The following is a 57671-nucleotide window of genomic DNA, read 5'->3' as shown; positions in this document are numbered from 1 at the left end:
GCATGGGCAAGATCACGAACCAGCTAAAGCTGTTCGTCGGAAGGGCGCGGCCGCGCAGCGCGCGCGCGTCGGCTGTGCGCGCGCTGCGCAATGCGCTCGCGCTGTTGCAGAAGCGCTTTCAGGGCGTCGAACTGCAGCTTGCGCTATTCGATGTCGAAAGCGGTACGCGCACGCCGCTCGATCTTGCCGACGATCATCCCGACCTGATCGCGCATTGCGACGATCTGCGTCTCGAACAGGTGCTGATCAATCTGCTCGGCAATGCGCTCGACGCCACCGCCGGCATGAGCGCGCCGCGCATTTCGGTGCATATCGAGGTGGCTTCGGACAATCTCTCGTTCGCGGTGGGCGACAACGGTCCAGGCATCGCCGAAGACGTGTTGCCGCGCCTGTTCGAACCTTTCTTCACCACCAAGGAAATGGGTCAGGGACTCGGTCTCGGGCTCGCCATTTCATCGTCGATCGCACGCGATTGCGGCGGCACGCTGGTGGCGCGCAACGCGCCGCAAGGCGGTGCACTCTTCGTGTTGACGCTGCGCCGCGCCCGCGTGCAGACGAGCCCTACCGCGGACCCGCTCACCACGGGTTCCTGATTCCGATGAGAACGACATGCTGAACGACGGCTTGCAAGTGCTGTATATCGAAGACGACGAACTGGTGCGGCGCGCGAGCGTGCAGAGTTTGCAACTGGCGGGCTTCGATGTGGTCGGCCATGCGTCGGCGGAATCGGCGGCGAAGTCGATCAGTGCGGATTTTTCCGGCGTGATCGTCAGCGATATTCGGCTGCCTGGCGCGAGCGGTCTCGAGTTGCTCGCCCAGTGCCACGAACGCGCGCCCGATGTGCCCGTGATTCTCGTCACCGGTCACGGCGACATTTCGATGGCCGTGCAGGCGATGCGCGACGGCGCCTACGACTTCATCGAAAAGCCGTTCGCCTCCGAGCGGTTGATCGAGACCGTGCGGCGCGCGCTGGAGCGGCGCAAGCTCGTGCTCGAAAACCTCGCGCTGCGCCGCGAACTCGCGGGGCAGAACACGGTGGCGCCGCGGATCATCGGCCGCAGTCCGGCGATCGAGCAGGTGCGGCGGCTCATCGCGAACGTCGCGCCAACCGATGCGTCCGTACTCATCAACGGCGATACCGGCGCGGGCAAGGAACTGATCGCGCGCAGTTTGCACGAGTTGTCGCCGCGGCGCGACAAGCCGTTTATCGCGGTGAATTGCGGCGCGCTGCCCGAGCCGATGTTCGAATCGGAGATGTTCGGCTATGAGCCCGGCGCGTTTACGGGCGCGGCGAAACGCCGGATCGGCAAGCTCGAACATGCGTCGGGCGGCACGCTGTTTCTCGACGAAATCGAAAGCATGCCGCTCGCGTTGCAGGTCAAGCTGTTGCGCGTGTTGCAGGACGGCGTGCTAGAGCGGCTCGGTTCCAATCAGCCGATTCGCGTGAATTGCCGCGTGGTCGCGGCGGCGAAAGGCGATATGGCGGAACACGTCGCGGACGGCTCGTTCCGCCGCGATCTGCTGTACCGGTTGAATGTGGTCACGATCGCATTGCCGCCGCTCGGCGAGCGGCGCGAGGACATCGTGCCGCTTTTCGAACACTTTCTGCTCGACGCGGCGGTGCGTTATCAGCGGCCCGCGCCGATCCTCACCGACCGTCAGCGCGCGAGCCTGATGCAGCGCGACTGGCCGGGCAACGTGCGGGAACTGCGCAACGCCGCGGACCGCTTCGTGCTCGGTGTCGCCGACGATCCCGTGATGTCTTTCGGCGACGAAAGCGGGCAGGCGCAGCCGCTCAAGGAGCGCGTCGAGCAGTTCGAGCGTGCGGTGATCGCGGAAGCGCTCGAGCAGTGCGGCGGCGTGGTGGCGGTCGCCGCCGACCGGCTTCAGCTCGGCAAGGCGACGCTCTACGAGAAGATCAAGCGATATGGCCTCGCGGCCAAGGGCGATGGGGAGAGGTGAAATAGAAACGCCGGCAAGTGGGAGTGCCGGCGTTTTTGTTTGAGCTTGCGGTGGGTTGGCTTGCCTTCGCTTGGCGGCTGCTTAAGCCGCGTTCAGCGCCTTCTCCAGCAACTGGTCGAGTTCCGCGAACTGCGGCTCGCCGACGTAGCGCTTCAGAATCTTGCCGTCCTTGTCGACGAGGAAGGTGGTCGGCGTGAGCTGCACGTTGCCGAACTGTTTGGCGGCCGAGCCGTCGTCCATGGCGACCTTGAAGGGCAACTGGCGCGTTTGCGTGTAATTGGTCACGTACATCGGCGCGTCGTAGCTCATGGCCACCGCGACGAATTCGAGCCCTTTGCCTTTGAAGCGGTTATACGTCTGCACCATCTGCGGCATTTCCTTCATGCAGGTGTCGCAACTCGTCGCCCAGAAGTTGACGAGGTAGACCTTGCCTTTGAGGTCGGCGGTCGTGACTTTCTGGCCCGACAGCAGCGTAAAGGTCGCGTCGGGCACGCGCTGCTGGCCGGCAAACGCGAAATAGCCGGCGACGCCGATCGCAATCGCCACCACGGCGATGATCAGGTAGCGAAGCGGATTCGTGCGCTTGACGGCGCTGGTCGATGCGATGGAACTCATGAGCGGAACCTCGGAAGTCGCGCAAGGGCGCAGGACAGTGCGTCGGCTGGGGCTTGGAGCGTGCCGCAACGGAGCGTTGATATTGTAGTCCTATTCGGGATGCGGGGCAGGGAGCGCAACCCGCAACCCGCGTTGCGCCGGCACAGCCAAACGGGCGCTTGGCCGCTTGGCCGCTTGGCCGCTTGACGGCTTCCACGCGCTCCATCAGCTTGCAGCGGATAATGGCGTTTTGCGCTCACGTCAACAACTTCACCGCTTCACGGTCTCTCTTGCTCATGTTCCAGATAGTTTTCCGCATCTATTCCCTGTTCGCTCGAATTCCCTCGCGTCTGTTTTCCAGCCTCGTCTTCCATGGCAATGCGGCGGCTCGCGCACTGCGCGGCCTGCCACGCGCGCAGTCGGTGACCCGCGCGGCGGTTTGCGCGCTTGCTATCGGCGTCGCGCTGAGCGGCTGCTCGCCGACCTTCGACTGGCGCACCGTCATGAATAACGACAACGGCTACAGCATCGACTTGCCTGCCAAGCCCGGCAACGATCAGCGCGCGGTGCAGGTCGACGGCACGCCGATGCAGATGGCCATGCAGACGGCCGAAGCCGGCGACGCCGTATTCGCGGTCGGCACGATCATGCTGCCCGACGACAGCGAGGCGACACAGCGCAAGGCGCTCGAGTTCCTGCGCACCGGCCTCGCGCGAAACGTGGGCGTGACGCCAGAGGCGCGCGCGGTGCAGATTCCGCTCGCGGCAGGCGGCAAAGTTTTGGGGCTCGAGATGACGCTGAGCGGCGAGGCCGGCTCCAGCCATGAAAAGCGGACCGTCTATGCGCGCCTCGTGGCGCGTGGCCGGCACGCGTATCAGGCCGCGATCATCGCGTCAGGGCCGCTGCCCCAGGAACAGGTGGACCAATTTTTCTCGTCGTTCCAGCTCTATTGAACCGGTAGTTTTGGCCGACTCGGGGCCGACGTGACGCCGAAGCGACGCGCGCACGTACTGAAAGTTCCTTCGCAGCTTTCCGCGCTAATTCGCGGTTTACGTTGAAGTTTTCCACCTCGCCGCGCGTCCTGTGGATAACTCTGTTGAGAAGTCCGCTTTTTTTGCCGCAGATGCCCGCGCCGTGGGCATTCCGTCAGTCTGAATGTAGTTGGCGCAGAAGAAAAAATCCTTTGAAATCAACGCCCTTTGGATCCGAGTTTCTAAGTACCTTTCAGATGTTTCTAAATCTATCTGGAACGCGGGCATGTGCATAAGTCAAGTCTTGACAGCATTTTTTTCTCCTCAACCAGAGCCAAAAGCCCGTCGGTACTGAACCGCCTCGCCGATCTGCGCGGCGCTCGGCATGCTCGCGCCCGCGAGGTCGGCAATCGTTCGTGCGACTTTCAGGACGCGGTAATATGCGCGCGCCGACCAGCCGAAACGCTCGCCCGCTTCCCGCAGCAGCGCCTCGCCGGCTGCGTCGGGACGGCAGACTTCGTCGACTTCTTTGCCCGTCAATTCACGGTTGGTTTTGCCTTGCCGAGCCAATTGCCGTTCGCGCGCGGCCAGCACCCGCCGCGCGATGACCGCGCTCGTTTCTCCGGCGGCATGCGCTCGCGCGGACAATTCCGCCGACGTCAGCGCCGGCACTTCCAGCTGAATATCGATCCGGTCCAGCAGCGGGCCGGATAATCTGCGCAGATAACGCGCCGCAATCTCCGGCGTGCAGCGACAACGCCCATTCGGGTCGCCGCGCCATCCACAGGGACACGGATTCATCGCCGCGATCAGTTGGCACGCCGCCGGAAAGTCCGCCTGCAGCGCCGCGCGTGAAATCGTGATTCGCCCGGCTTCGAGCGGCTCGCGCAGTGTTTCGAGCACGTGGCGGTCGAACTCCGGCAGTTCATCGAGGAAAAGCACGCCCAGGTGCGCGAGCGTGATCTCGCCCGGTTGCGGAGGATTGCGCCCGCCCACCAGCGCCGCCGCGCTCGACGAATGATGCGGCGCCCGGAACGGCCGCTGCCGCCATTGCGCCGGCGTGAAACCGGCGCGGCTCGCGGACAGCAACGCGGCCGAGCTGAGCGCCTCGTCGTCGGTCATCGGCGGCAGCAGACCGGGCAAGCGGGCGGCGAGCATCGACTTGCCCGCGCCCGGCGGGCCGATCAGCAGAACATGGTGCCCGCCGGCCGCGGCGACTTCGAGCGCGCGGCGCGCGCCGCGTTGGCCGATCACGTCGCCCATGTCGGGCACGGCGGCAGGGCGCGTATCGGCCAGGTTTAGCGCGGCGACCGGATAGAGGCGGGCGTCGGGCGCATCGGCGAGATGCGCGCATAGCGACGGCAGATCGCTCGCGCCGTACACATCCACGCCGGGGACAAGCGCCGCTTCCGCCGCGCTGGCCGCGGGAAGATAGAGTTGCGGATTACGCTCGGGCGGCGTGTGCCCGGTCACGCTTTCGGCGAGACCAGGAGCTGCCGCGCAAACCGCCGCGCCGCGCGCGGTGCCGCAAGCCATCGCGAAGGCGCCTCGCATCGGACGCAGCGCGCCAGTTAGGGAAAGCTCGCCGGCAAATTCGCGGTTGACGAGCGATTCGGCCGGGATTTGCCCGCTCGCCGCGAGAATGCCCAAGGCAATCGGCAGATCAAGCATTTAGGTTTGTTCCTAACAGTTAGGAATGTTCGGCAGCACGACGAGGTTTGCCACTCCGCTTGGCAAGCCCGCTAAGTGGCGTGTCAGACGCTCAAGTGTGTACAGCTCTGGTGCCGCCCGATAGGGACTTGGTACGGTCCACTCCCTATTCTTTCAGAGGCGGACGCTTCTTTGATGGCATATCGACTATGTTTTTACTGTGAAGTTTTGCTTTCAGTTCATCGCGTTCCGCAATTAAGACTTCATTGATTGTCGTGAGCTTAGTCAGCCGGTCGCGACAATCAGCCAGTTCTCTCTTCAGTTCGTCATTCTTGCGACGCTCTGCTTCCAGGGCAGATTCGTTTCTCTCGAGCCGTGCTGGCTTGCGAGCGCTTTTTCTGTTGATAAGTTCGGCGACGTCAGGGTAGTGGTTGTGAATGAGAGGCGCGGTAACTCCAACCTCAGCAGCCACAGCCTGGATGCTCAGCCCTGCCGGCTTCGTACGCGCTCTCCCGTGCTCAATGCGCAATATTGCAAGCTCGAACTCTTTCCTCCGAGCTATGGCGGTCTTACGTGTAGCCATTTAAGCTTCCTCCAAGTCGCAACCAAGCTTCGTCAGCACATCAGCGCAACGCTTCAAATCCCTTTGCACTCTGGCGAGGCCGCCAGGTCCGATGTCTTTAGCCGTCTTGAGTTCTTTGAGGTGGCCAAAGATGCCATGATAGATTTCTGCGTGCGCACGCCCAACGACCGCATGGTCACATCCCGCTCCACAGCGCGTCTTCTCGAAGTCGTTTCCCACACAAGCCCTATCGTCCGCAGTACACCACGCATGGCCGTTGCTTCTGATATGGGTGCTATTTGCGATAGACCGCACCATGTCGGCATGTGAGTGAAACAGGATTACGCTTTCGCTTGAATCTCGCCACGCGACGAGGCTTTCACCATAGCCCCCAGCAAGTGGTTCCGAACGGTCCAGCCAGCTATCCACGACGGCCACTTTGATGTCGTCAAGCTCGTCTTGAATTTCCAGATAGAGTGCTATCTCCTGCGACTCGTTGAGCGCGTAGCTCAACGTCATGTCGATTGACCAGTGCTTGAAGTGCTCGCGCAAATATCTCAAGTCACCGAACTTGCTCCTCGCAGCATAGTTCGCAAACTTCCGTCGAAATTGATGAGTTGTCGGAATCCACGTCAGGCCGCATGCCTTCGCGAAGGCTTCCAGACCGTTGTTAATTGCTTGAGTTCCCAGTGTTCGTACTTGTCCACCATTCCTAAGGTCGACGCCCAGAAGCAACGAGTTCTCGTGCTCTTGTGCTTCAGCAATGCGTATATCATCGACATCCTGCTCACGGTAACTTGCGATTTCTTCGCGTATTTTTTCTTGGTATGGCTCGGCCCACTGTTCAAGTACGCGCACTGCAGTAATCGCGGCTTCGGGTACCATCCATTCGGTCGGTCCTTCGTATGTCTTCTTCGAGACCGAGCGGAGCCACCAATACCGCTCGTCGTCACCTTCGATTGTGCTATAGAATCCATTTTTCTCCATGTGCGCAAGTTCATGTACTCGACATCCGCTCAAGCTTGCGATGACGATGTAGCAGGCGATGCGAACGCTATTCAGCTGCGCTTTAAAATCGAAATATGTGCCGTCGAAACCCGCTTCGTGGAGTGCAGGAGTCTTGAGCATTGTTATGTACTTTTTGGTGGGCTTTTTTTTGCCTTTTGCTCGTACGGCCTGAAGATTAGTCTCAAGTTGAAACAGTCTGGCCGCGTCGCTAACTATGGCCCATGCTCTACTGAAAAGCGTCGAAAAAACATCGTCCGGAATCAGAGGAGTTTTACAGCCGTTATTTTTGTCACTCTTGCCACTCTTGCTGCCCTTCGCTCGTCGACCGGCTTGCGTCCCGTAATCGAAGTCCGCCAACGGATAAGTCGGAATGGGGACGTCCGTGTATTGAGAGAGTTCGTAGACCTGTTCGATTACAGTCGACTTTTTTTCGACAGTCCGTTTTGTGTACGCGACCGCCCCTGATTTCTTGGTTTTCTTCCTTATCGCATTGAGGTAGTTCGAGCAAACCACAGGGGTCACGTCAGAGCAGCTGTGGATACCAATGCGTGTTAGATATTCGAAGAACAGTTTAAGGTTACGGAAGAACTGCACAGTAGTCGAGCCCGCTGGTGGTCGACCGAAGCCCAGCGCACCTCGTCGTATAAATCGATAGAGCATTGCCTTCGCTTGTCCACGAAAAGCCTTTGGCAAGGTATCGAAGTCAATTTTCTTGTTCGACTTCGTGACGTTCCGAGTCAGATTCATTATCCACCAGGCGCTGTCACCATAGCGACTGACGACGCGCAGTTTCCCATTGAGTTCCTTAAGGGATATTACGAGCCTATCTCGCTCAGAATCGGCAATGCTGCGCGCATCGTTACGTTGCTCAAGAAACAATGCGAAGTTCGGGTCAGCTTGAGTTGCGTTCATGACGACATCTCATGGATGGTTGAAATAACGTCTTCGGTTCGCCAGAAGGGATGCGGATTGACCCGGGCGTGCTCACGAGCTTGTTTGACATCAACTGCTTTGAAAATACCTTTCGCTAGGCCAACATCAATGATGTCTCGGTCGATGACTCTGACGATGTGGGCAAAACTCTTCCGCCACCTTCTGGCATTCATGTGCGCTCGTTCCGCCAACACGCGCCAGTAGAAGCTAAATAGTCGATAGAGGTCCTCGCCGGTTACCACATAGTTCTTGCAACGAACGCAATTCAAGAAACTCATGCAAACGGCCCCCGGTTTCTTCGGCGCGAATTGCCCTTGTCGAACGTCGGAACATCTTCCGACAGGCGTCTTCTCAGTCGCACCCAACGTGTTGGTGAGCAGTTCATTGGTTAGCGCGATACCTAGGAACCGCCAATTGCTTCTTGCATCTTCGCCAGGCCGTAGATAGCTGATGGAAGTGACATCAACGCTGTTGCCGGCTGCTGCGGCGGTCGCAGTCACATCTCCACCTAGCAGGTCAAATACTCTATTGACGAAAGTTTTGCGGAGGCGACTTACATTTAACCGTAATGGTCGTCCATCGGCGTCTTTAAGTCCGTATTGGTTAACCAGCGTCTTGATTGCAAGCGCGAGGGTACTAGGTGTAAGCGCTGTAACGTCGCCGGCTCGCGTATGCTGCGTGGTTCTCCGAACGCGGAACAACCATACGCGGCTCCTATAATGGTCGGGAGCGTCATCTCGCAATCGTGAGGACAACTCGATGACTCGGCGGACCAACTTCGCAACTGTTGGGCGCAGAGTCGGAAGTGACTCAATTACCCGGTGCTCGCCTTCTCCATCGTTAACCACGACCCCCTTCGTGGACTGACCGCGTCGCTTAAATAGGACGAGGAACGCAGTGTCGGCTTTCGGGTGCGGCCGTAAGCAATCGGTTGACATCTCCAACAGGGGTGTTACGTTTCCGCCGGTATGCAGCGCTATGATTAGATAGGCGTATGCGAGCGTTTCCGAAGTTGGCTCAACGCGGTCGTCAAATATCGGCATTACGGCTGCTTTGACTGCAGTAGCGAACGCCTTCCGCTCGCTCAAAGCTAACGGCTTCTCGCCTCTCTCGCCCAAGTGACTACGCGGGAATGGGTTCCGAGGAAACGTTGCTTCGTCACCGCCGCGTACCCTTACAATGAGGCCGCGGTCACACATAGCGGTCAAGACCGATTTGGTGGAAGTGTAGCGATTTTTCCGTGTCGTGGGAGAAGCAGTTTCAGTGGTTAGGAATACGACGTAACCATCGATGACATCTCTGTTAATGTCTCCAAGCGTGAGGTCCCGCCCTACCGCAGCACTGTACACCGCGAGGTATTCAAGGAAAAAATTCAGACCGCTGTCACAGTACGTGATGACTGTGGCCACTTCAACATCACTATCTTGCTTCGCCAAAAAGCGCTCGATTTGCCTTTGACATGCATAAACGATAGCGTCAATCCCGACCCCATACCAGCAATCGAAGTAGAAGTGACGTTTCTTCGACCCATTCGGGAAACTGACGAACGCGATTTCTGGCGGTACTACCTCTTCAGGAATGGTTACTCGACCATTGACGACCTCGTACTCGACGGCGGGTACGGTTAGGTCTGTCTGCTTGAAGACCTTTCGTTTCGCTACCATTGGGAATCCGCATCAAGTTCACGGTCGTATTCAAGGATAGCGTTGTCGACTACCTCGTTCGAGACATGTAGGTACTTTTTCGTTGTTTCCAAGGAATCGTGGCCGAGCTGATGTTGTAAAAAAATAAGCGGCTCGATTCCATTGGGCTTCTTGGATTGTTGAAGTCGGGCCAACGTATGCGTCGCGTAGGTGTGCCGTAGCAAGTGAGGGTACGCGTGCAAGCCCGCTCGGTTTCCTGCTGCGGTAACGATTGGTGCTATCCCTTTTCCGAAGTCGCTGTACGGGAGTCCATCCTGGTTCAGAAAGAGTTCGGGACGGGAATCGTTTGTCAGGCTTGCTCGCTCCCCGCGATAGTGCACCGCGTATCGATAAAGGAAGCGCATGAGTCTGATTGACACCCATACGTCGCGTGCTTTCGAGCCTTTAGTCCGCATGCCGGAACCATCTTCAGGGTCGAGTGTGACCTTCGTGTTTAGATTCCGCGAGCTATATAAATCGGGGTCGAAAACATAGGATAGCGGGAAGGTCGCCAGCTCTTCGCGGCGCAGCCCAGTTCGAAGCGCCATCGAGATTACCGTGTGGTGGTGCACATTGTCTGCCGCATGCAGAAGTCTCTGCGCCTCTTCTAACGAGAGAAATCTGACTAGGTCTTTGTGCTTTTTCGGCATGACCGATGGGACAGCGATTTGTCCACCTGACGTGTCGAGATGGGCTAGAAAGCCTCCTTTACGAATGAGGCGGCGAAGCTCATAAGTGTATGGAAGGGCATCTATCCAAGCCTTGTGTATCGCGTACTTGTAGAACTCGCATACATATATAAGACGCTGTCTGACTGTGTTGCGTTTGAAGCCGCACACTGTGAAGCAATAGTCCCGATAAGCTGCGACGAGATTCTTTTGTTCGCCTCGTTCTACATCGCGCCACTCAAGCCCGTGAGCTTCAAGAAATCCGAAATAGTCGTAAAGCGCACGGGCGATGGTGGTCCATGAGCGGGTTGACCCAATAGCGCCTCGGAGAAGGTAGAAACGCAGGAATAGATTGACCTCTTCGCAGCTACTCATGTCTTCCCAAAGCAAGATAGGGAAGCCAGGCCTCGAAACACCTGCGATGACGTAGTCGTCGGTCGCCGTCTCCAGATACATCTCGTCCTCCGGACTAAATGTTGTGACGAAGCTCTCACTGCCGACACACTCCATCGGCCAATATCTATGCATTCGGAGCACAACCTCCGTGCGCCATCTAAACAGGCTACATCAGCACCCCCTTTGTCTCAAAATGCGATTAAGAGTTAGCAATTGGTAATAGCCTGCCTATTTCATGTTGCATGGCGAGTCTGATGTGTTTGACCTATTTGACGTGTTTGACGTGTTTGACGTGTTTGGCTACTCAGGTCTCTCACGAGCGTCCCGCAGAGTACGCAGCATATTTGAAATTATTTAGCCAACCGTATAGGCTTGACTTACGGAAGCGTATGGAGAGTTCATTCGGGCGCGTTGCACCCCACGCTTTCCGTGAGTACGGTCAACATCACATTCGAGAGGTATCCGCAATGCGAACAATTCACGAAAGACGGCAGCATGCGCTCGCCGCGATGCTTGGTCACCTCAACGTAGAGACGACCTTGCGTTACCTCGATATGTCCTTGCATGCTGTCCGACAAAGCGAAGCTTCGGAGCGGCTCTACTTGTTCACTGAGAAAGCCGGCGCACATTTCTTACGCGGTTCTGGGGTTGAAACAGGTGAATGCAGTGTGTGTGCTACGCAAGCTGAGCCGAGGAGCTGCTTGTTCTGCGGGATGCTGGTGAGATACCTCAGTAGTCAAATGAGTCAAACACGTCAAGCAGGTCGAACAAAAAATTCAAACTTGAAGCCAAGAGTGCTAGGAGTACAACGCGAGTGGAATGACCTTGACCGAACAGATGCTCTGCGGAATCACATCGCAGCTCTCGACCAGCAACTATCGGATTGAGGTGCGTGGAGCGTTCGTCCAGTCTCACGACGGCTGTCCATTTCACAAGGAAAAAGTGTTGCCTGCATTTGTAAGGCATAGCCGTCAGCGTGGTGTCTGAAATATGCGGATGGACGTGGGCGAGTACACGTGGACCTGCATAGTGCAACCTTCGGGCAGCGTCTGAAACTGCCGCGCGAGTTCTGGCCCACCGAACAGCCGCGGTGAGCCGTTGCTGTTTGATGTGCGATTGATGATGCCCGTGAACGGCTGACGCTCGTGGGCGAAGAAAATCTCGATGGTATCGCCGCCCGCTCCAAGCAGCGACGATGAAGCCACGCCACCATTGAAAAATCCCTTCTGTCGATAGGTCGGCTGAAGGATGAACCGGAACTCACCTACGACGGGGTCTGCGTTTGTTAGCGGTGAGCCGTCCTCGAGCGGCGCCACGAACGCGTCCTCCTCTCCGGCGGGGTCCTCCTTGCCGAGCAGCGCTTCGTCTGCATCTGGCGTGTCACCCGATGCCAGAGGCAGGCCCAACTCGCGTTTGCGTTTCCGGCCGAACGCGACATTCCACTCCGGCCTTAGTGTTCGGATGATGCTGTCTTCAAGCCCTGCGGCAAGATTCAGGTGAAAAGGCCCATAGTGCATAAGGCCGTTATCCGGCAACACTAGCACTTCAACGGTGATTTCATCTGTAAGGAGGGCGTGAATAAGTTTATTCACGCGCAGATTTGTCCGGATGGCCGAGCCGGGCGAGGCATAGCCTGCCATGCGCTCGCGCAGGGTCTGCGTCGACTTGCCGACATACTTCACCTCGCCGTCGCATACGAACGCATAGAGCACATTGCGTTGCGTGCCTTGCTGGCGGACATCAATCCGGATACGGTCGGCGGCGAGATACCAGTTGCCTGCGACCTGAAAACCTATCTCGAGGAGTTTGTTCATGAGGGCGCGCGCGATGCGAGACACCCAGTGTGGCCAGGTGGGTCAGTGGGGGGAATAAACTTTACTCGCTACTAGAGATATTCCACTCACCAGGAGTATCCGTCATGCCGCAACCTACCCGAACCCTCCGTTTAGTCCGCCGCACACTTCGCAGCAGCCGGACCAAACTCGTAATCCTTGCGCTACTGTTCGGCCTCATTGCGGGCGACTCATCTCAGACGGCGCATCTATCGGTGCAGGTCCCCGCCTGCAACGCTACCCGCGAGCACCGCTGCGCCCAATCCGGATGCCTGGAGGCAGGTGCGATAGCTTAGAATTGCCCGCTCACTACACGCCGTGGATTGCCATGCCACTCCCATCGAAGGTCGTTGACACCACCCAGGCGCATCTGGAGCAGTTGATTCAAGAACAGGTGCTTGAGGGGCCACACATCGATTTCAAGCGCGAGTTGCCGCCGGCGTGGAACGACGCCGCGAAGCACGAACTCTGCGCCGACGTCTCGGCTTTCGCGAACGCGGGAGGCGGCGACCTCATCTACGGCATCGACGAGAACGCACAGGGCCAGGCGGCAGCTGTTGTGCCCCAGTCGGTGGACCCGGATGCCACGGCGCTGCGGATGGCCGACGTGCTGCTTAATGGCGTCGAGCCACGTCTGCCGGGCGTGCTGGTGCAGCCAGTGCGTGTCAACACGGGTGGCAACGATGGGACTGTTTTCGTTGTCCGGGTGCCGCAAAGCTGGGTGGGCCCGCATCGCGTGCGTCAGAACGCTAGATTCTTCATCCGCGAGGGCAACCGAAAGCGTGAGCTGAATGTGCCCGAGATTCGCGAACTCTTCGTGCGTTCCGACAGCCAGGCGCAGAAAGTCCGGGACTTTCGCACTGAACGCCTAGGAAAGATTCTGACGGGCGAGGCGCCCTGTCGGCTCTCCGAAGGCTCCATCTGGGTGTTGCATCTGATTCCTACGCAGGCTGCGCTCGGTACGGGCAGCATAGACCCGCTCTCGTACTGGGATTTTGCCCGCCAGATTCCCATACTTGGTACCGCGGCGATGAGCTTTCGCGTTAACCTTGATGGTGCTTTGGGTCTCAGAAACGAAGTTGAGGGTGTCGTGCATGGCTACACGCAACTGTTTCGCAACGGTTTTGTGGAGGCCGTACAGGTGCTCTCCGAAAATGCACGCGGGACACGAATCTTGCATGGGTCCACGTATGAAGACCATGCTGCCAAATTCCTCGGGAAAGTGAGAGCAGAGCTGACGCACGCAGGCTTTCACCCCGAAATCTCGGTCATGATGTCGTTGCTCGACGCCAACCGAATCGAACTGGGCTTCGACCGGACACGGTGGGATGCTGATGGATTGCAGGGTACGTTCGACCGCAGGACGGTGGCTTTGCCTGACGTGCTTGTGCCCGCAGAGGTGCCGCCGCACGAGGGTTTGAAGCCGATGTTCGACCTGGTGTGGCAGGCCGCTGGTATGACCGGCTCCATCAACTTCGACGACAACGGTCGCTGGAACCCACCACGTGTATAAGAATGGTGAACTGCGGCTTCGGCCACAAACTAAGCAAGCCACTTGACCTCCGAGATTGATTGGCCCACGTCGCGCGGATTCATAGGCACGCTCCCGCCGCGCGCGCTGTCTCATTCGAGGGATGCCACGGCGTGTTGAAGACGGTCCCGCACCGCTCAACCTCGTCGGCTTTAGTGTGCACGTTCAGGTCAGCGCGCTACTTTTCGCCAAGAGAATATGCAGTGTGCCCGCTGGCTTCTTTGCCCGGACGCGGAAGGCCATAGAGGACTCGTTCCTTTTTCAGAAAGCCTTCCTTCGTCAGCCACTCGACACCTCTCGGCGTTACCGCTCCAACGGGTATGAAGACGGCGTCTGGCATGGCTCTGGCCATCTTGCCGAAGTGTTCTCGCATCTGCCGGCGCAGCATTGGGTCACGTTCCGGGTGCTTGGGGACCCTCGTAGTCCCGGATTGCAGATTCATACTTCTCGAAAGGCTCCGAATTCACTTGTGACTTGACTGGTCCGTATATCTTGTTTTATGTAATTCGCCGATGCGTCTTGCATCAGTCTTGAGCGGAAGCTGCCGATGCCTCGCATTCCGAGGGTTTTACGAGCGTGCGCGTCGTCAGTGTCAATTCGCGACTGACGGGGCGTCCTGACGACGCACATTCCGCACGACTGTTGATGCTTTCATATAACAAACCATTAAAATACCACTTACATATCGGGCGTCGGGGCCGTCGCCCACGGTAAATGGCGGAGAAGCGTAGTGCTGACTAGAACGACTGAAGGTCGCGGCAGCGAGCCGGGGCAACGCACATGACCAAAGCGAAGAACAGCTTCGCCGCGTTGTTGGACCCGATTCACGGCATCGACAACGTCCTGAAGGAAGTGACGGCGACGCCGCAGCTCGACCAGCCACGGCTTCTTTTTGTTCGGATGCAGGAGCACATTCCGCAAGTCGATGCACTTGCGGAGCTGCTCGTTGACCAGCTCGTCAACTATGTCGTCCCTCTTCGCAAACGGAGAGAGGCCTTCGCCCAGAGCAACAATTCGACAACGGGCGGAGATATGGCAGCGATGTCGCGCCTCCGCCGCGAGGCCAAACGTCTCTTGGTTTCGTACAACCAGGCGCACCCCGGTCGCTACGGCGAAGTTGGGGAGCTCATTGCGTATGTTGTCGCGGTGCGATACCTCGGCGCAGCGCAGCTTGGCGCCAAGATGGCACTGAAAACGTCTTCGGAAATGCCGGTGCACGGGGTCGACGGATTGCACGGCAGTCAGTCGGATGATGGGTCCGTTCTCTTCTACCTCTTGGAGTCAAAGCTCATCCCGAGCGCGACTGACGCTTCGCGGGAAATGGTCGCGTCCATCGCGGAGCATCAGGCAGACCGCGGGCGGATGCTGAACGAACTTCGCTTGGTCAGCGACCTGTCTAACCTGGATGCGTTAGAGGGTGAGGCGCGTGAGGCGGCGAAGTCGTTCTTCAACTCCTACACTGGTGACGGCAGCCATCTGCGGCGTCGCGACATTCACGTCGGCAGTCTCGTGTTCAGCGAAAGCGCCTTCGATGACAAACTGCCTCGCGACATGAAGCAGCGGCCAGAGATTCATGAGGAACATCTGGAGAAGCTGTATGCAGCCAAACACAAGACCTTCGCCAACAACCTGAAGAATCAGGCCGACGCGAAAGGCGTGGACCTTGGCGGATGCATCGTCTTTTTGGTTGCTATACCTGATGTAAATGAATTCAAGCGAATCTTTGCCGGGTTGAACACATGAGCACATTCGCCACCGAAGTTGCGGTTGAAATCCGGCAGGAGCCTGGCTTCTGGAGCGACCTTGCCGAACTTCGCGCAGTCGGCATCCGGTCGACGGTCCTGCGCGAAAATGAACAGGTTCGCGTTGAAGGCCCGGTTCTCGCCGAAAACGCCCTCACACGCCTGCTCAATACCGCGAGCGTGTTTGCATCTGCAACGGACGAAGAGAGTAAGGAGCTGGCTCAGCAGATTGCAGTGTTCGCCAGCTTGGCTTCGGGCGACGATGTCATCCACGAGGCAAGCATTCGCATTCTTTCTGACCTCGGCAACTTTCCCGGTCTCCGTAAGCTGGAGCGTGAGCATCCCGTCGACCTCGGTTTCGAAACCCACATGCGCAGTGGATTGCTCCGAGAGCTCAATACGGTCGACATGGCCGGCGCGCGCATCCCGCTGACCGAGTACCAGCTCGACCTCTGGCGAAGCTTGGATTCATCTGCGGCAACTGCTGTCTCCGCGCCGACCTCGTCCGGAAAGTCTTTCGTCGTTCTCGAGCACTTGTCTGAGCGCGCGATTGCAGCCGACCGGTTTGGCGCAATCTATATTGCACCGACGCGGGCGTTACTGACCGAGATACACGGCAAACTGGAAAAACGTCTTTCGAGTGTTTCCGATTCCATCCGTATCACGACCATCCCGGTGCCCGACCCAGAGAGCCGGCCGAAGCAGATTTACGTGCTCACGCAGGAGCGAGCGCAGTTCCTTTTGTCGACGGTGGCCGTTGCCGGTCTCATTGACCTCGTCATTTCCGACGAGGCGCAATCCCTCGGTGATGACAGCCGGGGCATGATTTTGCAGGACACGCTGGAGAAGCTGCGCGAGTCGAATCCTGCTGCACGCTTCCTGTTTTTGGCGCCAGGAGCATCTGGCCTACAGCTCATTGGCGACAGCATCGGGCTGCCCGAAATAACCGTGAAGGAAACAACTCTTTCGCCGGTCGTGCAGAACCGAATCAGCGTTGGCTTTTCCAGCCTCGACGAACACGTGGTGCATCTCGACCTGGTCACTCCGAAGAAGCTTGAGCCAATCGGGACATACCAGTTCAAACGTGGGTTTGCGTTACCCGAAGACACGAAGCTCGCGGCGGTCGCGCTTGAGCTGGGCGCCTCGGGGCGGTCCCTGGTTTACGCCACGGGAGCGAAGAACGCGGAAGATTTGACGGAACTGCTCGCGCGCAATCGACAACCCGGAGCCTCGAAAGGGTTATCGGACCTGGCAAAATTCATTGAGCAACATATTCACAAGCAATATTCCCTTGCGAACTATGTCCGGCAAGGCGTCGCTTTCCACTATGGCAACATGCCGAGCCTCTTGCGCGAGGGTATTGAGGCTGCGTTCAAACGCGGAGAGCTGGACTACCTCTGTTGCACGACGACCCTGTTTCAGGGGGTGAATCTGCCTGCACGTAACGTCTTCATTGATACACCGACTCGCGGTCAGGGCGCGGCGCTCGATGAAGCTTCGCTCTGGAATTTCGCTGGTCGCGCCGGCCGTCTTGGCGAGGAGGTCGTCGGCAACGTGTTCCTCGTAAACTACGAAAACTGGGAGACGAAGCCATTGACCGAGCGCAAGCCGTTTGCAATGAAGGCGGCTTTCAAGCAGACAGTCGAGGCGGATTTTGATGCGGTGGTTGAGCTGCTGCAGGCAGCCGTCGACAAGGCTCCCATCGTTGAGCGCGACCGCGCGGCTGTGGACCGGATTACCGCAGCTGCTGGTCTAATCCTGTTTCGCTCGTCCCAGAAGACATTGGACGGGCTGCTGGGGCGCCGCAGCCTCTCGCTCACTACCGAGCAAAAAGACAGTCTTACTGAGCTGGCCGAGCAGGCGCTTGCGAGCCTTGAGCTTCCTGCTTCGGTTTTGAACACGAGCTGGATGCTCGACCCAGTCGCGCTTGCAGGCCTTCTGCAGCGGATTCGTGAGCTCGTGCGCCAGCGCGACTTCTCGAAACTGATGCCATCGAATCCTTCGGGCGATTCGTACACGGTGTACAACTCAATCATCCGTCGGCTCTATAAGCATTTGGGAGGCATGAATCTCTCCGGAGAAGAAGGGAGAAGACAACGCGGATACGTTAGCCACGTGACCGTTACGGCCTTGAAGTGGATGCGAGGCGAGCCGTTGACACAGTTGGTCGCTGAAGCCGTGAAGTACAAGAAGAAGGTTGCGCAGCAAACGAACAAACGACCGCTTACGCAGAAAGCTATCGACGGTGCCATCCGCGAAATGTTCACGCTTATCGAGCAAACGATTCGATTCAAACTTGTCCAGTGGGCGAAGGCCTATGTCGACCTGCTGAAGTATGCTCTTGCGCAAGAGGGGCTCGATGAGATGGTCACGCAGGTCTACGACTTCTCGTTGGCTCTTGAATTGGGGGTGTCGACGCGCACCGGTCGTTCGCTGGTCGAGTTCGGCCTGTCACGTATCACCGCCGCGGCAATGGCGTCGCTGATTACGGATTCGGCGTTGAGCTCGGACCAGGTTCGCGATTGGTTCTTGCAGCAACCCACGTCTCTGATACAGCAACTGTCACCGTTGGTAGTAGCTGAGTTGCGTGAACGCGGTCTCGTTGCGCTTGAATACTCAGCTTGAGTTCCAGAGGCCGCCAAGCTACTCGTCGTGGCGAGGCTGGTGTGACCGGTCGCTTGTCGTGCGCGATGGGTTACCCGTGCGAGTCGACCCACGCGCGCGCCCACGAGAGTCCGGCTTCCTGCGCTTCCTCTTCGGTATCGAAGACACCGAGCACTCCCGAGGCTTCTACGAATTTCCGCTCATGGGTAATCGTGCCGCTCGCGGCGAATCGCTCGGGCGCGAGAACCTCGTCCTGCTGCTCAATGGCATGGCCCCATAGCACGTAACTTTTATAGGTGGCCTGCTGCATCGTCTTCGTGTTCCTATGGAGGTGCTTCGACAAGTTACGCACCGAACATGGTCGAAATAAATCGTTTTGCTTCTTCGCGGCTCACATGCTCGAACGGCGCGGCATGGTGGGCGTAGAGAAATTGTGTGCCTTCTCGGTCAGTAAGCTTCACCGTGAGCCGGAACAACGAGCCGGCCGGATACTGCTGCCGCATGGAGCGACTGCACTCGACTTTAAGCGCTGGGTTGACGCCCTGTCCAGGAAGTGGCCTCACGCGCGAACCTGCCGACGAGGGTTCGCCAGACGGCACGTACGTCTCAACGATGATTTCCATTCGATGACTCCACGCAAGTATTAGGCGCTCGCCAACGCGCAGCTGGCGCGCCGTTCGAATCTGGTTGCGGTCAGGCAAAGAGGTCGCGCACGCGTTCGAAAGGGAGCCCCGATTCTGCGGCACGTCGAACCTTCCGTTCGAGAACATGGTTCAAGGGAATCTGCCGGTCGAGGGCGTCAAACAGGTCGAGTCCGTCCATACAGATAACGCGCTTTGCACGACCGAAGGCTACCAACCCGTCCGGGGTGAAGCCGCTGTTGCTTACGAACAGACCGCGTGCCCATGCGGCTTTCTGCTCCAGCTTCCCGTGAAAAGCGTGCAAATCAGCCGCGGGAGTCTGGGCGGACTGCCACTTCGCCTCGACGAGATAGGTTTCGCCTTGCAGGACGAAGCTGCCGTCTATCTGCTCGCCGCGATGGCGAAACGGCTCCCTCGCTTCGAGACCGAAGCAGTCGAACGCCTCCTTGAGCCATGTTTCAAACGCGTAACCGCGAGGATGCGGAGGTAATGACGACAGCTCGATAAGCTTGGTCTTGAGCGCCAGAATCCGGCGAGTATCGAGCGCCGGCTTGGGCGGCGGATTCGAACTAGCGGTGCCCTCGGGCTTACCCTCGAGACGGTTAATCAGGGAGAGGAACTGTCCTTCCGCGTTGGTGACCCACTCATCCCGGCCCTCCGATTGCCGAACGGCTTCGCGATATTTCCACAGCGCCTTGAGCGTTGTAATGGCCGTTGCCAAGTCGACTTTGTTCAGAAAGCACCGGAGCCGCTTTGCTTTGGATGTGCCGTTCTCATGGTAGACGGGGGCGTCAATGTCGACGTTGAGCTCTTCCAGAAAGAAGATGCCCATGGTTCGGTCGGAGAAATTGAGCACATACCCGCCATTCATTTCGAACAGGTCATCGACGAGTTTCATGTCGAAGGTTCGGATATTCGGCGTCTTCATACGTTGCATATGGTCCCTGCGCGTTCGGTATTCATGCCGCCGTTCTTCGCGAGTCCAATCGTGGCAATGGAAGAAAGTATGCCCGAACGCGAGCCGGGCATCACGGTGTATCCGCCTGTGCCGGCGACAGGGCCAAATTTGTGTAGTTGTCTACGCGTAGACGTGTTCAATGGACTACTGCTTGCACACACGTCGACGCGCTATTTGCTGGTGGTTGGATTTCGCTTCCTGACCAATGGATGGTACTGCTGTCCGAAGCCCTGATATAGAGCTGCTAAGCCGCAACCAGGGCGCAGGACCGTTTGGAACCAGCTATACAGCGAGGTTGAACGACGGCTGATGAGATTACCGTCCCTTGTCATCCAAGAATGAACCGCCAAAGTCCATGTTGCGCATCTGATAGGTTTGGTTTGCGGTCAAGCGCGCCAGCTCGTCGATACTGAGAAGGTCGATTCGACCATTTGGAAGGTAGCGCACACTGAGCAAACTATCGGGGCCTCGGAGTCCCTTAGCGAAATGCATTTTCCCGTTTATCACCTGTTCCCGCGCATAGTTCATCCGCTCTTCAAACTCGGCTCTAGTAGAGGGCGTTTGCATTGGCGTATACATACTGTCACTACTCTCTATAGTTTGTGAAGGACTGCTCGGACTTTACCATTGACTCGTAGAATCCACCGCATTTGCCAGCCTTCAGGCAATGCAAGTGCATCCCGCTCAATCGCAAGTAGCGTGTTCTCATGTCGACGACTTGACGCTAGGCTCGTCACGGTACCTCCATCTCTCCAATGATATCGGACGGTTTTCGACGCCTGAGCGCGAACAAGCTGCAGAAATCGAGGTGTTGGAATGGCTGGACTAACGGAACCGAAGTACGCAATGGTCGGCAAGGCTCTGCCACAAATAGCGATGGGCTCATCGGGGCCGGGCCGTGGCAGCTCCGTTGCCTTGAAGCTAGGCGGCGTAGGCGGTGCTGGCTGGGACTGGCCGGGAGGCACAAGATGCGATGTAAGCTCTACGTCAGTGGTACGGTGCTCAATCTCCATGAGGCATTGAAAATCGAGGAAGACCAAGTTCCCATGCGATGGCACGTAATTTCGTTCGCTGCCGCTTTCCACGCACGCGACGAGGCCTGCCAGCAGGTCTCGTCCGTTCTCGGGCTCCCGAAGCGTTTCTGGGTTATAAACTCTGAGAACGACCTCAGCATTTCCGAGCTTGCTGGCGGGCATGGGCTGAAAGAGTGCGGTATTCAGCGCATAGCGAACGATTGAAGCCCAACGGCCGGTTGGAAGACTCGAGTCTTCTCGCCCACCCTTCGCGACGAGCGACTCCAACTCAAAGGCCAATTCGACCGTCAACGGCTGACATGAATCAACCATCTGAGCTGCGAAAGTTCGTAGGGTGCCTTCGGTAAAAAGACCGAGCTGGGACAAGTCGCGCCAGAGCTTGTGCAGCGTCAGCGGGACAAAATTAGGCGGTCTCTTGTCGGGGGCAGGAGTGGAGACGGGGCAGTCCTCGGGGAATCGCTCTTGCAGCGTCCTAAAAGCCGTCACGGCCGAATTGACACCACGTTTGCTCGCGCGTTCAACGATTCGCATGAACGTTGTGAACCGGCTAACATGCCGACACTCCTCGATAACATGTGCAAGCTCGATGTAGGGCTCGATGCGCAGCCACAACCCCGCCGGGTCTTCACGGGAGAGGATGTCCAAGGTAGCAGAGGCAATATCTGCCCTATTTCGCCTGTCCATCGAGACAGCAAGTCCGGCAAGTTTTGAGAGCCAGTCTCCGTCGGTACGGGCAACCCACAGCACCATCGCCGCGCCGCTATCACGCCGTTCCCAAGCCGGATGGTCTAAAGTCCAAAGCAAGAGTTCGAGGAGTGCCTCAGATGCGCCGCCCGCCGCAGAGCTACCGATGTATGCGAACGGCGCCGGGGAGGCGTCACCCACGATTTGCCTGACATGGTCAACGGCCACCGCCAAGAGTGCCGTCTGCTGGGCTGCGTCAATCTTTTTTCCGACCAGCGATATGAGGTGGGATGAAACCGCCCACCGTTGCGTATGGCGCTCTTCGAGAGCCAAGGGGCCATACAGTCTGGCGAGCTCATCTGCGTTCTGGACTTGAGCGTCGATGAGCCGGTCGGCGTCGCTGCCGGAATGGTTATTCGACCAGACCGACCATCCTCCTGCCTGCAACGTTTGTAGTGCCCGTATGCACTCTTGCGTCGCCGCCGAGAAGTTGCGTCGGTTTAGCAGTGCACGTGCGCTATCAATTTGAGCACGGGCGTCTCTTACTGTCGAACGTTTTCCAAAGGTACCAGGCATGAAAAAGCGGTCATCCTCGGCATCCGCTTCGGCCACGTCATCGGTCGGCGCATTGGTGTCAGATTCAGGCGTCGGTGTCTTATACGCTTCATCTTGCTCATAGCTAAGACCGAAACTCGATGTCAGCCGTTCAATCTGGCTTGCGTCCAGGTTAGACATCACTTCATCCCGGAGACGCACAAAGTCCGGCTGAAGGTTGGACGGGAGACTTAGAACGAAACTCCTCAATAGCAGCCATGCGCGCTCATTATTCAACGAATTTGCAATCGAGCGGACCCGGTCCATTGCTCGCTCCAAGTCGTCAGGACAATCAACCAGTTGCGAGATGATGGCAGCGTACTCTTGCCCCCAGTCGGTCAGGTGCCGTTCGTCGCCATGTTGATACACCTCGAGGAGTGCCCAACGTAGCTGCCAGCTCGCCTGTTCACGACTGTGGCGCAACAGCGGAAGCAGGGCAGCCTGCTCCTCCAACGCTGCTCCTGGAAACCGCATACCAACAAAGGTTGAGACGCGGTCGAGGTTGCCACTCGTTGCTTGTGCGAACAACTCGCTGAGAGTGCCACAGGTCTGATGTTGGAAGTATCGGACTGCATCCAAGAAAAACGACCTATGGCAGAGCTGGCCGATGAAATTTCCCTTGTCGGCGCGAATAAATCTTTGAAATGTCATCTCACCCGTCGCTCTCTCCAAGAGGCCAGCGATTTGGGCTAGCGACGAAGCATCAACGGGCGTCGTAGCCGGTAGCGCCTCCAAGGTGCTGGTCATCATGGATAACTGGTCTTCCTTGTACCAGCTCGGCCCCATCGAGAACGACAACATCGACTTATAGGTTCGGAGAGCCTCCTCGTGGGCGTCCAACATGGCGAACAGCGGGACAATTTGCAGAAGCTCTGGCACCAGTTCGAACCTATTCTCAACGTTCGCTGAGACGTAATCCCTGTAGCGCAAGGCGAGCGAGAAGACCTTGTCCGCGACTACCCCTTCGGGACGGCGCTCGATGAAGAGGCGCAGCACCTCGTGGAGCCCCTGCCGGAACCCTTCGTTGTAGATGCCAAGCTGTACTTCGAAACTGCCCCCAATTGCGTCGAGCAAGACCGCGGCTCTCGTCGGAAAACAATCAAGCACCAGCTTTGCAACGCGCCGGTACAGTTGCGGAACCACGGTCTCGGGAATGAAGTAGCTTGACTCCCAGTGAATACGGGATTCAAGGTTGAACGCAAAGCAAGGAAGAAGGGCATCGGCTAGAAACGACCATACGGCATCTAGCCCGGATTGGTCTTTTATCGCCATGGCCCTCCGGCCCTTGCCGTCACACCATGCAACTGCTCGTGCGATGGCCTCGAGAGCCTTCTCCCAGTCATTCTTGGTCGGCATATGCACCGAAGGCGTGGCATATCCGTCCTGACGGAACGAGGAAGCGCGGAGGCGTAGCATTGCACTCTCGAAGATGGCTTCGTCGGGCTCTGCTCGATTCTTCTCATAGAAGGGCAGCGCTCCGTCGCCCATATCTACGCCCACGGAGTATGTCTCGACGATACCGGGGCGGGCTCCAGCCTCAATCAAAGCATCTATAAAAACGAATCGTCGGTCTTCAGAGAGTAGAGGCGCGTCAATCGCTCTTTCGATGTCGGCGAGCAAGAGGTCGACCATCTCGCGCTCAAGCACTATTCCATAATGCTCTGAGTACATTTCGGCATGGGCCAGCGACTGCAGAAAAAGGAGCAGTTGATGACGCAAATCAACGTCGACAGGGACGCCTAGGCTTAAGAAAGGTCGATACCCGCCCTGCAAGCAAAGCTGAGCCCCTGTTATCTCGCCGGTTAGCTGCCTAAGTATTTCGCTCCCTTCCTCTCGCGAGAAGTTTCCATTGGGGCGAAACAAAAAGCCTTCAGTAATGGCACGAAGGAATCTCGTGAATGATGGGGCGTCGCCAGCGGCGTGTGCGAGTGAAAAAGCATGCAGTCGATGATTCACCGCACTGAGGAATTCTTGGGCACCGACACCGTTCTCGGAACCCATTTTTTCAAACACTTTATTTATCTCGCGCTGAACAAGCTCCAAGACTTCTAAGGCTTGTTCGGAGCTTCCTTTCTGGGTTAAAGCGTTTGCTACTGCGAAGGCTTCATCTGCCGAGACAACAAGGCGGCCGTTGCGAACGACATGCCTAAGCGCGTCGTCAGTTTTTCCTATTGAGATGAGCGCCAACGCGACGAGTTCGGCCGACTGCACAAAGAGTGTGTTGTACCGAAAGGTAAGGCGCTGGGAAAGTAGCAGCAGCCGAATGATGTCGATTGCACTCCCGACACTGGTAGCGGCACTGAGAGCCTCATCAATGTCCGCGAGCAAGACGTCTGGTTCCGCGCCAAGTAACACGGAGTCGTCAACCCACGCCTGCTGACAGTTGGGAATGGCCAGCAGCAGGGATTCTGGCCCGCCTCTCAGCCCGTGGTAAAGCTTGTTAAGAATTCCATAGTCGCCGCTTCCTCTCGAACTGCAAAAGCCTGCAAGACGCTCGTGCACCCATTCGTCGATAGATGCTGTCTTGTGAACGACAAATTCTGAGAATGAGGGGTGGTAAATCTCAGTGTTCTCGGGGTTGGCGAGCAAATGTCGAACACGGAGGAGTGTGGACGGGAGGGCACCCGATTCGGCAGCGGTCAACATGCTTGTCAGGTTGCTGGTCGGGATACCCCAACGTAGGCGAGCAAGGATTCCAAGCAAGTTGACGACATCGGCGTTTTGCACCAATTTCGCCCAGATAGTCTCATAGTAATCTTGAATGGAGCCGCTGAAAACTGGCAGTTCAGCAATGTCACCCTGAGTGGCCCCGCTGTTCACCAGGTCGGCTAAGTACCGAAGGTATAGCGGGTGTCCCATCGCCCTGTCGCAAAGAGTGCCAACGATTTCAGTGGTGGATTTTTCCTTGTCAAGAAATCCTAGGCATACGCCGTATTGGATGTCGCGGTCGAGGGTGGGCAGGGTCAAGCGCTCCGCACTCTGAAGGAGTGTTCCAAGGCTGCTGGCAATTGAATCTAGTCCGACGCCAGTGATAGCGACCACCAAGCCTTCAGGCACCTCTTGTGGTAGCAGATTAATAAATCGCTTTAGCGTTTCTTCGCCTGCAGCGGCAGCCTCATTGATGCCATCGATGAAGAGCACGCCCACTTTCCCCACCTTCGCACAACGGTTCGCCAAAGACTGAAGTACCTCATTGGTACTCTGAATGAGCTGGCTGTACGACAGTTCCATAAGCCTGGCTGGCTTGCCCGTGGCCCTTTCAGAAAGTAGAGAATTTGCCCAGTCGAAGAAAACCTCTGGTTGGGCTTGGTGCGCCGGCGTTGAGCCACGGACGCGCTCAGTAAATTGGTAAACACCGAGCTTATCCAGCTCTGGTAACTCCGGGTTGAATTGTTGGCAATACGTAGACTTACCGACACCGTGCGAGCCCTCGATAAAGACGTAGCCACCGCGCTTGGTGGAAATGGCGGATTCGAAAAGTGTGTTAAAGGCCGGCCGCGTTCCGATTGATACAGGGTCGTCGTTGTCAGTTGGCTCATCAGGCAGCAGGCCATTTGCTCGCAAGAAGGGCTTTAGAATGGAAAAGCTTAGGCCCCCGATGGCACTGTCTACGTTGAGTCGCAGCAATCCTTTGCAGGCGGCGCCGACCATGAATGGGGCGCCGGAGAACCCGTGGTAATCCGATAGGTGCGTTCCTGGCTCTATCGACAGGTCCAGGTCGACGCCATGTACCCGCTCGGGCAGCACTTGTTGTATCTCTCCCCTGACGACATGGCCCAGCAGTAGTTTTGCTGCCGGGTAGCCGAATGCGAACCACTTTTCGCCAGGACGCAGGCCATCAACATTAATGGGTATGGGCTCGACGCTGAGCGGCGTAGACAAATGCAGCAGGCAAATATCGAGGTCTTCGTCGTGTTGGCCCACAGCCACCGTGAGTTCAGTAGCGGACGACCCAATTCCAAACCGAACAGTCACCGGTGCGCCATCACGTATTGCGGTTTCGACGCAGTGATACGCCGTGAGGACGAGGTCCGCCTTGATAAGCCACCCGGTTCCGGATTCGTTCTTGCCCGTGACTAGGCACGTGGCCTGCTTGATTTCGTCTTCAGTCATTGTTGACCTCCCCCAGTTGAATCCAGTCGTTCTTAGCCACATGGACACTGAAGGCAGTGCCGGACCTCGATGTATGTAACTCAAGCTGCTTTGTCGCAGCGGTCTCGTAGTTAAAAAACAGGTGTCTTGTGAATGGAGCCGGTCTATCCACGATTTCGGCTAGCACCTCAAAGTCCGGATGGCCATGGCGAGTTCCGTCGGATGAGATGAGAAAGCAGGGCGAGTCTGCAACCGAGAGCAGGTCTACGCTCGTGTTGTGGAGGCTCCCGTGATGCGAAACCTTGATAGCATCAAAGATAAGAGGCGTAGTTGGCGCGTGAAATGACCGCAGCTTCGCTACGACATCTTCAGCCCAAGCATCTCCGAGGAAGAGAACTCGCTTGTTTCCCGCAGAGACGATGAACGTGATGGAACTGCCGTTCGGGATGGAGGTGTCGGGCGTATAGACTTCTGCGAGACGAAGATTTCCGCTGGCTGCTATGGGTGTGGCCTGAGGGTTGGAACGGTCTGGCATGCTGGCGCACCACATCTCATATGCGTCGTCGATGAGGTCGCTGGGCTGAGATGAACCCTTGTAGCCAAGTTTTTTGACCTCACTCAGCCACAAGTTTCGCAGGTCCTCGAGACGGGCTGTCGTAGGCCCAATGACGTGGAGGCTCACATCACCCGCCAGAGTATGCATGCACCCCTCACTGATGCACTTCGAGCCGTTCCCCGAGTTCCAGGCATAGCTGTGCTGTCGAAGGAGCTTCGCAAGCGAACTTCCTTGTCGAGCACTTATGGGATTCGGCGAAGATGTCGGAGGTCTCGGAAATCCACGCCGCCGAATCGCTTCGAGGACGACGCCGTCATAGATGCTGTCGGGCCTTGCGGTCGGAGCAGGCAACGACCGTAGGCTATTGTGCCAGACTGCGTCCACCTCAATGCCTCGTTTGGCAGGAGTGCCGTTTTGGGAGAAGAACTCGAGAAGGCCGCCGATGTGGTCAGCGTCGATATGCGTGCAGACAACCAGGTCGAGTCGAGCTCCCTTTTGCGCAAGCTGCGCCAAGTCTGGCGCAATGAAGTCTTGGTAGGTGGTCGCGAAGCCGGCATCAATGAGGAGGTACGTCCCCCCGGCGTCAACAAGAAAGGCGTCGCCGTTCTTGGCGGGGTACATCTTCAGTCCAAACATGTTAGTGGGCGAACAGGTGTCGCTTTCACGTCAAGTGTACTTATCCGAGTGTGCATACCCAGCTGTGCTCACTCCCAAGGTTTATCGCCATTGCCGCAACCGGACTAGGCCGTCAGCATTATCTACTTGCTTTGGCTTGCAATGCACTCATTCCATACGCGGTGAGACTTCACACGACGGGACGACGATTGTCAATTCGATAAAAGCAAAACGGCCAACTCATCGAGGTGGCCGTTTTGCTGTTCGAACGAGGCTATCGTAGTAGAGAAAATGCAAATTATCGAGATGCATTGCTCAATAAAATCTCAATAGGTGCATCTCAAGAGTTCAGCGTTCGGCTCTAGCTACACTCGACAATCCACCCAGATTTGAGCCGTATAGCATATGCGTCATCTCCGTTGACTGCATCGTATCTCGGTCCCGATGCAAGACCCGTCACATCCGCGGCAGAAGTGCCGGTCCCGCACGCTGCCGTCGACTCGCCAGCTGTTTGCGGCGGCGGGTGTCTTCATGCCCACCGTGCGGCCGTTCTCGCTTGCGAAAAACGTTGGCTCGCCCGCTCTGCCGCGCGCGACCGCCTCGTTAATGGTCGCATCCCCGAACGCGTGACGCAATTCGGCCACGAACGCCGCTATCTCCGGCATCGGGTGCTTACGCACAGGCATGTCCATCATCGTCTCCCGTCGCGACCAAAAAGGGGCACTTCACAAAGCAGATTTTTGATATACGATACTGTACATCCATACAGTATTAGTCGCCAATGGCTGCCTTGCCCGAACACGTCGAGTCAATCCACCCAGCGTATGGGGGTGACCGTGCGGCTATCGCGGCGGCCGTGTCGACGTACCGGCCGCGGGGCGCGCTGCGCGAAAGCGGAAAGGCGCTCGGCGTCGACCCACTGATTCTGGAGGTCGCGAAGTCGCACCGGTGGTTCGACCATTCGAGCGACCTGCTTCAGCGCTTCTCAGCAACTGAGTTTCGGTCCTCGAGCGTCACGAATCGGCATCGAGACCAGCCGTACGCCTTTGCCTGTCGCTGCTGAAGGGCATGAAAGACGGCGCAGCGGAGCGCATCGAAGCGGCGAGAGCCGTGCGGCAGTTCGCCAGCGTTAGTGACCTTGCCAAACGTGCGCAGCTCGACCGGAAGGACCTTCAGGTTTTGGCTGCGGCGAACTCGCTGCCGTCGCTCGCCGGCAACCAGCGCGAAGCGCTCTGGGCATTAGTCGCCGCAGTGCTCGACCGCGACATCCTCGCCAATGCGCGCGGGGATGATGAGACACCGGTGCTCGGCGCGCCGTCGGAGGGCGAAGGCATCGTCGCGGACTACAACTCGATGAGTCTCACGCTCGGTCGGCATCCGCTGTCGCTGCTGCGGCCGGCGCTGCTTGAACAACGGGTTATGCCTGCGGCGACACTGATGACCTATCGCAACGGATGGCTGGTGCGTGGATACGGGCTGGTCACGGTACGTCAGCGCCCCGGGACCGCAAAAGGCGTGATGTTCGTGACCATCGAGGACGAGACGGGCAACGTGAACGTCATCATCTGGCCGTCAATCCAGGAACGATTCCGACAGGAAACGCTGGGGACATCACTGCTTGCGGTGTACGGTACGTGGCAATGCGAGGGCGAAGTCCGCCATCTGGTTGCGCAACGACTTGTCAATATGTCGCATTGCTCGGCGGGCTAACAGCCGTCAGCCGAAATTTCTGTTGAGCAGCTACTGGACTTGCCGACAGGATGAAATGACAGGAACACCGCTTCCCTCCATTCATGAGGCGTCCGCCGGCGAAGTGATTGGTCTCTGCTTAGATTAACATCTGTGTAGCAATGAAAAAGTTAACGCCGGCCCCCGCGCACCGCTACGAACAGGAGCGTAACTCGCTGCCATGCTGACAGACATATTCGCTTATCGATACCTGAAATACCCGGTCTGGTCTCAATACACCGAAGCAGAACGGAGACTGCTCAACCAGACCGTTGGCCTTGCGAAGGAGATGTATCCGGTCTTTGACAGTGCCGGCAAGAAGGTGGAGGCGACTGAAGCTAAGTGGAAGGACGTTCACAACCGGCTCGCCCGGGAGTTTGGCGTCAACGAGCTTTCTCCACTGTACTATTCGTTCGTTAGAAAGGGGCCAACGGGTCAAGACTGGCATCAGTCAGGCAACTGGACTTACGACTACATTTGCGAACAATTCGTGAATGCCATGCCTTCGGTCGGCATCTCGAATTTCGATGCCTACATCAAAGAGCGTCTTAGTCTCATTGAGTTGGTCATGCGTCTGCGCCATGAAGAGGTTGCCAAGGCAAATGAGAACTTGCCTCGTGAACTGTTCGAGGCGAAGCTTCGCCCGGCCGGTAGACCCGGGCTTCGCATTCCGGGAGACCCTGAAGATGGCGTCCGCGCGCGGTACGCCTATATGAATCAAACCTTTCAGCGCCAGGTTGACGAGCTTAACGAGCGGTTTCGTAGGGCTGGCGCTCCTTTGACATTTCACAACGGATTCATTCAGGTCGCAACTGATGAGGTCATTGAGCGCGAGATTGCATCTCCCTTCTGGCGTCTCGTCGCCTCTCCGATGTGGACGAACGTCAGTATTGATATGGCGGAGGCGTTGGACCGGCGCGACTCCAACGATAAAGACCCTGCCTTATTTGCCGGGAAGGCACTTGAAAGTGCCATAAAGATTGTGTCCGACACGAAGGGCTGGACGCGTGGCAAAGAGAACGGGGCTAGCCAGTACATCGACAATCTCGTGAGCAAGGACAACGGAACCTTTCTCGCTGTCTGGGAAGGCGAGATGCTTCGCGATTACTTCCGCAAGGTTCGCAACACAGTCGGCCATGGCCCCGGTTTGGAACCGATGCCCACATTGAGCTCAGTTCAGACTGACTGGGCGATTGAAACAGCTATGTCGTGGGTGCGCACATTGATACGCCGCATGCAGTGACGATGAGGCCGGAATGCCACTGGTGTGGGAGTTGACCTTCCGCGTCCAAGCAGAGGTTAAAGTCCAAATACGTGGCCAGAAGTGCAAACAGGCAAGTTCTTTGGCGCGGATGCTCTTCGTGCCCATCTAAAAACCAGACGACGGCAAAATAGCAATGCTCCAAATCAGCACCGGCAAGTTCTTTGATACTGACGACACTTACAATACGATTCATCGAGGAGTGCTGTATTCGAACCTCCGCCTGATGCATGTTGATTGTGTCACGACTCAGGTTGGTACGCTTTCTCCTGCTGCGCGCTGGGGCGACATTGAGACGCTTGTTTGTGAGGTCGTGGAGCGTCAACCCAACATTCTGGCGGCCGGAACGATTCTTTCGGTCGGCCCAGATGCGTTCATAAATGACTTTGCTGCCGTGTCCTCGTTTTATTTGGAGAGGGTGCTCACCCCCGACCACGATTTAGCAATGCGATTGCTCACTGCGCAACGTCCTCCCTTGGGTATTTCGCGACTTCCCAAACAGTTTGTCTCGAATGTCTTTGATATGTCGTTGCCATACGCCCCTCAAGTTGGCGAGCGCTTGTCTTCGTTCTTTACAGACCTACTCAAGCTAGAGCGCAAATCGTTTTCCGGTGCAATGCGAGCGATTCGACGCTACGTAACGGCGATGTATCGTCTTGCGGATGACTTGGACCTTGCCTACTCGCTATTTGTAGCGGCGATTGAGTCGCTTGCTCAGGAATTCGATGGTTTCAAGCCCGTCTGGGACGACTACGACCAAAGGAAGCGCAAGCCAGTTGACGCCGCTCTTAGTAATGCTCCAGCCGAAATCGCAACGGCCGTGCGCGATGCGATTCTTGGTACGGAGCACATAGCGCTCAGCCGGAGGTTTCGGGAATTCTCTCTAGCTCACATCGGGCCGGAATTTTTCCGAACTGATGCGGTGGGTCGAGTGGGTCCTTCGGGAAAAAGCGACCTAAGTGTGGCGTTGAAGAACGCTTACCAGGTGCGTTCGGGATACGTTCACACGTTGAAGGCGATACCGCGACTGTTGTCGTCACCGATAGCGCTCACGGATTTGATGCCAATCGAGGGAGTGCCGTACCTGTCGTTTGAAGGTATCGCGCGTGTTGCCCGAACGGTCATTCTCGAGTTTGTCCGTCGCGCGCCGACGATGGAGCGCGAAACCTTCGCATATGCGGACGACTTTCCCAACCTGCTGCAGGCGCCACTAGACCCGAGCATGTGGCTGCATATCGCTGAGCACTATTCGACCCAATCCGCCTATATGTATTTGAACGGATTTCTCCAGCAAGTCGAGCAGACGTTGATGAACTCAGACCGGCAAGTCAGTGACCTCCGTGGCGTGAGCGCAAAAATCGAAACGCTCTTGCCATCAATTGCGAAACCGGAGCAGCGACGCCCGTTGGTCGCGTTGTACTGTTGGTTTTTGCACTATCTGGGGAGGGCGGACCGGCAGCGTGCGTTTGAACGGCAAGAAAAATATATCAAGGAACTCGAGGCTGAATGCGCTGAAGCTTTCTTCTTGTATGTCTTCGAAGGTCGTATGCCTCCTTGGTCGGCTGAGAACTGTACAGCGCTGCTTGAGTCGTACATGCGAAAGCGCTACAACAGGAGCCAACTTAATGTCGGCTCTATTCTCGGCGCGGCAGGATTGTTGACCAATGCTGAGATGTACCGGTGTATTGGGGACGAAAGCTCAGCACGGCGTCTTATTTCGATAGCCGTTGAGGAGTTCCCAGGCATCGAAGCGTTAAGACAGTATGAGGCGAACCTGCACGAATCGCTCCAAACAATCGTTTGGTCGGATATATTGATTCCAAAATCTGTTCCGACACAACCCACAGGCAGCAGCGCAACTCGAAAAAAGCTGTCAAAGCTTAACCGACGCCGTTCTGCCGACATGGACCAGGCGCCAGGTGGACATCGCCGTTCGCGCCAGGACGCGAGAAAAAATAAATTGAAGTAGTGACCGAAGAGCCCGCTGCATATTTGCATAGCGGGTCTGATAAATCGTGGTTTGCAGGTCACGCTCGTCAATGACGCGGTGACGGTCAAGTTGGCCTGAGACACAACGACGCGACCGACCCGCATGGCTCACTTTGGTGCCTGTGGGCTCCATAACCTAAACAACGTTAGACCTCCTTTGACGCCGACTTGCTCGCTCCAATGCTCACTCATCAGCGCGTCTCGGGTCAGTCGGTCATTTGATAAGCTGTGGGTAATCTCATCTGTCAAAAGGACCTTCTATGGCGTTGTTTGAAATATCGAACGATGGATTGCATCCTATCTCCCTCGCTACCTTCGGAGGCCTCGGCTTGCAAGAACGGGGCAACATTCAGAAGGCAGTGCGCGCACACATAGGAGCCATCACTCCTGGCGTCCGCACAAAGGTTATTGCGGAAGAGTTCGGCGACTGGACCGGCGCGAATCGTAGAATCGACTTGCTGTGCTTGGACGAGCACGCCAACCTGGTGGTCGTCGAATTGAAGCGCGATGACGGCGCGCATATGGACCTGCAAGCGCTGCGATATGCCGCGATGATTTCGACGATGCGATTCGAGCAAGCGGTCGACGCCCATCGGAAGTACCTGAACGACAACGGTTCCAGTGAAGACCCTGAGCAAGCGCTTCGCGAGTTCCTCGACATAGACGAAGGTCCGATTGTATTCACTGACACGGTGCGCATCGTATTGGCGTCCGCTAATTTCTCTTCCGAACTGACGACAGCTGTTCTCTGGTTGAACAAGCAAGGCAATATGGACATCCGCTGCGTCCAGATGCGACCCCACGCCATTGACGCTCGCGTGTTACTGGACATCCAACAGGTTATTCCCCTCCCTCAAGCTGCTCAATACACGGTCGCGCTACGCGAGAAGTCGATTGAGAAAGACAGCGTGCGGACTTCGACGCGGGACACTACAAAATACGATTTGACTATCGGCGACGCGTTTTTCCCCAATTTACCCAAACGCCGCCTCATGCTTGCGCTTGTACGCGAGGCTATAAAGCAAGGCCGCTCGCCCGACCAAATTCGTGACGCCATTGCATGGCGAAAGCGAGACCTCTTTCTTTCGGCACCCGGACACGCGAATGAGGCGACTTTTCAATCACTGTTTCCTGGAAAGAAGCTTCGATATTTCTTTGGGCCCGAAGAGATTTTCTTCCTCGACGAGACCACGTATGTTCTGTCTCGAGCTTGGGGAGACCGAACCCTTGAAGCTGCCGAACAGGTCAAGCAGCTTTTGCGAAGCCCAGACGAGGTGTCTTGGGAATCGACGTCGTCTAGTGGCGAAGATGAGGAAGAGACTTACGATGGCTACGTAATCAAACGCTTGGCGAGCGGCGTCATTCAGCTCGAGCGGGATGGTCAGGTTGTGTCACCAGCGATGCCCGTGCTTCGCCAACTTGCTCACAAACTGGACATCTCAACGGCGTATGAAAGCGGAACCGAAGCAAATACCCAGCGGCTCGGAAAGCGCATCATCAACGCCCTTCAGTCGACTTAAGCGCGCTGCGCGCCGGCGGGAAGGAAGCTGGCGCGCGTATCTCGCCTTTCGAGGACTAACACTCGTGCAGCAGTTCGGCGCCGGCGCGAATCCGAGTGAGCGGGTTGTGCAGTTCGTGCGCGAGCATCGCAAGAAACTCGTCCTAGCGCTGATGCGGCTCCCGCAGCTCCTGCTCGGCCAGAACCTTCTCGACTTGGCGGCCCGGCCGCGTAAGCCACCCTCCGCGATTCCGCCGCGCTCTAAAAAACTTCCCGAATGAGCCTTTGGCAGCGTGCAGTGCGTCGAACGCGTCCGCGCAGCCTGCAACTCCGGCATCGCGGCGGTCACTCTTGCGCTGGCCGGATTACTTCAGATTGCCAGACAGGAACTGCTTGAGCCGGTCGCTGCGCGGAGCAGTGAGGACCTCGTCCGGCGCGCCTTCTTCTTGAGTGCGACCCTGATGCAAAAACATGACGTGGTTCGACACGTTTCGCGCGAAGCCCATTTCGTGAGTCACGACGACCATCGTGCGACCTTCCTCAGCGAGCTTCTGCATGACTCGCAATACCTCGCCAACCAGTTCCGGGTCAAGAGCAGACGTCGGTTCGTCGAAGAGCATGACGTCCGGGTTCATTGCTAGAGCGCGGGCGATGGCCACACGCTGCTGCTGGCCGCCCGAAAGGTGGGACGGGTATTGCTTCTCGATACGAGAGGGCAAACCAACCTTCTCGAGATACGCTCGCGCGCGCTCCTCTGCCTCGCGACGGGGGATACCGAGCACATGGATGGGGGCCTCGATGACGTTCTCGAGCACGTTCATGTGTGCCCAGAGGTTGAAGTGCTGAAACACCATCGCGAGCTTGGTGCGGACCCGCTGCAACTGCTTGTGGTCGACGACATCTACACGTCCGCTCTTGCACAGCCGCGTCTTGACCTCTTCGCCGTCGACGATGACTTTTCCGGAGTTGGCTCGTTCCAAGAAGTTGATACAACGCAGGAAGGTGCTCTTGCCCGAACCACTTGCGCCGATGATGCTGATAACGTCACCCTTGTTCGCCGTCAGCGAGACGCCCTTGAGTACCTGGTTATCGCCGAAGCGCTTGTGCATATCCTGGACGGCAAGCTTCCTGGTCTCAGCCTTAACCGGTTCGAGCATGATGCTGTTCCTTTGACGATACGTATAAATCTCCGGTACGCCGCACACGCCAGAACCGGGAATGGAAAATGTCGACTCAATGCATCCCGATAGAGTTATCGACTTCAGTTGAATCTGATTCACTAATCTAAGGAGCAATACGAATTATGTGGGATTACTACCGTTAAACTCGACCCCGGACGGTCACGCCGTCGGCATCCTCTTGATAGAACCTTTCTCTTCGTCGCGCCGCACGGGCCGTGGGCGAAGATGTGGCGTGAGCCTCCTCTCGAAATATTGCAGCACGCGTGTGATGGCAAAGTTGATGAGCAGGTAAATCGCGCCGGCACAAACGAATACCGGCACCGCGTTATAGGTCTGCGAAATCACCTTGTAGGCGATACCCGTCACTTCCATCAAGGTGATAATGCTCGCGAGCGAGGTCGACTTGACGATGAGAATGATTTCGTTGCTGTACGCGGGTAGGACCTGGCGCAGCGCAAGCGGAAAGATGATGCGCCGGAAGGTTCTCGCCCCCGACATCCCGCAGGCCCATGCGGCTTCAATCTGCCCGTACGGAACCGAGAGAATGCCGCCCCGGATAATCTCGGCCCCATAAGCGGCTGTGTTCATCGACAGCGCCAATACTGCGCACCAGAACGGTTCTCTGAGATACACCCAGGCGAAGCTGTGCCTGACTGTGGAAATCTGTCCCAACCCGTAGTAGATGAGGAAGATTTGCACCAGCAGCGGGGTTCCGCGGAAAACAAAGACGTATCCGCGTACCAGCGTGCGAACGGGCCATGGCCCGTACAGTCGCAGGCTTGCGAGAATGAGCGCGAAGACTGCGCCGGCAGTGATGGAGATTGACGCGAGCTGCAGTGTTTTTGGAACGCCAGCGAGCAGGCTCAGAAAAGTGTCGCTCATGAAATGGAAGTTCATCACGCTTTCCTCACTCCACGGAACGCACGCGCTTCCACACGGCGGAAGCCCCAACCCGTCACGGACGAGACGGCCAGATACAGCAACGCTGCCGTCGCGTAAAAGTAGAAAGGCTGGTGCGTCGAACCGCTGCCGATTGCCGACTGCCGCATGAGCTCGACCAGACCGATTACCGAAATGAGCGCGGACTCCTTAAGGACCAGTTGCCAGACGTTTTCCATCCCCGGGATGGCGAAACGGACAAGCTGCGGGACGATGATTCGACGTAGGAGCAGCGGCGTGCTCATTCCGTACGCCCGACCGGCCTCAAGCTGTCCCGTATGGATTGCGAGGAACGCCCCACGAAGCACCTCCGACTGGTACGCACCTGACACAACGCCGATGGCGAGCGCTCCGGTCGCGAACGCAGGAGTCGAGATGAACCCCTGTGCACCGAACATGGAGCCGATGTAGCTCAGCAGTGAACTTCCGCCGAAGTACAGCAGATAGATAACCAGCAGGTCGGGGACGCCGCGCAGGACGGTGGCATATCCGTCCGCCAGCAGTCGCGCGAGCGCGGACTTCGACAGCCGGGCCCAACAGACGATTGAGCCGAACACCATCCCGATGAAGAAGCCGCTCACTGCAACGGCGACGCTCATGAGAGCGGCTATGAGCATGAGCGCACCCCAGCCGTCTGGCCCAAATCCCATCACAGCCAAAAATTCACTTCCAGACATGAGTGCCTCCTTCCAAACTCACAATTTGCGCTTTGCCTAACACAACGCTGCTTCTACTGCACGTCAGCGGCTAACGCGGCTCCCCGCGACTTGGAGATGTTCAATGCGTGACCGCTACGAATGACTCAGACGAAAACCGTTTGGGACTGAAGGCGTCAATCGACAGCGAGGACTTGCCGTCCAGAATCAAATCGGCGAGCACGGAACCCACAATGGGGCCGAGCTGGAAGCCGTGCCCCGAGAAGCCGAACGCGTGCCAAACGCCAGGCGAGTGGATGCTCGGTCCGATAGTCGGAAGAAGGTCGGGGGTCAGCGCTTCGAGGCCGGCCCAGCTTCGTACGACAGTCGCATTGCGCAGCATCGGGAAGAAGTCGAGAACTGTGCTCGCGCTTTCCACCATGCGGTCTGCGACCGTTATGGAGGTTTCGTTTTCCATGTCCACGATGGCGGGTACGCCGCCGCCGATGACGACTGTCCCGGACTCGGTCTGCTTGAACGACAAGGTCCGGTCGATGCCGACCACCACGGCATCCAGGAACTTCGGCAGACGCGCGGTGACCATGAGCGTGAGAGCTGCCGGGTCGCACGGAAGGTCGTCGCCTGCGAGCTTCGCGAACTGCTGAGCCCATGCTCCGCCGCAATTCACGACAACTTGAGCGCTGCGCGGACCGGCCGTCGTTTCGACGAGCCAGCGATTGCCGGTCTGCTGGAGACCATTCACTCGCACACCCTCGATGAACTTCGCTCCGAGCTGCTCTGCACGGAGGCGAAATGCGCGAGTCGTGCGAGCCGGATTTGCGTGGCCGTCGCGGCGCGAGATGAAGCCGCCAACGCACATGTCAGAGATGGTCGGCAGCAGCTTCTTCATCTCTACGCGCGTGAGCAGTTCCTCGAAGTGATAGCCCATGCCCTGGAGCTCCGCAACGCGGCGTTCGCACCATGCCATTTCCTTCATATCGCCGGCGACGCCAATTTGCCCGACGTCGCCGACGAAATGGCATGACTCCGCGAGCTCGGGGCCGAGCAGAGAGTCGAGATTGAACCACTGCTCCATCGCAGCCATCGACAGGGGAATCTCAGGAATGTCGCGCATCAGCTGGCGCACACCGCCGGCGTTCACGCCGGATGCATGACGGCCAACCACGTTCTTCTCGATGACGAGGACCGACAGTCCCTTCTTTGCGAGATGCAACGCGGTGCTGCATCCATGAAAGCCACCGCCTACGACGACTGCATCGTAGGAGGCACCGGCTTTGTCTGTTTGAGTGCTCGAATTCATGCTTAAAGCTCACGGCGGGTCGGTTCTGCGGGGGCTTTCAGTCCCGGCTCAGTCAGGGCATTATGCAGGTCAGCTAACGCACCAAGGGACAACGGTTTGACCGGAATGCGAGGTCGGTACAGGCCGACCTTCTCAATGGACTGGCCGAGTTCTTCGGCAATAATTCGTCCGACAGTCGTGCCGCACATACGTCCCTGGCACGGTCCCATACCGCATCGGGTCAGAGACTTAATCTGGTCGGGGTTCGTCAGGCCATCGTCCCTGATGGTGCTTCGGAGCGATGCAGCCGAAATTTCCTCGCAGCGGCATACGATGGTGTCGCCCGTTGGCAGCAGCCTGACAAGCGTGGGCGGAAACGCGCGGTCGAGGAAGGGACGAATCCGCGTGTGTTGCTTCAGCTGCTTGCGCCATTCCCCTGCGCGAGAATCGCGCTCCTGCACGCTAATCTTGCCGAGCTTGCAGGCAGCATCGAGGGCTGCGAGTTTGCCGAGGGGCACTGCGGCCTTTGCACCGAGAATCTGTCGTCCGTCACCTGCGACTGCAAGGCGCTCCCGGCTTGTCGCACCCCATTCGTCGACGTCCGGCCGCCAGGTAAGCTGTGACTCATCCCAGCTATGACGAATACCGGCGGAGCGACTCAGTTGAACGTTCGGCACAACGCCGTCGTGAAGGAGAAGCACAGAGGCGTCGATGCTCTGACGCTGTCCGCCCACGTCGAACGACACCTTCTCGAGCGTGCTCGCTCCGCGGGCTTCGACTGCCGATACGCCATGATGCACAGCGACGCCCGCGGCGCGCAGACGACGCATCCACGACAGTCCCTTCATGATTTCCCTGAACTGCGAGATAGCACGCGGCAGTTCGAGTAGTGCGCCCGCAGGCAACATGCGTGGCGTCGTAATCAGCACAGCCTTCAGGGGGACCTTTGCCTCAAGCAATTGGGCCGCCACGAGCAACGGCAGAGGACCGCAGCCACAGATGACCGTGGGTTCCGACGGCACGACACCAGATGACTTGAGCAGCGTTTGCGCGGCTCCCGCACCCATGACGCCGGGCAGCGTCCAGCCTGTCACCGGAACGGGGCGCTCCATGGCACCCGTCGCCAGAATGACGCGCTTCGCGCGCAGCAGGGAGGCGACACCGTTCTGCGTAATTCCGACTGTGCCATCGGGGCAAACCTGCCACACAGCGGAGCCCGGCGCATAGACGGCGCCGCTACGACGGAAAGCCTCAACGACACCCAAGCCCGAACGGTAGTCTGGGCCGAGGAGCGGAGCAATGCGGTCGTCTTGTTTTGTCCGTCGCTCGATAGAGCGATAAATCTGGCCGCCGGGCGTCTCCTGTTCATCAAGGATGACCGTATCGAGGCCAAGCTCGGCAGCCAAGGTCGCGGCCGCGAGTCCCGCAGGCCCGCCACCGATGACCACCAGTTCACATTCTGCGCGGTCTGCGACGTTCATAGCGACTCCAGCTCGCCGGGACCGTCCTGATGCGTGACGCTCATACCGGGTTTCGCGATGACGAGGCAGGCCTGGCAATTGGGCACGCCATCGATTGCAACAAGGCAGTCAAAGCAGTTGCCAATCATGCAATGAGGCTGACGCGGCGCCCCTGTAACTGGCGTCGTGCGGAAGAAGGCAACTCCTTGCGCGAGGAGTGCTGCAGCGACCGTGTCGCCCTCCGTTGCAGTGATGAGCTGCTCGTCGAAGGTGAACTGAATCGGCTTCGCAGGCGGCTCCAGTCTTGAAAACATTGCCATTTGCTGGATAGATTTGAATTGCTCGTGGTGTGCTAGGTGGGCTGACGGCCGGACTTTGTGGCCCGGCCGTCACGCATCAGTTCTGCGGCGACAGGTCGAGGCCGAACCACTTTTGCATCAGCTTCTTGTTCGTGCCGTCGTCGTTCACCGACTTGATTGCGGCGTCGAACTTCTCTTTCAGTTCGGTATCGCTCTTACGCAAGGCGACGTTCGTCGTTCCGCCGCCGAGGACACCGCCGATGAAACGGGGGCCTGCCAACGTTGCGTCCTTCATGTCCGGCTGGGACACCGCCTTATTGAGGACCGTGATGTTCGCCATCACCAGGTCAACGCGGCCAGCTTCGAGGTCGAGGTTGTGCTGTTCGATGGTCTTGTATTCGCGAACCTCAACATAGTCCTTCAGGTACTTGTCGACGAAGTTCGCAGCCGTACTCGCCGACTGAACGCCGAGCACCTTGCCCTTGAGCAGCGGAGCGAGCTTCGCCACTTCCTTCCTGGCTGCCCCCTCGTCCTTGCTCAGATTGAAGAGCGTGTTGAAGTCCGGCATCTGCGCCAGCGGGCTCGACTTGAGGGTCATGAAGCCGTTCGGTGCCTGGGTGTATGCGACGGAGAAAGCGACGACCTTCTGGCGCTCCGGCGTGACACCCATCGAAGCCATGATTGCGTCGTACTTGCCGGCGTTCAGAGCCGGAATAATCCCGTCCCAATCCTGCGCGACGATGTCGCATTTGGCCTTCATACGCACGCAGAGCTCGTTGGCCAGGTCAACTTCATACCCCTGCAACTTCCCGTTGGGACCCATGAAATTCCAGGGAGCGTAAGCGCCCTCGGTCGCGATGGTTACCTTGTCCCAGGTCGTCGCGGCGAAAGCCGGTTGAGCGAGCGCTACGCCGACCAGCAAAAGTGCAAGTGTGGGAAATCGCATTGCAATCACCTATAGAAAATCGAGCTGAATTCCAGCCGAACATGTCGTGGTCGATGTTTGGAATCTGCGCGCCGGATGCGCGACAGGCACCTTTTTTAGTCGATACGCTCGGAGATTTTCGAAAATTCGCGTGCCACCGGTCGGACGGAGAGCCGCCTAACGAGGCCGAAACAGAAGAGTTTTCGAGGTAGAAAAGGAGGAAATACGCGACTCTCGCGTCCGTCTTTTTCGTGCTGTCTCCGTGACCGAATGTTCGGCAACCAGAAGTCGTGCGTCCAATACTTTGTTTTCAGCCGTCTATAGGATTGGGCTATACTCGTTTGAGCGATTTTCCGTTGGAGCGGCACATTGAACTACCGGCAGCTAGAGGCGTTCCGGGCGCTAATGGAGACAGGCACGGTGACGGCAGCCAGTCAGATGCTGTCGATTTCACAGCCATCGCTCAGCGCGCATATAGCTAACCTTGAGCACGATTTAAAACTGACCCTATTTCATAGGCGAGGTGGACGCCTCGTTCCGACTGCGGAAAGTCAGCTTCTCTTGGCCGAGGTGGAGCATGTAGTCAAAGGCATGGGACGGCTACGGCGCCTCGCAACTGACATCCGCAGTCTGCAAACAGGTCGGGTGACGGTTGCTGCCTACCCGGCGCTCGCGGCGATGCTGCCCAAGTTCGCAGTCGAATTCGCGACGAAGCATGACGGTGCGTTGCTCGAGCTGCAGGTTCACGACTCTCTGCGTAATTCGGAACTGGCGGCAACGCGACAGGTCGACATTGCGCTCACCGCCATGCCCGTTGGCGACCCGGCCGTAATCTGTGAGCTTCTAAGCCGCGCAAGCTGCGTATGCATTCTGCCCAACGGCCACCGTCTGGCTGCGGCAGACGCCGTGACTCCTCAGGACCTCCGGGACGAACCGTTCATCGCGCTCGGTCGCGAAGATGGTTCGAGACAGGCAGTGGAGCGCGTACTTGGTCAACACGGCGTGGATTTGAACGTCCGGTTCGAGACGAATCGCTCGGAGACCGCGTGCGGCCTCGTGCAGGACGGTGGCGGCATTGCAATCATCGATTCACACTGCGCGAGCGCCTGGACTGACCGCATCGCGGTGCGACCGTTCACGGCGAACGTGCCCTGCGACGTGTATGTCGTCCGCAGCCGCCAAGAGGACTCGTCGCTGCTTCTTCAAGCCTTCATTGAGGACCTTCGCTCAAAACTGTCCTCTTTGTAGACTGTGCCCGGACTGCGCGCATCACCTCGCGATGCACCGCAACCGCACTGCGACAGCGAACTGCTAAAGCGAACTGCTAAAGCGAACTGCCTTTATTAGGCTTTGCTTCTTCCCTTGTTCCGAGCACTTTGTCTCGCCGCTGCCCAGTCCGCTGAAATTTTTTTGCCGGTAAATCTCCTTCGCTCACGGCCAGATTTCTAAGCGCAGCGCGTCCCATGCGAAATCATCACCCCAGTTGTGCGGTATACATACTGCTGCCCGTTCCGCGGTGCAGCCGCGTGACTGGTCGGACATCAACGGCAGCAGTCGCGGGACAGCCGGTACTGTGGGATAGCCTTGAGATACCGGACAGGGTGGCGAAGTTAGCGCCCTGAGGCGAACGGCTGACGGGCGACGCTGGCTCCGAGGGGCATCTCTACGATGCTTTGGAACATGTCTGAAGGCCTCGCATAGGATAAGGCGGGGCTCAACTTCACCAAGGGGCATTCACAAAAACAAGAGATGCATGCTAGAGGGAATGCACAAACGTAGGAACGCGAAACAAGGCGCTACGGGGTTACGCCGCGAGACGACGCTCGCAGCTCGGCCGCTGCCGGTCGGGCGGGAAGCGGAGAGTGACGCTAGGTCCGTGGGGTCGAGATGCAACCAGCCGTCGCCGTATCTGGCGACGGCACTGCTCTGATACCGAGTGAAACGAGACCACCCGACGCCCGATACTCAAGGCTGGAGCCCGGAGCTAACGTCGTTGGACAACCGGATGAGCTCGTCAATCACCAGTCTGACTCGTGGCTGAACATATTGTGTTCTCGGCCAGATGACATGAACCGGCATCTCCACACAAGACCATTCCATCAGAATTTCAATCAGGTCCCCGTTGCGAGGATGCGCACCGACAAGCCAAGCTCGAAGCTGAGCCACGCCGCAACCTGCTACCGCAGCATTCAGCATCGCATCACCGTCTCCCACTCATGCCGGGCTCTTACCGGCGTGAGCTCAAACTCGCCAGCGTCATTTCGAAGCAGCCACGCGGAGCGGCGACTTCGTTGCAAACTGAGTCAATGACCGTTCGCGAGTAGGCGGAGCACATTGTCGGCTCTACTCGCGTGCGCCGCATTTTTTAGACGGTTACCGCAGGCCTAGAATCAACCGTCGCGTCAGGAGCGGGCGCAGTCGCGCTCTTGCGCAGCGCTGTTTTCGCCGACGCTTTCTTAGCCGACACCTTCGCGCTCGCGGACTTCTTGGCAACAGTTTTCTTCACCGCTGGGGCTTGCTTGGCAGCAGCCTTTTGCACCGGCTTTTTGTCGGCTGCGGCCGCACCCTCAATCAGGAATTTGGTACGGTCCTTCGCGTTAGCAATCCAAGCCGGCGGCCGTGCACGCCCACTCCACGTCGCGCCAGTCTTTGGGTCACGATAGAGCGCCGGCTGCGGGCCTCTGACGTAGTTGCCAGCCTTCGCGGTCTTCTTGATAGCAGGAGTCGACACTGCGGCGTCGTCTCCCACCAGAAACTTACTGCGGTCCTTCGCGTTTGCTATCCATCGGGGCGTACGGCCGCGCCCTGACCAAGTCGCGCCGGTCTTCGGGTCGCGATAATTAGCTACTGCACTCGGAGCTTTGGCTGCAGCCTTGGCGCCCGGTTTGGGTCCACGTTTTTTGCCGCCAGTGTGCGCATCTATGTCAGCAGTCGTTAGTCCATGTTCTGCCATCAAGTTTTTAATCTTCTGGATTACAGCACTCGACTTTTTCGCGCGGAGCGCATCGGCTTGCGCCTGCAGTCTCTGGATTTTTGTTTGCAAGGATTCTAAGGTCGCCATTTGTCGTTTCTCCCATTGAACTGCCTGCACTATGCCATGTGGATAAGCGCGTCGGCTAGTCAGGCCCACCACAGGGCCGACGCGATTTCGCATCATCCGAGTTCTGCGAATGACCGTACTGATTTATGCAGGTAGTCGAAGAAGCAGTGCAGAATAACCGGCGAGGCGTAATCCTGATACCTAGCCAGCGCTAAGTGGATTGGGAGCCAAGTGTCTGAGATGCAATGAGCCTAGGGAGCGGTTCGCAAGTGCATTTGCAGAGGGCATTTTCCAAAGCGACCTGCTTGCCCATTACTGATACGGTATGTGGCGCTCCGTCAGTGATGATGACGCTTCCCTTGTCGCAGCTATGACATTTGACAGCGCCGCCGATTCAAGCCAGCGGCTTCCCGTCCAGGGATGACCCACTGATACCGTCCGTCACGATACTGTTACGGTCAGTCGCGTCGCCCTGGACAATGAATCTACGTCCCGTGCCTCGTCTCCATGAACAATCTCTTTGCTGGCGGCGTTGCGTTAGGCTTGCGCCGGGGTCGCGCCTCATTCGTGATGCAACCAGATGCAACGTCCGCGCCCTTTCTTGAGCAAGCCCTTTTCGCACTGGACTGAGCGGCGAAGGCTCAGACCTTCATCGGCTCGTCTATGGCCGTCCTTTCACAGTCCCGTAAAACGTCGCTAGGCCATGCGGGCTGGCGGCTTGTAAGCTGACCGATGTAGTGCAGAACCGCCGTAATAAAAACAAATCCGCTGAACATGCGTATTAGGCGATGCGCCTGAGCATTACCCTCCAGCACTAGTTCCCGGTCCGTGCGCGTCCAGATTTGGAACGAATTGGCAAGAGAAACGCGCGTCGGAACGAGGTCCGGTATCGGGAGGTCTGTTGGCCCCTTCTCCATGTATTGGCGGATATATTCAAACTGGTCCGAAAGTCCCCTGACGATTTCGCGCCCCGTGGGCGTGGATTCATCCAGGAAACTGGTAACCCTGCTACCAACGGAGAATGACTGAACTACGTTGCTGTCCGCATCAAGGACGTGACACCGGATGAGGTATGGGGTGACGCGCGAGACCGTGTCTTTACGACGCTTCTCGACAAAGAAAAAGGCCTTATCCCAAGGGACTGCGATAACTTCCTTTGCACCAGCACCCCGGAACGCGTAGACCATCCGATTTCGGCGGTTGAAGCGAATCGGAGTACGTGTCCAAGTAAAATTTTCTTGGAGAAAGGCCCAGATAGTGATGCCCAACAGACCAAGAATTGCGACAAGTATGAGAGCCATGCCGACCATTACCGCCGTCAACGTGGCATCGCGTGCGACCGTATCCGGGATATGCGTCATGTCATAGATTTGACCGAACAGAATATACAACCCAAAGGGAATCAGGAACAGGCACGCATAGGTCAGCATGCCTCGCTGGCGAAAGAGCGAATTTGTAGTTTCCAGAAACACGTCACTCATCGAAAACACCGAGAAGTTGTCCCTCGGCGTATCGCTGGCGGGCGCATCCACGCGCAACTGGCGCTGTCTTTCTTCGTCTGTCAGGGGCCGATTCAGCTTAACCCAGAGACTTCCTTCCAATGCCATAGCGATTCCTCTTAAGCCCCCAGGCCGTTGTATGCTTTCAATTCTTCGGCCATTGTCTCGTAGTGCCCCTCTTTGCCCTTCTTATTCGTGCCAAAGTAGCTACGCCCCAAGAATTCGGTCACTCCGGTTCTTTCATCCACAAGATTACCAATCCTATCGCGATAAGGAACAGAGTAAGCGGAAGAACCGCGAAAGCTAATGCTTCAACTGAAGCCGCAATGGCGAGCGCAAATCCCCCAATCGCGGACGGCCGGCTTTGGAATGGCGGACCACGCACTGTTTCGCGAAGCTGCCGGGGCGCTTGAGCGCAGCGCGGCCCGGGCAACAACGACCTTCGTCTGGAAGATGAGCCCAGATGACGCTGCAGTTTGAGAGCGGCTGCTCGCACTTCACGACGAACAACTTGCGGGTACGTCGGTCGGCGTGATGCATGGCGCGCAGAAACGGATAGAGCGATTTGCGAGAAGCGACCGAAAAGTGCCTTGGCAGGAAACAGGCCCTTGACCAGGAATCGGCGACCGATGGACGAGCCGTCGTGCTCCTGGAAGTCGATGAGCGAAAGCCCGGCATACACCGCGAAATGCGCTACGAGATAACGCCGTCAGAGCTGATTGCCGTAATTCGTGCGCACGGTGTGGCGTTGACAGCCGTTGCCGTCGCAACGTAGGCCCCCATCGAGACGGTGGCTACGGAGTGCTGCCTGCAGTAAGCCCCTCCAGCTTCGGGCGACAACCCGATGCACTCAGGCCCAGGCCATTCGGCATGTGCGGCGGCTGCACCGTTATGCCCGACTGCTTGCCCAGGACGTGGCGCGACCGGCGCAGCAACCACATCTCGCAGGCACCGGCCTGCTGCAGAAGCAAGTCAACCGGCGCACAAAAAGGTCATCCCCCGTTCCGACGGCGCTGGACGCTGGTATCCCCGTGCCGTCGCCATACTGCCTCAGACCGTGCACGGCCGTTCCGAGACTTTTGGAGGAACTGCGACGACATAGACAATCCAGGCAACATGCTCTCATTTTTGCGTCCGGGCGCACGCGATGGACGACCGCTACGCGGGAGTTGCGGTGGCGACGTGCCTTGTTTAAAGATGACTCTAGCCATTCCACTGGAAGCGAGCGCCCGGTCCTTTCCTCGTTGTGCCGGACGCTGCCAGTCTGTTTCTAGCTCCCACCGAAAAAGATGTCGCATTGTGGGGTCGTGCCGCAGGGTCTTGCACGTTTCACGCCGCCTTGCACTTTCGTATCGGGCATGCCGCCGTATGCTTGGGTCGCCGCACTCGGGGCGACGTCTGAAGTCACAGCATTTTGAGGTGCGGCAGGCTGTGTCGTATCTGGCATTCCTTGCGAATGCGCCAGACCGGCCAAAACAACCAGCCCTGCTGCGGAAGCAACCATCAGTCGCGTTTTCACGTTGGCTCCTGAAATACATTGAGTTTCCAATCGATGTGATTGGTCATTCGCGAACGCCGGAATCGTCGTTCGCCCGAGATACTCAGACACGCGTCCTTCGGGTCTCCGGGCTTGATGCCCGAGGCCAAAGTTCTAGGTCGTTGGAAAAAACGGAAGCGCAGTGCGCCGAGCGGAGTTCCCGGACGGAAGGTGGCGTGCGAACTGGCAGTGTCAACGAATTTTGTGGACCCTCGACACGTAATAATCGCCCTGCATCTATGTTATAGGGCGTGCGATACGCATGCGGTAGTGAATATTCATGGCGCGCTCTACTTGCTGCCCCCCACTGTGCTTTTTACGCCAGCCCTAGGTCTAATCGCAACCCGAAGTCGGTGAAGCTCCGTTCGCTGAGCGATGCCCATATACCTCAGAGGAACGGTTCCGACGCGCCTACTATCGGCACCTCCATGCAAACGCGAACAAAGAAATCTTGTTCGTCGATTACGCGGCGGTCTGGCTTAAGTCGCGCCGACCCTATTACGCTGCGGTGCTGGAGCGCCTTGTGCAGGACGCGGGCCACGCGATTGTGCCGGGCCGTCGCATGAAGCTTGCCTACGAAGTGGGCGGCGGCATGGTAGCTGCCGCCCATCGAAGCAAAGGACGCAAAAAGAGGTGTCTGTAGACAGTTGAAACTTTGCTTCAGAAAGCGCCCGAATCAACCAAGTGCGTGAGGCAGTGCTGGTAGATTTCCCGCGCCAGGGGCGAGCGGAAGTCGAGCCGCAGGTTTTCGCAAAAGAGCGCCGGGACGGATTTGGGCGTCACGGCCGGTTGCAATGTCTTCCGGAGACGTCGCGCGATATCCACTGCCTGGGCGGACAGCATCACCCGCTGCATGATGTCGGCGCCTCCCCCGTTCGTTCTGAGCCAGAGCTGCGTTGACTCGACGACATGCGCGACCGACAGCCATTCGCCTGTCATCTGCCGGGCGAGCAGGTGCGCTGCGACGAGATAGGCAAGCAGTTCTGCGCGAGCGCGCAAGTCCAGGTTAAGCGGGTTGTTCACTCTGTCGCGTCAGCCATAGTTCGGTTAAACGGAGTCAGGCGGCCAGCCGGTGCTCGTAGTATGGCCGGTCCCTGTCGTCCAGTATCGCGTACATTGCCTCCAGGTTCGACGCGTCAGGGTTGAGCCAGGCGTCGACGTTTTCCGGCTTGATGGGGATGATGCACCGGTCGTGACCGGCAGCTGCAATCTCCGGTGGCGGCTCGTCGGTGATGGCAGCGAACGAGAGTAAATCCGGCTGACCGGGCGCAGTCCATCGCGACCAGAGGCAAGCCACGTGCATCAGTTCGCCTTTTGCCGGACGGAATTCCAGCACTACGTTCTCGTCGCGCTCGTGCGTCTCGAGAAGCGTGCCTTCAAATTTGGCCTTGCTCACGTTTTCGTAAAAGACCTCGACCAGCAGAATGCCGTGAGTATGTCCAAAGCAAGGTTTCCAGAATCCTTGCAGACTGTCCCTGCGGGCGTTATAGGTTCCAGGGAATTTGATATCGAAAGACGCCGGCTTACCAGCAATGCGGCATTGATAACGCATCGGCTTGACGACGCGCTTTCCATTTTCTGAAATCATCACGGGCGCGTAGTGACCTGGGAAAATGCGCGAGTCACGCGGTTCAGGCTCCGTGCGCTGGAGGTCATCAATTCTGGCTTTGGTCCAGGCAATCTTGTCGGTCGCTATGCGCCGACTTTCGGTGGCCGCCTTCGTAACTTTGGTCTCCAGAGCGCGCTCGGCATCGGCCAGCCGCTTGCGCTGTTTGAACAGCTCCTGCTCGAGCTTTGTCGCCTGTGCGGCATTGAACCGGCCGATGAGGGTAGCGATTTCTCGTTCCGCTTCGTTCTCTGGTTGCGCGAATGCGGCCTCCATGGCCTTCGGTACCTTCGCCTTGCTGATGTCTTCGGCTCGCTCAAAAAACAGGCGCGCAAACTCATGAATGTCCATGATGGCGCCGAAGGTGCGAACAAATTTTCGGTAGTCCGCGACTATCTGGGCCGAGTAGCACATCCGTTCCTCCGGTATCCATCACATGAGTGGGCCGCTGATGAAGAGCCCTTAGCTGAAATCTACACCGAATCTACACCTTTACTGCCCGCCGGCGGTCGGCGTTGGCAACCGCATGAAGCGGTCAAGCGTCAGCAGAAATTCCTGCTGACAGAATGCAGGCCGCCCAGCAGATGCGACATGTCGACAAGCCTGTGCGCCACCAGATGCCGCACCTCGCCCTGACACTGCCAGACCCCGTAGACGGCGAGCAGCGACGCACTGAGCGCCTCCTTGCGCTGCTTCTCGAGCAGACTCGGCCAGATGATGACGTTCACGTTGCCCGTTTCGTCTTCAAGCGTAACGAACACCACGCCCTTGGCCGTGCCAGGCCGCTGGCGCACGGTGACGAGACCACAGCCGCGCGCAAGCCGGCCGTCCCGGTAGGTGCGCAACGTGGCTGCCGGCATGAGGCGATTGGCGAGCAACTGCGGGCGCAAGAGTTCCAGCGGATGACGACCGAGCGTCAGGCCCACCGAGCGATAGTCCGCCACGATTTCGTTCGCTTCGGAGGGCGCGCCGAGTTCCGGCGTCTCATCCTCGACGGCCGCGGCCGCCAGCATGTCCTTCTCAGGGACAGCGGCCACCGACTGCCAGAGCGCCTCGCGCCGGTTGCCGGCGAGCGCGGCGAGCGCATTCGCGTCGGCGAGAATATGCAGGTCCCGACGGTCGAGCGCCGCGCGGCGCGCGAGGTCCTTCACGCTCGCGAAAGGCCGTACCGCGCGCGAGTTCTCAATCCGCTCGGCCGTGCCTTCCTTCATGCCACGCAGCAGCGAGAGACCCAGGCGCACTGCGGGCCGCTTCTCGCCAGCCATAGGTTCGAGGGACGAATTCCATCCACTAATCGTCACATCGACCGGCAGCACCTTGACGCCATGGCGCTGCGCATCCTGCGCGAGTTGCGACGGTGAATAAAAGCCCATCGGCTGGCTGTTGAGCATCGCGGCGAGAAATGCCTCAGGCTCGTGACATTTCAGCCAGCTGCTCGCGTACACGAGCAGCGCGAAACTCGCCGCATGGCTTTCCGGAAAACCATACTCGCCGAAGCCCTTTATCTGTTCGAAGATGGCTTCGGCAAACGCAAGGTCATAACCCCGCTCCTGCATCCCAAGGACGATGCGGTCATAGTATTTTCCGAGGCCACCCTTACGCTTCCAGGCGGCCATCGCGCGCCGCAACTGGTCTGCCTCGCCCGCGGTGAAGCCCGCGGCGAGAATGGCGACCTGCATCACCTGCTCCTGGAAAATCGGCACGCCGAGCGTGCGGCCCAGTGCGGTCTTCAGGGCATCGCTCGGATAGGTGACCGGCTCAAAGCCCTGGCGGCGGCGCAGATAAGGATGAACCGCTCCGCCCTGAATCGGACCGGGCCTCACGATGGCCACTTCAATCACGAGGTCGTAAAACGTGCGCGGTCGCATGCGTGGCAGCATCGACATCTGCGCGCGCGACTCAATCTGGAAAACGCCTACCGTGTCGGCGGCCGAAATCATGTCGTACGTGGCCTTGTCTTCCGCGGGAATGTCCTGCATCTCGAAGCGCTCACCGCGCTGCTCCGACACGAGGTCGAGCGTGCGGCGGATGGCTGAGAGCATGCCAAGCGCGAGTACATCAATCTTGAGCAGTCCGAGCGATTCGAGGTCGTCCTTGTCCCACTGGATGACGCTACGCTCGGGCATCGCGGCGTTCTCAACGGGAACGAGCCGCGTGAGCTTGCCCCGGCTGATGACGAAGCCGCCTGAGTGCTGCGACAGATGCCGCGGAAAGCCATAGAGCTGTGCGGCGAGCGACGCCCACGCGCGGATGAGCGGCGTGTCTGGATTCAACCCGCACTCCTCGAAGCGCTTGAGCAGGTCCGCACTGTTATCGAACCAGTGATGCGACTTGGCGACCGCATCGACTATCTGCAGGTCGACGCCCAGCGCCTTGCCCGTTTCGCGCAAAACGCCCCGGGCGCGGTACGTCGAGACGGCCGCAGCAATCGCTGCGCGGTCGCGACCGTACTTGCGATATATGTACTGGATGACTTCTTCACGCCGCTGGTGCTCGAAATCCACGTCGATGTCTGGCGGCTCGCCGCGCTCCTTCGAGATGAAGCGCTCGAACAGCATGTTGCCGCGTGCGGGGTCCACCTCCGTGACACCGAGGCAGTAGCACACCGCGGAATTGGCCGCCGACCCTCGCCCCTGACACAGGATGTGCTGACTGCGCGCGAAGCGGACCAGGTCGTAGACCGTCAGAAAATACGGCTCGTACTGCAGGTCGCCAATCAGTTCGAGCTCGTGCTCAATCTGCTCCTGCACTTGATGCGGAATGCCCGACGGAAAGCGCCGCTGTGCGCCGATGTAGGTCTCCTGCCGCAGATAGGCGCCCGGCGTCAATCCAGGCGGCACGAGTTCGTCCGGATACTCATAGCGCAATTCATCGAGCGAGAAGGTGCAGCGCCCGGCAATGTCGACCGTTGCGGCATGCTCGCATGTCGCTCGGTGACTACAGGGCACGACGCATAGTCTGCCCCCGTGGCTGTTTCCGATGGCCGCGACTTACTAATCAAGAGTTGATTTACCGGCGTAACGCCGTGCAATCGGCAATGAACACCGAGTATGCGGACCAGGCCGCAACTCCGCGAGACTGACGCAGCTCTGCTGGCGCCTGTTCGAAGCGTATCAGCGTCAGCACTCGAATGAGACGGAGCAGGCGCGCCTCAATGCCTTCGAGTCCCGGTAGCCGACTTTCCCCTCTCGATGCGACCGCACGCGTTGGCAAGGCAATCAACAGGACCAATCGGTTGACGGAGCCGGAAAGCCGCAGCAGTCGTCCACCGCCCGCCGTTACTCGCCGTCAGAACGGAGGTGGCTTCTGGGTTATCGTCGCGTCCCCGCTCGCAAACTCAGACGTTTGTCCGACCGAGCGCCCCCCACACCCGCGGTATCGCGAATTTCATTGACTTCGCGGCATTGCCCCGTACAATGAATTTTGTTGCAGCGCAGCATTTACCTTGCTTCCCCTCGTGTCGTGCGGTTCTGTTTAGAACCACCCGTCCTTCTGCCGTCTGCCTTACCCTTACGGAGCAGTGATGAGCACTCTTATTCCGCAACAACTGGTTGCCGCCCAGCAAACCAGCCTGGAAACACTTTTTGGTCTAACGAGCAAGGTGTTCGATGGTTTCGAAAAACTGGTCGCGTTGAATCTGCAGGTTAGCAAAGCAGCTCTCGCCGAAAACCACGAAACTCTCACTAAAGCTGTCTCCGGCGGCAACCCGGGTGAGCTGCTCGCACTGCAAGCGAGTCTTTCCCAGCCTGCGGCGGAAAAGGCGGTCGCCTACGGTCGCCAGGTTCACGAAATCGTAGCCGGAGTTCAGAGCGAAATCTCAGCCGCCGCGACAGCGCAGGGCCAGCAGTTCCAGCGGGAGGCACAAGGGTTCGTCGAAAACCTCACGAAGAATGCCCCGGCAGGAAGCGAATCGGCCATTGCAGCATGGAACTCGGCCTTCTCCACAGCCAATACCGTCTATGAATCGGCCAACAAGGCGGCAAAGCAGTTCGTGTCGAAAGTTTCCACCGTTCAGTAAGCCTCATCGTCTCTCCCGGACCTTATACGTCCATAAATGCGGACTTCGGTTCGCATTTATGCTTTGCGAAGGCGTGTCGCGAAGCGACGGATGCTGTGCAGGTTTTCGGTAGCGGAGTGCCATGCTCCGTGAGCACAATTGACCGAGATGCGACAGTTCCAGGCGATGACGCGCTGGCGCACGAGGCGTCGCGCCGGAACACGGCGCGTCTCGCCAGCGACGAAATGAACGGACAATTGCAATGGACGACCGATTTGACAGACGGGAACTGCTGCTTCATCTTGGCGATATTCTCGAAGCATTGAACTGTTTAGCCCGGATGGGCCGCCCCGACGCTATGGTGGTGCAGCTCGCGCGGAGAGAAAACTCTTTGCAGGACCTCGAGTTCCTCGGGGCGCTGCCGTCAACAATGACGATGGCTGAATTTACTCAACGGGTCACCAGCGCATTCTGCGTGTGGCCAAGGGAGCTGCTTGAGGGGGAGCTCAACCGGGACGCACTGGCGTCAACGGTACAGCTCAACCTTTTTGACGGTAACCCTAACGGCTGGAAGGCGTATGTCAGCCACGTCCAGAACAAAGTGAAATGGTTTGGGACCGGGCTTTCGAATATTAGAGAGGGCGCTCGCGCCGAACCGTCGCACGATGCCACCGATGAGGCGAGTCCGGTCGAGGCACCGGATACGGACGTGTCGCCCGTGGAGGCGGATGTGCGCGGTGAAAAGAGAGGTTGGCCTTGGCCCGAGCCGAGGCCGAAGTCGTGACGCTTGCAGCTGTCGCTATGAGGAATCCGTCAATAAGCGGCAGATAGGCCGGGCCTTGTCCGCGCCTCACATCGGGCGACGCTAACGGAAGCTTGCCAAGAGTGGCTCATTGCGGCTGTGTATTGCTCTCCTCAGCCTTCGGGCCATCCGCATCAGGCTCTGAACCGAATTTCGGGACTAGAAGGCGGGTACCGAAGGAACCACCAGGCCCCGGTTCGGGTCCACGAACACGGTCGGATTGCTGCCGCTACCACTGAAGTCGAAGAGGCCCAGGATGCTACCGGCTGTTGCATCAAAGGAGCCACCGCCAAGGCGTTGGCTGCCGAGCCAGTTGTCTTCGATGAAGCGAACCACTGATGCCTGCGTAATCGGCGTGTGGCCAACGTGATTGACCTTGGCCCAAGGCGAAATCACAATGAACGGGATACGGGTACCAGGGCCGCATCGGCCGTTAACCGGAGCGCCGTTGAGCCCGGGCGGAGCCGAGCCCGTACCGCATTTGCCAGGACCGTTTAATTGGTCCGCCTGCGCGTCGAACGACGAACTGGTCGGAGTTGCATACGCATGGTCGTACCATCCGTCCGAATCGTCCCACGTGACGATAACTGCCGTGCTCTTCCAGTCTGGCTGCTGCTGCAGGAAGTTGACCACCTTGGCCGTAAAGGCCTGTTCATCTAGCGGGTCCGAATAACCAGCGTGGCCGTCCTGGAACGCTGGTGCCTTGATAAAGCTCACCGATGGATAGTTCCCCGCCTTCACAGCGGCGAAGAAATCGTCAGAGTCATACTGGTGATTTGCCGGGTCAACCGTCTTGCCGTCGGACTGCAGCGTGTAGCCGATGGCTGCCGTGGCGCCAGGACGCAAATGCTTCGGATTCGACGTCGATGCGTAATACTGGAACCAGTTGTGGTGGGGGATGTAATCGGCTGTTATGCGTCCGACCGCTGGCGTCACCGTGCTGCGTTTGCACCCGGTTGTACCGTTGCCGTTAGTCGTCGTCAGATTGAAACCGCCCGTGAAACCACCCCACGTTATGTTCTTGGCGTTGAGCAGGTCGCCAATGTTCTTGCCTGACATCAGAATCTGGTCCGTCGTGCTGGAGCACAGGTCGTTCGCTGGGTCCACATCATTGATGAGGGTAACGCTCCCCTGACCATCGTTGACGTAATACGAATTTGAAGCCGTCGTCAGATTGAATGGCTGCTGACTGGTCTTGACCAGCTGAACGCCGTTAGTCTGGCCGGAGATAACCTCCAGGGCACCCGGCGTCGACGGACCGAACGTATCCGAATACGCGTTATCGCTCATCGCAAAGTGTTGAGCATAGTTCCACAAGGCGGTAACAGTATTGCCGTCGTAGTAGCCCATCACCTGGCCGGTCGTGCCGAACGCGCCAGCGCCTCTGCGCGACCCTTTACCAGCGTACAACGGGAACATGTCGGCGGCGCCATTGTTATAGGCCTGCTGCTCCGCGGTATAGGCGTGGTCCTGGTCGGCCGTCGCAGCCTGTGTGCGGTCGAGCCGGAATGGATTCACTGCACCCGCACCGTTGAGCTTATTGATGAAATTTGGATTGTTTGTCAGCAGGGCGCCGCTCAGACCGTTGACCGTTGGAGTGCCCGGTGCAGCCGTGAAGACCGGTTCGCCCACCTGATTGGTCGCATTCGGGTAGGTCGCAAAGTAGTGGTCAAAGGACACGTTCTCGTTGTAAATCACAACGAGGTGCTTGATGGGCGTCGAGGTCGAGAACTGACTCTGTGGTGAGACCGCAGTCAATGCGTTGCTTGCGTCGCCCCATGCATACAGGGAGACGCTTAGAGCGATGCCCGCTACGCCTTGCAGGAGGTTTCTGGAAAGCATATGTAGTTCCGGGCGTCGCTCTATTAGCTTAATGGTGTGGACGTGTCCGGCGCTGCCGCGTCACTCCGCGAGCCTTCAGGGTCCGGACGAGATAGTCGCCTCGGAGGGAGTACGGGCCGCTACGCCGGTCAACACAGGGTACATAGCACACCGACGTGCCAAAGCCCAGCAATCTGTCGAATTCATCGTTTTGTCCAGCGCGCGTGAAGAAGCGTTAATGCGAATACGAATTCGCGCACCGATTCTTTCACCCTCGTCACTGTATAACAATGAAGGTTTGCACTACGCGCATGAAACAGGTTTCGCTGCTGGTATCGCGTTGACGTCCCCGGTCGTGCAAGCTGCATCCAAGGACACAGCTGCCCCACAAAGCGGTTCAAAAACACCGTCCGCAGGCGCGCTGAATTCGACAAGAATCTGGCGCAGCTTCAGGAGCAGATGAAGACGATGCAGCGGAAATGGACCAGATTCTCATGGCTGAGTCATCGCTTGGTGGGGATGCATCTGGCCATCCATCGCGTCAGCACCGTGGTCCGAAAGTTGTTGTCGAACCACGTGTGAAGTGATGTCAATCTCCGCACCTCGCTGCGCTACCTCGGCCTGACGTTCAGTGTCCGCCGCGAACGATTCAACCGCCGCACCCAAGTCAGCCATCGCGATAAGCGTAGTAAATTATCCGTTTCGTATTGCCATGCGTGGCTCATTCGCAATGAGCGGAGAAATCGGAGGCGATTCGTGTCCGATTGATATAACTTAACGCCGCCGAGTGGCAGTAATACACTTCATCTGGACCGCTATGGGTCTGCTATCGCCGCTAGAATGAAACACCTCTCGCCGGAACCGCTGACATGGCTGCATTGCCGGACGTACAAGAAGATTTTTTGCGGGTGCTTATAGACGACAAGGCCGCCGTAAACGTGTTCCTTGTGAACGGCATCAGGCTGAGAGGTCAACTGGCCGCCTTTGACCGATTCGCGGTTGTGCTGGAGTCTGGCTCGGGTTCACAACTTGTTTTCAAACATGCCATCTCGACCGTGCTACCTGTCAATGGAGGGGACTTCGCACTCGGTTCGGGCGCGGCGGTGAGTCGGGACAAGCGGAACGACTTGTGAGTTCGCGCGAGTGAAAACTGCCATGACATGCTGTGGTCTACGCTTGACCTGCGCATAGCCAAGCGACGTCCACGTCGAGAGGTTCAGACAGGCGTGCACAGTCATAATTTTCGGAACGATAACGCCGGCGCGCCGAAGGGTCACGTCGTATCCTGGTACGCCGAGCAACTTGGTCACCCGACTGGAAGTAACCTTTGCGCGCTTGATGGCTCAGTGCACCGATTGCGAGGTTCAGCAAATGGCCATGGATTACACAATCAAGGCTTTTCTGTTCGATGTCTTTGGCACTGTCGTCGATTGGCGAAGCGGCGTCGCGCGAGACGTAGCGCCGTTTCTCAGTCGTCACAACATCGCCGTTGAAGCAACCGAGTTCGCCGACGCGTGGCGCCGCGAATACTCGCCTGCGATGGAAGAGATTCGAAGTGGACGACGGCCGTTTGTCCGGCTCGATGTCCTTCACAAGGAAAATCTGATTAAGGTCATGCGCAACTTCGGCATTGATGCCGACTCAGCAACTGCCGACGAACTTGACAAGCTCAACCTTGCCTGGCATCGGCTAGACCCGTGGCCCGATTCTGTAGAAGGGCTGTTGAGACTCAAGCGTCAATTCATTATCGCACCCCTCTCAAATGGAAATATCAGACTGATGGTGGACATGGCGAAGCGTGCCGCGCTTCCTTGGGACGCCATTCTCGGCGCGGAAGTCGTCAGAGCGTACAAGCCATCGCCGCAAGTTTATGCTGACACCACCGAAATCCTTGGACTTAGCCCAGCGCAGGTTTGCATGGTCGCGGCGCATAACGGCGATTTGGCGGCGGCGCGTCAATGCGGCCTAAAGACCGCGTTTGTGCTTCGCCCCGTCGAACATGGCCCGGACCAACAGAGCGACTTACGCGCTGAACAACCGTGGGATTATGAGGCGGCAGACCTGAACGACCTGGCGACGCAGTTGGGTTGCCCGACTTAACCGTTCGCAACACCGAGCCTCCGCCCACGCTTTGTCCGAGAAACCGTGCCCACTGTGATGACGGCAACCGAAAATTCAGGCGCAGGACTCATTGCTGCCGGCAACGAAAGCCCCACGAAGCCCCGCACTCCCGCTCTAACCGGCTTTTCGGCGATACCCCATTCTGCTCAGCCCTCACAAGCATCTTTATCGCTTGAGACCGGGCCATCGAGTCGAGTCGTGCAGCCGTATCGACGACCTCGACGCTGTCAGCAGCCGCCTGTCGAAACGTGCACAGTTCCAGTCAAGAGCAGCGTCTAGCATCTACAACGAGACCCGTGCCGTGCGGCTCTTTTTTCGTCCCGCATCAGCGCGTCTTGCGTTCTTTGGCGTAGGCGTCCAGATAGTCCCCCGCATGTGTCTTCAACGCTTCGAGGAACCGCTTGATTTTCGCGTCGACAAACTGTCGAGACGGATAAACCGCATAGACGTTGCGAACATGTGTGTGGTACCCGGGCAGTACGCGAATACCACGAAGAAACTTGAGTTCCATTGGGCATACAGAGAAGAGTGCTTCTGTCCGAACGCCAAGTGACGGAAGCCTTCGCCGGTGCGCACCGTTGACCAAGGCCTCAGCGTTTACTCCATCAACCGGTGAGCCGCAGGGACGCTGTCAACGGCACTCAGGAATTGATACAGTTTCTGTCGGCATCGGCACTTCAGATTTGATACACCGGGTTGTAGTGTTATTGCGGTGCCGACCGCA

43 protein-coding genes and 3 pseudogenes (1 of these 46 running past the window's edge) are annotated in these 57671 nt (G+C 58.1%); 16 read left to right on the top strand and 30 right to left on the bottom strand.

The window, feature by feature from the left end; translation table 11 throughout:
• Positions 1–593 carry the 3' end of an ATP-binding protein gene (locus C8K18_RS25285; protein ID WP_006048095.1) on the top strand. Its footprint begins 1408 nt before the window's first position, so only the last 593 of its 2001 coding nucleotides appear in the window; the start codon falls outside the window, past its left edge; its stop codon occupies positions 591–593.
• 16 nt (positions 594–609) lie between these two features.
• Entirely contained in the window at positions 610–1962 is a 1353-nt protein-coding gene (locus C8K18_RS25280; protein ID WP_006048094.1) for a sigma-54 dependent transcriptional regulator, read from the top strand.
• A gap of 81 nt (positions 1963–2043) precedes the next feature.
• On the opposite strand, the gene C8K18_RS25275 is transcribed toward C8K18_RS25280, so the two are convergent.
• Positions 2044–2577: a TlpA disulfide reductase family protein gene (locus tag C8K18_RS25275; RefSeq protein ID WP_107709279.1), complete on the bottom strand. Its 534-nt coding sequence runs from the start codon at positions 2575–2577 to the stop codon at positions 2044–2046.
• A gap of 275 nt (positions 2578–2852) precedes the next feature.
• Here C8K18_RS25275 and C8K18_RS25270 point away from each other — a divergent pair, with 275 nt between their 5' ends.
• Entirely contained in the window at positions 2853–3509 is a 657-nt protein-coding gene (locus C8K18_RS25270; protein WP_107709358.1) for a hypothetical protein, read from the top strand.
• Positions 3510–3851: 342 nt separating this feature from the next.
• On the opposite strand, the gene C8K18_RS25265 is transcribed toward C8K18_RS25270, so the two are convergent.
• The 6 genes from C8K18_RS25265 to C8K18_RS33395 all read right to left on the bottom strand — a co-directional run bounded on the left by C8K18_RS25265 (position 3852) and on the right by C8K18_RS33395 (position 12240).
• Positions 3852–5198: a YifB family Mg chelatase-like AAA ATPase gene (locus C8K18_RS25265; protein WP_258196161.1), complete on the bottom strand. Its 1347-nt coding sequence runs from the start codon at positions 5196–5198 to the stop codon at positions 3852–3854.
• Between the two features lie 145 nt (positions 5199–5343).
• Positions 5344–5760, bottom strand: coding sequence for a TetR family transcriptional regulator (locus C8K18_RS25260; protein WP_107709281.1), 417 nt, complete (start codon positions 5758–5760; stop codon positions 5344–5346).
• Complete coding sequence (locus C8K18_RS25255) at positions 5761–7659, bottom strand: integrase (protein ID WP_107709283.1); 1899 nt, start codon at positions 7657–7659, stop codon at positions 5761–5763.
• Positions 7656–9344 carry a hypothetical protein gene (locus C8K18_RS25250; RefSeq protein WP_107709285.1) on the bottom strand — a complete coding sequence of 563 codons (1689 nt, stop codon included), beginning with the start codon at positions 9342–9344 and terminating at the stop codon, positions 7656–7658. Before C8K18_RS25250 ends, C8K18_RS25255 begins: the two co-directional genes overlap by 4 nt.
• The gene (locus tag C8K18_RS25245) at positions 9338–10486 is read right to left on the bottom strand and encodes a tyrosine-type recombinase/integrase (RefSeq protein ID WP_107709360.1); all 1149 of its coding nucleotides are present in this window, start codon (positions 10484–10486) and stop codon (positions 9338–9340) included. The genes C8K18_RS25250 and C8K18_RS25245 overlap by 7 nt, the downstream gene beginning before the upstream one ends.
• Before the next feature lie 911 nt (positions 10487–11397).
• Positions 11398–12240: a GIY-YIG nuclease family protein gene (locus tag C8K18_RS33395; protein WP_181324932.1), complete on the bottom strand. Its 843-nt coding sequence runs from the start codon at positions 12238–12240 to the stop codon at positions 11398–11400.
• A gap of 346 nt (positions 12241–12586) precedes the next feature.
• On the opposite strand from C8K18_RS33395, the gene C8K18_RS25230 reads away from it, so the two are divergent.
• The 3 genes from C8K18_RS25230 (at position 12587) to C8K18_RS25215 (ending at position 18156) form a co-directional block, all read left to right on the top strand.
• On the top strand, positions 12587–13771 hold the full coding sequence (locus C8K18_RS25230; RefSeq protein ID WP_165919833.1) for a helix-turn-helix domain-containing protein: 1185 nt from the start codon (positions 12587–12589) through the stop codon (positions 13769–13771).
• Between the two features lie 798 nt (positions 13772–14569).
• Entirely contained in the window at positions 14570–15532 is a 963-nt protein-coding gene (locus C8K18_RS25220) for a DUF1837 domain-containing protein (protein ID WP_107709293.1), read from the top strand.
• The gene (locus C8K18_RS25215) at positions 15529–18156 is read left to right on the top strand and encodes a DEAD/DEAH box helicase (RefSeq protein WP_107709295.1); all 2628 of its coding nucleotides are present in this window, start codon (positions 15529–15531) and stop codon (positions 18154–18156) included. Before C8K18_RS25220 ends, C8K18_RS25215 begins: the two co-directional genes overlap by 4 nt.
• Before the next feature lie 70 nt (positions 18157–18226).
• On the opposite strand, the gene C8K18_RS25210 is transcribed toward C8K18_RS25215, so the two are convergent.
• From C8K18_RS25210 to avs1a, 6 genes are all read right to left on the bottom strand, one after another.
• Positions 18227–18445 carry a hypothetical protein gene (locus C8K18_RS25210; protein WP_107709362.1) on the bottom strand — a complete coding sequence of 73 codons (219 nt, stop codon included), beginning with the start codon at positions 18443–18445 and terminating at the stop codon, positions 18227–18229.
• 34 nt (positions 18446–18479) lie between these two features.
• Complete coding sequence (locus tag C8K18_RS25205; protein ID WP_107709297.1) at positions 18480–18758, bottom strand: hypothetical protein; 279 nt, start codon at positions 18756–18758, stop codon at positions 18480–18482.
• A gap of 70 nt (positions 18759–18828) precedes the next feature.
• Positions 18829–19704 carry a restriction endonuclease gene (locus C8K18_RS25200; protein ID WP_258196162.1) on the bottom strand — a complete coding sequence of 292 codons (876 nt, stop codon included), beginning with the start codon at positions 19702–19704 and terminating at the stop codon, positions 18829–18831.
• A 345-nt stretch (positions 19705–20049) separates the two neighbouring features.
• Positions 20050–20301 (bottom strand): AVAST type 1 anti-phage system protein Avs1c, encoded by a 252-nt coding sequence (gene avs1c / locus C8K18_RS25195; protein ID WP_207909690.1) that lies wholly within the window; start codon positions 20299–20301, stop codon positions 20050–20052.
• A gap of 26 nt (positions 20302–20327) precedes the next feature.
• On the bottom strand, positions 20328–26159 hold the full coding sequence (gene avs1b / locus C8K18_RS25190) for an AVAST type 1 anti-phage system protease Avs1b (RefSeq protein ID WP_107709301.1): 5832 nt from the start codon (positions 26157–26159) through the stop codon (positions 20328–20330).
• On the bottom strand, positions 26152–27330 hold the full coding sequence (gene avs1a, locus C8K18_RS25185; RefSeq protein ID WP_107709303.1) for an AVAST type 1 anti-phage system MBL fold metallo-hydrolase Avs1a: 1179 nt from the start codon (positions 27328–27330) through the stop codon (positions 26152–26154). The genes avs1b and avs1a overlap by 8 nt, the downstream gene beginning before the upstream one ends.
• 1002 nt (positions 27331–28332) lie before the next feature.
• Here avs1a and C8K18_RS25170 point away from each other — a divergent pair.
• The 4 genes and pseudogenes from C8K18_RS25170 to C8K18_RS25155 form a co-directional block, all read left to right on the top strand.
• Positions 28333–29045, top strand: a pseudogene (locus tag C8K18_RS25170) (OB-fold nucleic acid binding domain-containing protein); the annotation flags it as partial.
• A gap of 173 nt (positions 29046–29218) precedes the next feature.
• Entirely contained in the window at positions 29219–30280 is a 1062-nt protein-coding gene (locus C8K18_RS25165; RefSeq protein ID WP_107709307.1) for an AbiJ-NTD4 domain-containing protein, read from the top strand.
• Between the two features lie 154 nt (positions 30281–30434).
• Positions 30435–32267 (top strand): hypothetical protein, encoded by a 1833-nt coding sequence (locus C8K18_RS25160; RefSeq protein WP_107709309.1) that lies wholly within the window; start codon positions 30435–30437, stop codon positions 32265–32267.
• Positions 32268–32547: 280 nt separating this feature from the next.
• Positions 32548–33807 carry a hypothetical protein gene (locus C8K18_RS25155; RefSeq protein ID WP_107709311.1) on the top strand — a complete coding sequence of 420 codons (1260 nt, stop codon included), beginning with the start codon at positions 32548–32550 and terminating at the stop codon, positions 33805–33807.
• A gap of 55 nt (positions 33808–33862) precedes the next feature.
• Here C8K18_RS25155 and C8K18_RS33825 read toward each other — a convergent pair whose 3' ends face one another.
• The 8 genes from C8K18_RS33825 to C8K18_RS25115 form a co-directional block, all read right to left on the bottom strand.
• The gene (locus tag C8K18_RS33825) at positions 33863–33934 is read right to left on the bottom strand and encodes a hypothetical protein (RefSeq protein ID WP_107709369.1); all 72 of its coding nucleotides are present in this window, start codon (positions 33932–33934) and stop codon (positions 33863–33865) included.
• A gap of 216 nt (positions 33935–34150) precedes the next feature.
• A complete protein-coding gene (locus tag C8K18_RS25145; RefSeq protein ID WP_107709313.1) occupies positions 34151–34942 on the bottom strand; it encodes an ABC transporter ATP-binding protein in 792 nt (263 codons plus the stop codon).
• Between the two features lie 183 nt (positions 34943–35125).
• The gene (locus C8K18_RS25140; protein ID WP_107709316.1) at positions 35126–35863 is read right to left on the bottom strand and encodes an ABC transporter permease; all 738 of its coding nucleotides are present in this window, start codon (positions 35861–35863) and stop codon (positions 35126–35128) included.
• Positions 35863–36582, bottom strand: coding sequence for an ABC transporter permease (locus C8K18_RS25135; RefSeq protein WP_207909691.1), 720 nt, complete (start codon positions 36580–36582; stop codon positions 35863–35865). The genes C8K18_RS25140 and C8K18_RS25135 overlap by 1 nt, the downstream gene beginning before the upstream one ends.
• 100 nt (positions 36583–36682) lie before the next feature.
• Positions 36683–37861 carry an FAD-binding oxidoreductase gene (locus C8K18_RS25130; RefSeq protein WP_107709319.1) on the bottom strand — a complete coding sequence of 393 codons (1179 nt, stop codon included), beginning with the start codon at positions 37859–37861 and terminating at the stop codon, positions 36683–36685.
• Between the two features lie 2 nt (positions 37862–37863).
• Positions 37864–39321: an NAD(P)/FAD-dependent oxidoreductase gene (locus tag C8K18_RS25125; RefSeq protein ID WP_107709321.1), complete on the bottom strand. Its 1458-nt coding sequence runs from the start codon at positions 39319–39321 to the stop codon at positions 37864–37866.
• Entirely contained in the window at positions 39318–39614 is a 297-nt protein-coding gene (locus tag C8K18_RS25120) for a (2Fe-2S)-binding protein (protein ID WP_107709372.1), read from the bottom strand. Before C8K18_RS25120 ends, C8K18_RS25125 begins: the two co-directional genes overlap by 4 nt.
• Before the next feature lie 82 nt (positions 39615–39696).
• Positions 39697–40545 carry a lysine/arginine/ornithine ABC transporter substrate-binding protein gene (locus tag C8K18_RS25115; protein WP_107709322.1) on the bottom strand — a complete coding sequence of 283 codons (849 nt, stop codon included), beginning with the start codon at positions 40543–40545 and terminating at the stop codon, positions 39697–39699.
• Positions 40546–40893: 348 nt separating this feature from the next.
• Here C8K18_RS25115 and C8K18_RS25110 point away from each other — a divergent pair, with 348 nt between their 5' ends.
• A complete protein-coding gene (locus tag C8K18_RS25110) occupies positions 40894–41772 on the top strand; it encodes a LysR substrate-binding domain-containing protein (protein WP_107709324.1) in 879 nt (292 codons plus the stop codon).
• Between the two features lie 717 nt (positions 41773–42489).
• Here the strand turns inward: C8K18_RS25110 and C8K18_RS34160 are convergent.
• From C8K18_RS34160 to C8K18_RS25090, 4 genes and pseudogenes are all read right to left on the bottom strand, one after another.
• A complete protein-coding gene (locus C8K18_RS34160; protein ID WP_107709327.1) occupies positions 42490–42720 on the bottom strand; it encodes a LysR substrate-binding domain-containing protein in 231 nt (76 codons plus the stop codon).
• A 169-nt stretch (positions 42721–42889) separates the two neighbouring features.
• Positions 42890–43585 (bottom strand): H-NS family nucleoid-associated regulatory protein, encoded by a 696-nt coding sequence (locus tag C8K18_RS25100; protein WP_107709329.1) that lies wholly within the window; start codon positions 43583–43585, stop codon positions 42890–42892.
• Positions 43586–43775: 190 nt separating this feature from the next.
• Positions 43776–44045: pseudogene (locus tag C8K18_RS33820) on the bottom strand (PAAR domain-containing protein).
• A gap of 160 nt (positions 44046–44205) precedes the next feature.
• Positions 44206–45171: a DUF6708 domain-containing protein gene (locus C8K18_RS25090; RefSeq protein ID WP_107709331.1), complete on the bottom strand. Its 966-nt coding sequence runs from the start codon at positions 45169–45171 to the stop codon at positions 44206–44208.
• Between the two features lie 457 nt (positions 45172–45628).
• Here C8K18_RS25090 and C8K18_RS33815 point away from each other — a divergent pair, with 457 nt between their 5' ends.
• Entirely contained in the window at positions 45629–45838 is a 210-nt protein-coding gene (locus C8K18_RS33815; protein ID WP_107709332.1) for a hypothetical protein, read from the top strand.
• Positions 45839–47260: 1422 nt separating this feature from the next.
• Here C8K18_RS33815 and C8K18_RS25070 read toward each other — a convergent pair.
• From C8K18_RS25070 to C8K18_RS25060, 3 genes and pseudogenes are all read right to left on the bottom strand, one after another.
• Entirely contained in the window at positions 47261–47623 is a 363-nt protein-coding gene (locus tag C8K18_RS25070; protein ID WP_108506363.1) for a hypothetical protein, read from the bottom strand.
• A 34-nt stretch (positions 47624–47657) separates the two neighbouring features.
• Positions 47658–48620, bottom strand: coding sequence for an SOS response-associated peptidase family protein (locus C8K18_RS25065; protein WP_108506362.1), 963 nt, complete (start codon positions 48618–48620; stop codon positions 47658–47660).
• 128 nt (positions 48621–48748) lie between these two features.
• Positions 48749–51121: pseudogene (locus C8K18_RS25060) on the bottom strand (error-prone DNA polymerase); the annotation flags it as partial.
• Positions 51122–51729: 608 nt separating this feature from the next.
• On the opposite strand from C8K18_RS25060, the gene phaP reads away from it, so the two are divergent.
• A complete protein-coding gene (phaP, locus tag C8K18_RS25055; RefSeq protein ID WP_107711080.1) occupies positions 51730–52224 on the top strand; it encodes a TIGR01841 family phasin in 495 nt (164 codons plus the stop codon).
• A 241-nt stretch (positions 52225–52465) separates the two neighbouring features.
• On the top strand, positions 52466–52987 hold the full coding sequence (locus C8K18_RS25050) for a hypothetical protein (protein ID WP_107711079.1): 522 nt from the start codon (positions 52466–52468) through the stop codon (positions 52985–52987).
• A gap of 177 nt (positions 52988–53164) precedes the next feature.
• On the opposite strand, the gene C8K18_RS25045 is transcribed toward C8K18_RS25050, so the two are convergent.
• Positions 53165–54847 (bottom strand): phospholipase C, encoded by a 1683-nt coding sequence (locus C8K18_RS25045; RefSeq protein WP_107711078.1) that lies wholly within the window; start codon positions 54845–54847, stop codon positions 53165–53167.
• An 848-nt stretch (positions 54848–55695) separates the two neighbouring features.
• Here C8K18_RS25045 and hfq point away from each other — a divergent pair.
• Positions 55696–55959, top strand: coding sequence for an RNA chaperone Hfq (hfq, locus tag C8K18_RS25035; RefSeq protein ID WP_107711076.1), 264 nt, complete (start codon positions 55696–55698; stop codon positions 55957–55959).
• Between the two features lie 238 nt (positions 55960–56197).
• Positions 56198–56926 (top strand): haloacid dehalogenase type II, encoded by a 729-nt coding sequence (locus C8K18_RS25030; protein ID WP_107711082.1) that lies wholly within the window; start codon positions 56198–56200, stop codon positions 56924–56926.
• Between the two features lie 346 nt (positions 56927–57272).
• Here the strand turns inward: C8K18_RS25030 and C8K18_RS25025 are convergent, their stop codons facing one another.
• The gene (locus C8K18_RS25025) at positions 57273–57458 is read right to left on the bottom strand and encodes a hypothetical protein (protein ID WP_258196254.1); all 186 of its coding nucleotides are present in this window, start codon (positions 57456–57458) and stop codon (positions 57273–57275) included.
• Positions 57459–57671 lie beyond the last annotated feature (213 nt).

The organism is Paraburkholderia sp. GV068 (genome assembly GCF_003058125.1).
Lineage (GTDB): Bacteria > Pseudomonadota > Gammaproteobacteria > Burkholderiales > Burkholderiaceae > Paraburkholderia > Paraburkholderia graminis.
This window is presented reverse-complemented; position numbering and strand designations above follow the sequence as displayed.

Excerpts from the sequence above, each read along its gene's own strand:
- C8K18_RS25245 (WP_107709360.1), bottom strand. The coding sequence starts at position 10,486 with ATGTATCTGGAGACGGCGACCGACGACTACGTCATCGCAGGTGTTTCG.
- phaP (WP_107711080.1), top strand. The coding sequence starts at position 51,730 with ATGAGCACTCTTATTCCGCAACAACTGGTTGCCGCCCAGCAAACCAGC.
- C8K18_RS25270 (WP_107709358.1), top strand. The coding sequence starts at position 2,853 with ATGTTCCAGATAGTTTTCCGCATCTATTCCCTGTTCGCTCGAATTCCC.
- C8K18_RS25200 (WP_258196162.1), bottom strand. The coding sequence starts at position 19,704 with ATGAAGACGCCGAATATCCGAACCTTCGACATGAAACTCGTCGATGAC.
- C8K18_RS34160 (WP_107709327.1), bottom strand. The coding sequence starts at position 42,720 with ATGCTGAATGCTGCGGTAGCAGGTTGCGGCGTGGCTCAGCTTCGAGCT.
- C8K18_RS25145 (WP_107709313.1), bottom strand. The coding sequence starts at position 34,942 with ATGCTCGAACCGGTTAAGGCTGAGACCAGGAAGCTTGCCGTCCAGGAT.
- C8K18_RS25025 (WP_258196254.1), bottom strand. The coding sequence starts at position 57,458 with ATGGAACTCAAGTTTCTTCGTGGTATTCGCGTACTGCCCGGGTACCAC.
- C8K18_RS25155 (WP_107709311.1), top strand. The coding sequence starts at position 32,548 with ATGGCGTTGTTTGAAATATCGAACGATGGATTGCATCCTATCTCCCTC.
- C8K18_RS25045 (WP_107711078.1), bottom strand. The coding sequence starts at position 54,847 with ATGCTTTCCAGAAACCTCCTGCAAGGCGTAGCGGGCATCGCTCTAAGC.
- C8K18_RS25120 (WP_107709372.1), bottom strand. The coding sequence starts at position 39,614 with ATGTTTTCAAGACTGGAGCCGCCTGCGAAGCCGATTCAGTTCACCTTC.
- avs1c (WP_207909690.1), bottom strand. The coding sequence starts at position 20,301 with ATGCAAACGCCCTCTACTAGAGCCGAGTTTGAAGAGCGGATGAACTAT.
- C8K18_RS25125 (WP_107709321.1), bottom strand. The coding sequence starts at position 39,321 with ATGAACGTCGCAGACCGCGCAGAATGTGAACTGGTGGTCATCGGTGGC.
- C8K18_RS25250 (WP_107709285.1), bottom strand. The coding sequence starts at position 9,344 with ATGGTAGCGAAACGAAAGGTCTTCAAGCAGACAGACCTAACCGTACCC.
- avs1b (WP_107709301.1), bottom strand. The coding sequence starts at position 26,159 with ATGACTGAAGACGAAATCAAGCAGGCCACGTGCCTAGTCACGGGCAAG.
- C8K18_RS25130 (WP_107709319.1), bottom strand. The coding sequence starts at position 37,861 with ATGAATTCGAGCACTCAAACAGACAAAGCCGGTGCCTCCTACGATGCA.
- C8K18_RS25230 (WP_165919833.1), top strand. The coding sequence starts at position 12,587 with ATGCCACTCCCATCGAAGGTCGTTGACACCACCCAGGCGCATCTGGAG.
- C8K18_RS25100 (WP_107709329.1), bottom strand. The coding sequence starts at position 43,585 with ATGGCGACCTTAGAATCCTTGCAAACAAAAATCCAGAGACTGCAGGCG.
- C8K18_RS25135 (WP_207909691.1), bottom strand. The coding sequence starts at position 36,582 with ATGTCTGGAAGTGAATTTTTGGCTGTGATGGGATTTGGGCCAGACGGC.
- C8K18_RS25065 (WP_108506362.1), bottom strand. The coding sequence starts at position 48,620 with ATGTGCTACTCGGCCCAGATAGTCGCGGACTACCGAAAATTTGTTCGC.
- C8K18_RS25280 (WP_006048094.1), top strand. The coding sequence starts at position 610 with ATGCTGAACGACGGCTTGCAAGTGCTGTATATCGAAGACGACGAACTG.
- C8K18_RS25090 (WP_107709331.1), bottom strand. The coding sequence starts at position 45,171 with ATGGCATTGGAAGGAAGTCTCTGGGTTAAGCTGAATCGGCCCCTGACA.
- C8K18_RS33395 (WP_181324932.1), bottom strand. The coding sequence starts at position 12,240 with ATGAACAAACTCCTCGAGATAGGTTTTCAGGTCGCAGGCAACTGGTAT.
- C8K18_RS25255 (WP_107709283.1), bottom strand. The coding sequence starts at position 7,659 with ATGAACGCAACTCAAGCTGACCCGAACTTCGCATTGTTTCTTGAGCAA.
- C8K18_RS25115 (WP_107709322.1), bottom strand. The coding sequence starts at position 40,545 with ATGCGATTTCCCACACTTGCACTTTTGCTGGTCGGCGTAGCGCTCGCT.
- C8K18_RS25265 (WP_258196161.1), bottom strand. The coding sequence starts at position 5,198 with ATGCTTGATCTGCCGATTGCCTTGGGCATTCTCGCGGCGAGCGGGCAA.
- C8K18_RS25030 (WP_107711082.1), top strand. The coding sequence starts at position 56,198 with ATGGCCATGGATTACACAATCAAGGCTTTTCTGTTCGATGTCTTTGGC.
- C8K18_RS25165 (WP_107709307.1), top strand. The coding sequence starts at position 29,219 with ATGCTGACAGACATATTCGCTTATCGATACCTGAAATACCCGGTCTGG.
- C8K18_RS25275 (WP_107709279.1), bottom strand. The coding sequence starts at position 2,577 with ATGAGTTCCATCGCATCGACCAGCGCCGTCAAGCGCACGAATCCGCTT.
- C8K18_RS25260 (WP_107709281.1), bottom strand. The coding sequence starts at position 5,760 with ATGGCTACACGTAAGACCGCCATAGCTCGGAGGAAAGAGTTCGAGCTT.
- C8K18_RS25205 (WP_107709297.1), bottom strand. The coding sequence starts at position 18,758 with ATGGAAATCATCGTTGAGACGTACGTGCCGTCTGGCGAACCCTCGTCG.
- C8K18_RS25160 (WP_107709309.1), top strand. The coding sequence starts at position 30,435 with ATGCTCCAAATCAGCACCGGCAAGTTCTTTGATACTGACGACACTTAC.
- C8K18_RS25210 (WP_107709362.1), bottom strand. The coding sequence starts at position 18,445 with ATGCAGCAGGCCACCTATAAAAGTTACGTGCTATGGGGCCATGCCATT.
- C8K18_RS25140 (WP_107709316.1), bottom strand. The coding sequence starts at position 35,863 with ATGAACTTCCATTTCATGAGCGACACTTTTCTGAGCCTGCTCGCTGGC.
- C8K18_RS25220 (WP_107709293.1), top strand. The coding sequence starts at position 14,570 with ATGACCAAAGCGAAGAACAGCTTCGCCGCGTTGTTGGACCCGATTCAC.
- C8K18_RS25215 (WP_107709295.1), top strand. The coding sequence starts at position 15,529 with ATGAGCACATTCGCCACCGAAGTTGCGGTTGAAATCCGGCAGGAGCCT.
- avs1a (WP_107709303.1), bottom strand. The coding sequence starts at position 27,330 with ATGTTTGGACTGAAGATGTACCCCGCCAAGAACGGCGACGCCTTTCTT.
- hfq (WP_107711076.1), top strand. The coding sequence starts at position 55,696 with ATGGCTGCATTGCCGGACGTACAAGAAGATTTTTTGCGGGTGCTTATA.
- C8K18_RS25050 (WP_107711079.1), top strand. The coding sequence starts at position 52,466 with ATGGACGACCGATTTGACAGACGGGAACTGCTGCTTCATCTTGGCGAT.